This window comes from Ancylothrix sp. D3o, from assembly GCF_025370775.1.
In the GTDB taxonomy this organism is placed as follows: domain Bacteria; phylum Cyanobacteriota; class Cyanobacteriia; order Cyanobacteriales; family Oscillatoriaceae; genus Ancylothrix.
On record NZ_JAMXEX010000005.1, the window covers coordinates 1 to 57671 of the forward strand.

Here is a 57671-nt window from a genome sequence, read left to right on the forward strand (position 1 = left end):
GCCAAGTAGGCGCAGGGGAAAAGCAGCAGGCCAGACCAGCCGATAAATACGAAGCGATCACGCTTTAACCAGTCATCAAGGGCGTCAAAGATGCCTCTTTGGGCTGGGGCGCGTCCGACTGCAATGGTCATTTTGTTCTAAGCCTCTTGTATTAAAACGGCGAGGTTTCTAAGTAAGTTAACATAACTATATAAGAAATTTACCAAAATTCGTACAGCCCTTCTGAAAAAGTTGGGTTATTCCCCTGCAAAATGAATTTCATTGTGTTAACCCCGGCAATAAGATGACTGGACAAACTCTCTCAAAAAATGACCGCATTCTGCGGCAAAACATTGTCGGTTCCCGCCGGCTCAGCAATTATTTCTGGGCGTCTGTCATCTCCTTGGGTGGCACCGGCTTTTTGCTCTCTGGCGTTTCTAGCTATCTGCACAAGAACTTCCTGCCCTTTGCTGACCCCACTCAGCTGATCTTTGTCCCCCAAGGTTTGGTGATGGGACTCTATGGAGTTGCAGCTTTGTTGTTGAGCCTTTATCTCTGGCTGTCCATTATTCTCGATATTGGCGGCGGTTACAACGAATTCAACCAGCAAACCGGCAAAATTAAAATTTTCCGCTGGGGCTTTCCGGGTAAAAACCGCAAGGTTGAAGTTGACTGCTCGACTGATGATGTCCAGTCTGTGCGCGTAGATATCAAAGAAGGCTTAAACCCCCGTCGTGCTCTTTACTTGCGTCTGAAAGGCCGCAGGGATATCCCCTTGACTCGTGTCGGTCAACCGATTAGCTTGTCTGTGTTGGAAACTCAAGGCGCTGAGTTGGCTCGCTTTTTGGGTGTGCCCTTAGAAGGTCTATGATTGTAAGGCCGGCCCCATAAAGGCCGGTCTTTATGGTTTGTATTGAAGACAAATATGAGATTTCAAAGTTTGTTGATTTCTGCTTTTTTGGTGAGTGCGTTGTTGTTGGGTGGGTGTGCGTCTCAGCAAACAGCCACCGAGTCCACAGCAACCGCAACGGAGGCCAAAACTACCCCCTCTGCCCAAACAACAACCCTGGCCGATAATCCCCAGTTTGCCAAGTTACCTCGTTTGGAGGGTAAGGCTACGGTGGTGATGGTGGTGAAGGGCCAACCTATTACGATTGAAGTTGATGGTACTAATGCACCAATCACGGCAGGCAATTTTGTCGATTTGGTGCAGCGTGGTGTTTACAATGGTTTGGTGTTTCACCGTGTGGTCAGAGAACCTCAGCCTTTTGTGGTGCAAGGCGGCGATCCTCAAGGCAAAGATGCCAATGTGCCGCCTGAAAGTTTAGGGACTGGTAGTTTTATTGACCCCGCCACCTCTCGTCCCCGTTTTATTCCTCTCGAAATTAAGCCTCAAGATGGCAAAGACCCCATCTACAGTCAAACCTTAGAGAAGGCTGGCGTGCGTTCTGCACCGGCCCTACGTCACAAACGCGGCGCCGTAGCAATGGCCCGTTCTGCATCGCCCGATTCTGCTTCGGCTCAGTTTTATTTTACTTTGGCCGATCTGCCGTTTTTGGATGGCAGTTATGCCGTTTTTGGCAATGTCACTGAAGGCATGGATGTGGTAGATAAAATTGAACGCGGCGACCGCATTGAGTCTGCGAAAGTCACTAAGGGTGCCGAAAATCTCAAAACCGGCTCGTAGGCTCTGCCCACCATCCCTGAGAAATTTGTAAATTTTTGTAACAACTCCGGCTTTGCAGGGTGAGCACGCCCGCATCACCCCTAGCGGACGCGGCGCTCACACCCCTACGGCCCAGCTTAAACAAAGGTTGAAAGATATGGATGTTGTTGTTACCGGCATAGGATTGATTTCAGCTTTAGGTCAAGACTTGCAATCAAGCTGGAATGCTTTGCTGACAGGAATTCCGGGAATTCATCTATATCAACCTTTTGCGGAATTACCACACCTGCCCCTGGGTTTAATTGAGCAAAGGCCGGTTGATTTATTTGAGTTAATTCAGCAAGTGGTGGCGCAGGCGGTAGCGGATGCCGGTTTGCTTTTACCTCTGTCTAATTGTGGCGTGGTAATTGGTTCGTCTCGTGCTCTTCAAGCAGAATGGGAACGTTTGGCCGGTATCGGGGCCATGCCTCTGTCCGACTCTTTTATTCGCGCCCTCCCTCACACACCGGCCATCTCAGCAGCCCGTCAAATTGGCTCCACCGGCCCGGTTCTAGCCCCAATGGCCGCTTGTGCAACGGGAATTTGGGCCTTGGCGCAGGGGTTTGGCTTAATTCAACGCGGTGAGTGTGAGCAAGTTTTGGCCGGTGCCGTCGAGATGCCGGTCACACCTTTAACGCTGGCGGGGTTTGCCAAAATGGGCGCTTTGGCTGAAACCGGCTGTTATCCCTTTGACCGCCATCGAGAAGGTTTGGTTTTGGGGGAGGCCGGTGTTGTATTTATCTTAGAGTCCCTGACAGCCGCGCGGCGTCGGGGTGCAAAAATTTATGGAAAAATTTTAGGTTTTGGCTTGACAAATGATGCTTTTCATGTAATCTCTCCTGATATGAGTGGCAAGACGGCGGCGGTAGCGGTTAAAAACTCTTTGTATAGAAGTAAGTTGTCTGCTAAGCATATTAATTATATTCATGTTCACGGCACCGGCACAACTTTAAACGATCAATGTGAGGCAAGGTTGATTGAAAAAATATTTCCTTTTGGGGTGCCGGTGAGTTCTACAAAAGGCGCAACTGGTCACACTTTAGGTGCATCAGGGATGTTGGGAGCGGCGTTTTGTTTGATGGCTTTGCAAGAAGGAATTGTACCACCTTGTGCGGGGTTAAAAAATCCAGAATTTGACTTAGATTTTGTTAGAGAGGCACGGAAACTAGCCCTCGAAAATGTGCTTTGTTTCGCGTTTGGTTTTGGCGGTCAAAATGCCGTGATAAGTTTGGGCAAATAATAGCCCAAACCGCAAACTTGCATCCTTTTAAAGCACAGAAAAAGATTCAATAATTTTTGCAGCTTCTTGAGGATCAATTTCATTACGACACTCAGAAACCCGTTGATTTGGACGTTCACCATAGTAAGCTTGACGCGCTAAGGCTGCACCAACAAGCCGGTAAAACGGCCCCGTGCCGGCCCATTCCATATAAAGTAAAGATTGGGGAGACCTTTGACGCATTTCTGGCATTTCGTATTGGCCGTAATAAAGGATTGATTTACCTAAACTGCCGACATTAACTGCTATTTGATTTGTCAAACCGGGCGGGCCACCAACACCGCCGCCGGTGGCTTCAATGGCAAAACAAACATTATTTGAATTGCGGTAAACAATGCCATATTGCGGCCCAAATCTACAAACTCCTTTTGCACTGCGTTGAGAACCACTAGGACAAGGTTTTATGTCTATTTTGGCAACGCGGAAACCGGCAGGAATATAATTCGGAACAAAAACAGTAATTCCCAAAGATTTTAAATCTTGCGTTTGCGTTTTATTTAGCTGCGCTTTTGCTAATAAGTTGGATGGATTTTGAGCCAAAACCGGCCCCATACCTACTGCCAACGCACACAAGATAAAACTCAAGCCAAAACTTGCTGCTTTTTTCATTCTTTTTCTCCTTATTTAACGAGATTTTTTCAGTAAATGCTAATAACAGAACTTACCCAGTAGGACGCGACAAAAGGTTTTTGCGTAGAGATATATCTGACAAACCGGCACCTGATGAGACAATCCTCTTAAAAAGTTTTTTTCCAATAAAATTGAGTTATTCTCGGCCTGTCAAAGGTTGATTATTTGTTAGTTAAAATTGGTTTGTTTGAACCGGCCCGAATGTTCAACAAATAGCATCTATTACCTCAGCCGTCAATAACTTTGTTACAATTTATAACCTCAGCTAAAAAATCCACACCCTTTCGGCTATACAAGATCCATATAGCGACATCAAGCTTTGTAGGTATAGGCTTCGCTCATTCGCCTGATTAGCCGCATTAATAAATCATCCATCGATCATAGCGGCAACCAGCCGTGCGTTCCTTAAAAAAACCTGCCATCTTTATCACATTGCAAAAATTAAGAGAAGATAGATCAGCATCCTCCTCACTCTTTCATCCAGGTATCGGCACATGGATCTCAAAAATCACCCATTTATCACCTACTTTGATACCCTGCAAGCCGAAAAACTGTGTCAGCAAGCAGTCGTAGAAAATTTTTCCAGCGAAACTATAATTTTTGAAGAAGGAGAAATACCCGACTATTTATACCTAGTTTTAGAAGGACAAGTAGAATTTTCAAAACACATGGGAATCGGCAAAAATCAAATTGTCGCCTTCGCAAATATAAACGAATTTTTCGGAGAATTTGGAGTATTAGACGGACAGCCTCGCAGCGCCAAAGCTACCGCCACAGCCGGCACAACTCTCGCCAAAATTCCCTGCGATCAACTGATGGAAATTTTACATCAGACAAACGGCGGAGTCGTCCTGAATATTTTTCGCCATATCATTCAACGACTGCGAGGAACCACAGAACAATTAGTCAGCCAAGTGGTGTACAAAGAAAAAATGGTCTTAATAGGAGAAATGATCAACACCCTCATCCACGATTTCAAAAGTCCCTTTACCAGCATTCAACTCGCTAGCGAAATGCTTAAAGAACAGCATCTCGACGCGGATACACAAGAATGGTGCGAACTCATTCAAGCGCAAATTACCCAAATGTTATCAATGGCCGATGAAGTCCTCGAATTTTCACGCGGAAACTCTACTTTATACAAAACTCCTATCAACGTCATCGACCTTTTAAACCGCTTTCATAGACTAAACCGCAACTATTTTCAACACACAAAAGTTGCTTTTATTTTCGACGCTCCCGATCTGACGCTAAGCATTGACGAAACAAAAATATTGCGGGTTTTACAAAACTTAGTTAGCAACGCCGTCGAAGCATTTAATGACCAAGGGGGAGAAATAGAAATCAAGGTTCGAGCCACCGGCAACCGTGTCCAAATCAAAATTGCCGATAATGGCCCAGGCATTCCCCAAGAAATTCAAAAACGCTTATTTGAGCCCTTTGTTACCTATGGTAAAAGTGGGGGAACCGGCTTAGGAACTGCAATTTCCCAATCAATTATCAACGCACACGGCGGCGAAATTTCCTTTCAATCCAAAGTGGGGGCCGGTACAACTTTCTACATCTATTTACCTCTTTAATTCCAAACACCCGGTTTCTTTAACAAACCGGGTTTTTAGAAACTCTCAAGCCGCCGCAACTTCCTCAGCAACTTGCTGACGAACAGGCACTAAAATCGTAAACTCAGAACCCATCCCCACCTGAGAATTAACCAAAATTTTACCCCCATGCTTCTCAACAATTTGATAACAAATAGAAAGACCTAAACCCGTACCTTTCCCCACCGGCTTCGTCGTAAAAAACGGGTCAAAAATCTTCTCCAAAATTTCCGAAGAAATCCCCGATCCACTATCTTGAATACGAATTAAAACCCAATCCCGATTATCTCGATAAGACTTCTTACCAAAAACACTTAATTGTTGACTATCCCCTCGCAACAACTCAGTGTAAATAGCAATCTTACGCAACCCATGATGGCTTTCCACTGCATCAATAGCATTACTTAAAATATTCATAAAAACCTGATTAAGCTGCGCCGGATAACACTCAACCGTCGGCAACTCCCCAAACTCCTGAAGCACCTCAATAGCCCCACGATTGCCCTTTTCCTTTAAACGGTGCTGTAAAATCATCAGCGTACTTTCAATACCCGAATGAATATTAACCCGCTTCATTTCTGCCTCATCCAACCGCGAAAAATTACGCAAACTAATCACAATATGCCTAATTCGTTCAGCCCCTACCTGCATAGAAGAAAACAACCTCGGTAAATCTTGCATCAAAAAATCCAAATCAATTGTATCAATATAGGCCCGCACCGGCCCCACCGGGTCAGGATAATACTCTTGATAAAGCCGCACCAACTTCTGCAAATCTGCAATATACTCCCCCGCATAAGTGAGATTTCCATAAATAAAATTTACCGGATTATTAATCTCATGGGCCAACCCCGCCACAAGTTGACCAAGAGAAGACATTTTCTCGGTTTGAATTAACTGCCCTTGCGTCTGCTTTAACACCTGCAAAGTTTCTTCTAACTGCCCCGCTTTCTCTCGCAGTAAAGCTTCCGATTTGCGTAAATTTTCCTCGACAATTTTGCGTTCTGTAATATCTAAAATCGTGCCAAATAACTTAACGATTTTTCCTTTTTGATCACAAATCGGCTGTCCTTTTGCAGCCAAATAGCGAATTTCACCATCAGGGCAGATAATTCGCTGATCAAACTCATAAGGTTTGCCCTCATTCACAACCCGCTTTACCGATTTTTTAACATTTTTTAAATCTTCAGGATGAACTTTTTGCAAATATTCAGCAAAAGAAGGCTCAATTTCACCCGGATTTAGCCCCAAAATTCTAAATAACTCATCTGACCAAGTAACCAGGTGAGTTGAAACATCAAATTCCCAACAACCAACATGGGCTACCTTCTGAGCTTCTGCCAATAAAGAAGCCAAAGAGCGAGTTTCTGCTTCACTTTTCCGCAAAGCAATTTCTACCCTTTCTCGATAATTAATTTCCTCCCGCAACTGATTAATCACGAGCCATAATTTGCGGGTGCGTTCTTTAACTTGATCTTCGAGACCATATTTTGCTTTTGCCAGTTCTGCTTCAGCTTTTTTGCGTTTAGAAATATCTTCAACCACAATAATAAAATATTTGGGTTGTTTGCTTTCAAGGCACTCTCTCACCAAAGCAACCGTTAGATTTACCCAAACCACAGAACCGTCTTTACGCCTACAACGTTTTTCAATAGAATAGGTAGAAATTTGGTTTTCTATCAAAAGCTGTCTCTGCTCTAAATCGGCATCTAAATCTTCAGGTAAAATAATATCGGCAAAAGTTAAAAGCTGCACTTCTTCAGCCGAGTAGCCAACAATCTCACAAAAGCGCTTATTAATTCGCAAAAAGCTTCGATCTAACCCGCAATGAGCAATGCCAACCGCTGCTTGTTCAAACGTGGCGCGAAAGCGCTGCTGGCTTTCTTTTAAAGAAGCAATCATTTTGTTTTGTGCCGCTTCCGCTTCCACTCGATGCGTGATATCAATGCCGGTGGCAATTAAATATTTAAGAGAGCCATCTTTATTCAGCAAACCCGTATTTGTCCAAGCTATCCGCCGGCGATTTCCATAACGAGTAATGCAGTCGCTTTCTTGTTCTTTTGGAAAGCCACCATAACTCGGTGAAACTTCTGGATGTTGTCCAAAATTTGGATAAGGAAAATGTAAAGGCCCGTCTATTTTTTCTTCGTGTGCCAAATGCCAACGCTGCAACCAATCTGGCACATCTTCCGGCGCCAAAAAAACTTGCCAGAACATTTCCCCTTCTAATTTTCGCGCTGGGTAGCCGGTCATTGTCAAGCAGGCCCGATTAAATCTCACAATGCGTCCGCAGCGGTCTAGCACAACCACTAACGCCCCCGCCGTGTCCAAAATGGCCGCCAGCAAATCGCGTTCTTCTTTATAACTAGCCTCCGCTTGTTTGCTTTTGCTAATTTCCCAACACAGCCCCGCGCTTACCCGCATTCCGTTTTCATTAGATAAGCAATGTCCGCGACTCGCCAGCCAGCGAACCCTCCCATCAGGTAAACAAACTCGAAATTCAATCTCCCACTGCGCTAAACCGGCCAACATTTGCCGAAAAACAAGCCGATCCTCTGGATGCACAAGTTCCAGCAAACTTTGCGTATTTACCGCAAAACTCCCCTCCGCTATCCCAAACAAAGGTTCTATATTTTCAAACCAAGCGAGTTTTTCCGAACTCACATCCCACTCCCACCAACCCAACTGAGCATTAGCCAACACTGATTTTTGCCGATTATTTAACTGTGCCAGACTTTTCATAAGCGAGGATTTTTAAACGTTAGTGGTTATTTCCTAATTCTTAATTGCCCGTTTGTCAATCACAAAGCTGATATCTTAAATTATAAAGAATCCTTTAAATTGCAAACGGCAATTATTTGGGTAATTCAAACAGCTTTATTTGCGCTGTTTTAAAAAAAGTAAATCTTCCCTGATTTTAAAAAATATTGCAAATTAAATGTTTATGGCTTAACCGCAGACATAACAGCAGGCTGTCGATCAAAGTTAGATTCGTAACATTTTGTTATAATTTACCCCTCCTAAAAATCCTTTTCATAATCGCTTCAGCCTACAGAGAAACCGAAGCTACGGGTTTATGTTTTAAAGGTAGCATAATCGCCAACTCGGCGCCCTCACCCGGCTCAGAATTGAGCCAAATGTGACCGCCATGCTTTTCAATAATTTGATGACAAATAGAAAGCCCCAAACCGGTACCTTTCCCCACAGGCTTCGTTGTAAAAAACGGGTCAAAAATCTTATGTTTCATCGCCGGTGAAATTCCTGGGCCATTATCCGCAATCCGAATCACCGCCCAAGTATGACAAGAACTTAAAGAAGAAAACTCCCCACATTCTGCTGGCAAATTTTCCTTTAATTCCGTACAAATTGTAATCACACCATCTTTATTTTGAGCAACCAAAGCATCAATAGCATTCGTAAGAATATTCAAAAACACTTGATTTAAAGAAGCAGCATTACATTCAATTGTAGGCAACTCGCCATAATTCTTAAACACCGAAATTTTTTCCTGAGTAAGCCGGTTACTCAAAATCAATAAAGTATTATCAATCCCCTCGTGAATATCCACCCATTTAGCCTTAGCTTCATCCAACCTAGAAAAATTCCGCAACGACAACACCATTTGACTTATTCGTTCAGCCCCATTTTTCATAGAAGATAAAATCCTCGGCACATCTTCTGCAATAAAATCCATCTCAATTTCATTCAAATATTCTTCAATTTCTGGGCCTGGTTGCGGACAATGATCCTGATAAAGTTGCACCAACTTTAACAATTCTTCAAAATAAGTTTCCGTGTGGCTAAGATTGCCATAAATAAAATTAACAGGATTATTAATTTCGTGAGCAATACCGGCCACCAATTGCCCCAAAGACGACATTTTTTCACTCTGCACCAAATGCGCTTGAGTGCGTTGCAACTCCGCCAAAGTATGCTCTAACTGCGTTGCTTGTTCTTTTAACTGTTTAGCCGACAAACGTAACGCTTCCTCAGTTTGTTTGCGTTCCGTAATATCCCGCGCCACACAAATTAAACCAATCACCCGTCCGTCAGGATCACGATAAACATCTTTTTTCGTTAAATAAATTCGCGGCGAAGACACATTATCTAAACTTTCATCCCCCCTCACCAAAACCATCTCCTCAACCGTTTGAGTTGCGCCGCGAATCATAATTTTGCGGTCGCTTGTCATAATTAAACGAGCCGTTTCTGGCGAAAGCAATTCTAAATCATCCTTGCCAATAATTTCTTCCCGACTTCTTCCTAAAACCCCAGCCACCGCCGAATTAATTAACACATACCGGCCTTGGGTATTTTTCACATAAATTAAATCCGTCGTTCCCTCAATCACCGCCTGCAAAAGATTATAACTTTGTTGCAAAGCTTCCTCAGTTCGGGCGCGTTCTGTAATCCGTTGCTCTAAATTAAAAACCGTTTGTTGAAGTTGGGAAACCATCCCATTAAACGCCGATTTAAGATTGCCAATTTCGTCATCATAACTTCCCACAATCGGCTGTAAAGATTCAAAATTATGATTTTCCACAACCCCAGTCAAAGACTGCGCTAAATAAGCTAAATCTTGCAAAGGTTTACGGATAAAACGATTAAACAAAAACACCGTCAATAAAACCACACTTCCACTAACCACAAGCGATTGAACACCTGTAAGCATCAAAGACTTGAGCAATCTTTTCTCTGCTGAGACAGTAGAATAACCCAAACGCACCTCTCCCAGAGTCATCCTTTCCCAACGAATAGGAACCCTTATTTCTCGAATTTGGGAATTAGCGCCAACCTTCCCAATAAAAACAACTGCATTATTAGAAAATTGATTTGTCGCCCTCAACTCAGCAATTTTAAAATTTTCGCGGTTCAAAAATTCTGCCAGCGTTTGTCCATCGCCGTTAACAACTTTACTATAAGCAAAATCAGAATCGCCGGCCATTTGCTGCACCAGCGTTTGTAACATCCCTAAATCAGATTTTTTGAGAGCTTCCGTAGACGAACTGCTGAGCAATCTTGCTTGCATCATCGCTTTGCCGTTGAGATCGTCTAACTGTTCGTCAAATTGCCGGTAGCCATTCACCGCACCAAAAATCAATTGAATCACCACTAAAAAACTACCAGCTACCCACAAATAGCTAAAAGCTATACTATTTTTTAATGCACCGGAGTTCTTAAATTTTGGCGTCATTAGAGCTTAACCTGCTTCTGAATTGACACGGGGCGAAAAAGTTCACAAATAAACCTGAAAGTTGACAAATCAACCTTAGCACAGCGATTTCTCGTTGTCTGTTATCTGCATTTAGCCCTAAATTAGTATTCCCCCCCTTGCCCAGTAAAATAACCCTTACTGTGGTATCAAACCTAACTGCAACGGTTTAACCGGCAAAACTATCTCAAACTCTGTACCCACACCAACCTGGGAAAAAACACTAATTTGACCACCATGTTTTTCCACAATTTGGTAACAAATAGAAAGCCCCAAACCCGTCCCACTCCCCACCGGCTTTGTCGTAAAAAACGGATCAAAAATTTTCTCTTTAATTTCCGCAGAAATTCCCACACCCCGATCAGCAATTCGTACCTTTACCACCTCATTTTCAGCCTCTTTCTTTTCTAACTCCGTAGAAATTGTAATAACTTTTTTCGCCACCTGCTCTTCCATAGCATCAATAGCATTAACCAGAATATTCATAAAAACTTGATTTAACAGCGCTGGGTAACACTCAACTAAAGGCAAATCCTGATAAAGCTTTTTCACTTCCACATTCTTAGCCATCAGCCGGTTATTTAAAATAAGCAGCGTACTTTCTATCCCCTCATGCAAATCAACAGCTTTAAAATCCGACTCATCCAGGCGAGAAAAATTTCGCAGCGACAGTATAAGCTGGCGAATACGTTCCGCACCATTTTTCATCGAATAAATAATCTTCGGCAAATCTTCTCGGATAAAATCTAAATCCGTAGCCTCAAGCTCCCCTTCAATTTCTGGCCCTGGTTGTGGATAGTATTTTTGGTAAAGATTCACCAACCGCAGTAAATCTTCCGCATAATTTTCTGCATATTCCAAATTGCCATAAATAAAACTCACCGGATTATTAATTTCATGGGCAAGTCCCGCCACCATTTGACCCAAAGAAGACATTTTCTCAGCCTGAATTAGTTGCGCCTGCGCTTGTTTCAACTCCTGCGTATAAATAGCAACCCACTCAATTAACTGATTCAACGAACTTGCCAACACCCCCACTTCATCATCACTACTCACCGGCACTCGTAACTGAAAATTAGCCTCCTCACTCACCTGTTGAGCAAGTTTTGTCGCCGTTTCTAAAGGACGAGCAATCGCATGACTTGTATAAACCGCCATCAGCGCAGCCGTCGCCGTAGAAGCAAACAAACTACCAATTAAAATCAAAGTTCCCAGCCATTCAGCTTCTCGGTAATCCTGTAATTCTTCTTGTGTTTCCGCCTCAAAAGATTGAACCAAACTAGAAAATTTTTCCGAAACTGCCGTAAACTTTAGCGACTCCTGACTTTTACTAAACTCAATCAAAAACTGCCGCGCCGTTATCAAATCTTCTTTATTCAAACTTTCCGGCTCGGAATCCTTGAACACTTTATAAACTTCTTCTTGGTAATTCGCAACTACATCTTTATAATTCACCAGCAATGCTGTCAGTTCTTTAGCATTTCTTTGATGATGAGAATTATCTAATAAATTATAGTCTTTTTCGCAGAACTTTTGGGTTTTATATAATAAATTTTCCGTCTTTAAATTGGCATCAAAAAAATTAAAATAATAAACTCTCAAATTAGGACTATCCGGCGGCAAAGAAATAATTTTTTGGTGATATGTTTGCGCTTGAATCATCGCCCTTTGCAAATCATTTAAAAGAGCCGTTGCTTCCTGCGATTTACCCAATTGTGTCATCGCCAAATGTTTACTATAGCCTTCCACAAGCCGGCCCGTCAAAGTTCCCAAAACCGCAATACTCAAAGCCAGGGCATAACCATAGCCAATTTTTTCCCGAATACTCAACCGACTCAAAATTGATTTTAGCCAAAACTTAAAGCCCCATTTTTTGGCAGAACTTTCCCCCCTCTTTCCCGCCGACAAAAAAGACAAACTTTTGAAACCAAAAATACGCTCTTGACGCTGCATAATTTTTACTCGTGAAACAACCAAATAAAAACCCATTAACTTATAATATCATTCTGCCCCACAAAGGCATCCTCAAAAATCCTACCCTCCATATTATCTCCCCAAACTGCTCAACCAAACAAAAAACCTCTCATCGTTTCTTCAACTTCAACAAGCGCTTACAACCCCAAAATCAAAACCTTACACCCTAAAAATTAAACTTTAACAAAAACAACACATCCCCGCCAACCCCTTTTTAAAAAAGCTTTTCCCCAAAAATAAAATCAGACACTTAAAAATACAGAATTTACCCCCGCCGCATCAAAAAACCGTAATTGGAAAAATTACCCGGTTTATTGCCTTGCTCCTCAAATAATCATCCCTATCAAAACCAAGCATTGCCTTTAGCCAAAAGACAATTTAAAATCAAAAACCGGCCCCCACTCCCAAAAAAACACCACCCATCATAAGCTGGATCAAACATACCCACCCAACACCCGAATATTATGCTTCCAAGCGCCACCCCAACAACAGAGACACCCCTCCAAACCGACAACTGGCCCAGTTTATTGCAACAAATCCTCAACCGGCAACCCCTCAGCCGAGAGCAAGCCGCACAACTCATGCAAGGCTGGTTAAACCAACAAATACCCGATCCCCTCTCAGGAGCCATACTCGCCGCCCTGCAAGCAAAAGGCATAACAGCCCAAGAACTAGCAGGCATGGCCCAAATCTTACAAGCCCAAACCCATCCCCAAAACATACCTAATTTCAACACCATCATCGACACCTGTGGCACCGGCGGAGACGGCGCATCCACCTTCAACATCTCCACCGCCGTCGCCTTTGTTGCAGCCGCCGCCGGAGTCAGAGTAGCCAAACACGGCAACCGTTCAGCCTCCAGTCGAGTAGGCAGCGCAGACGTCCTCGAAGCCCTCGGCATCCACCTCAACGCCCCCGCCGAAAAAGTAGAAGCCGCCCTATCCCAAGTCGGAGTCACCTTTTTGTTTGCCCCTGGCTGGCATCCCGCCCTCAAAGTAGTTGCCCCCCTGCGTCGCACCCTCGGCATCCGAACCATTTTCAACCTCCTAGGGCCCCTCGTCAACCCCCTGCGGCCCACCGGCCAAGTCATCGGCGTAAGTGATCCCAACCTCGTCCCCACCATCGCCGAAGCCCTCGCCCAACTCGGAACCCAACAAGCCATCGTCGTACACGGACGCGAAAAACTCGACGAAGCCGGTTTAGGAGACATCTCCGACTTAGCCATCTTAAACAGCGGTCAAGTTCACCTCGACACCCTCAACCCCAGCGAATTAAACTTAACCCCCGCCCCCATCAGCACCTTGAGCGGCGGAGATGTCCAAGAAAACGCCAAAATTTTGCAAAACATCCTCCAAGGAAAAGGCACTCAAGCCCAAATGGATGTTGTCGCCCTCAACGCCTCCCTCGCCCTTCAAGTTGCCGGCACCATCCCCCTCAAAAATCACAGTGCCGGCATCACCCTTGCTAAAGACATCCTCCAAAGCGGTGCCGGTTGGTCAAAACTCCAACAACTCGTTCGATTTCTTTCTTAAACAATTCCTAACCTTGAATTAGGAAAAAGGGAAACCAATAAATATCCCCCCTCGTTTGCAGGGGGGTTGCCGCATTTTTTCCCAAATTTTCTAATTCCCTGCTTCCTTATTTCCTAGATCATTGTGAACGCAACTCCACCACATCTTTTTTAATCGTCACATCATAACCCCCAAAAAAATTTTGTCCCAAAAGTGGCACCGAACCAATCGAAACTTGCACATTGCTTGCCACCGCACCACCCACATTTATTTGAGAAACCCGCCCCGTCGGAAACTCCACAAAATCACCGCTTGCCACTTGCGCTCGAATTTTGCCATCCGCCACCACCCCTAAACTGTTTGCCATTGCCTCCGTAATCTTTGTAATCGAAGCGCCGGTATCCAACAACATCTCAAATTTTTGTTTGCCATTAAACGTTACATCAATCACAGGAATTCCCCCATCGCGCCGTTTAATTGGTACTTGAAAAACACCCGTTTTTGTCGAGTTATTTGTTGTCGGAATTGGAGCCGGTGCAGCTTCAGGACAAAGCGACGGTAAACTCACCACTCTGCCATTGCGATCAACAAAAAAACATCCTTGATATTCTTGAGTCATCGCTGCCGGTTGCCATCCCATCACCACCGCAGCCATCATCACAGAAAAACTTATTATTTTTCGCATAAAAATTACCTTTCTTGATAAATATATCCCCCTCCCCCACAACCCTAAATCGGGCGAAATTCCACCACACTTTCTTTTAAAGTCAATTCATACTGACTAAAAAAGTCTTGCCCCAACAAACCTATTTCAAGCTGTGTTGCAATCGCCACCGTTACATTTTGAATACTCGCTCCTCCCACCTCAATACTTCTTACCTTACCGATGGGAAATTGCACAGCTTGATCGCTGGGAGTAGAAGCCACAATTACTCCTTCCGGCACCACATTTAAAGCCGATGCCATTGCTTTAGTAATAACTGTACCACTCGCGCCGGTATCCAAAATCATCTCAAACGTTTGCTGATTATTAAAAGTTACATCAATCACAGCCGTTCCCCCCGCACGCCTTTTAATTGGCACCTGAATTACATCCCCACTACTTCCCCTTACCGGCGATACCCCCGGACTCGCCCCAGACGCATCCGACGCATTAGAATTAGAATTCGCCCCCACCACCGGCCCAGAATTTCCACTCGCCACCCGCACCGACTCCGGTTTTTTTGCCACCCCTGCTTTAATCGCTTGTTGTTTCGCAATCGTGGCATTTCGCTGATATTCTTTGATTTTCCCTTGCCCTGCTTTATATTGACTGCTAGATGCAGGTAAACTTTTTAACAATGCAATCGCTTCGCTCCACCGGCTTTCCACCAATTTCCAATCATCGACAGATGCAGCCGACTGAGAAATAGAAGCCGCACTATACGCTTTATCTAAAGCAAATTGATAAGTTTTTTCCCCAGTTGGATCATTATTGACCAAACTAGCCGGCTGCTGAGGCGTAGGTTTAGGAGCAGTTGGTTTTGCTTGAGCCGGTAACACAGAAGCCGGAGTGCTGGGTGCAGTTGGGGTATTATTACTGCTTGGATTCTCCGCCATCATGCCGGTATTGCAGCCCCCAATTCCCAAAGCCAAACCGGCTCCTAGAAACGTCATTGATGCACCAATTTTAAAAATTTTAAACATGAAAAAAATCGGGCGAGTGTGTGCGAACGCCAATTCAGCGCGAGTTGGGAATTCTCCAGAAAGGCCATCCAAGAACCTCATCGTTAAAGTGAGGCATAAAAAATACGCAACAAATTAAAGGCTTTCCAGGCTTTTTTCACCTTCTCAGGCTTATATTTTTACATATTTTATTTACTTGTGCAGTTATTTTCACAGATATTGAGATTGTATTTTGCCACTGCTTGGAGCTACAGAAGTTTTATCAAATAAATCGCCCTTCCCTCAGACCAGACGCCCAGCCCCCAAAGAGTTTTGCAATTTGGCAGTTGCAATATTTTATAAATTCTTTACATTCCCCTGGAAATTCAAGGAATTTTTAAAGAATTGATAAAGCCAGACAGCAACACCGATCCGCGATGATAGCATAGAAGCGGAAACAAGGCAAAAGCTTGATAAAAACGCTTAATTTACTTCACACCCCCTCAAAAAATTTTTCACGCAACCAAACTGAACTTTAGGCCAGACAGCGCCAAAGAAGGCGTGATCGTAAACAGCCAGTTAAAAAAAGTGAAACCCAGGGGCGAAAGTCATTTAGCGCTCATCGATCAAGAAACCCGAAACCACAGAGTGAGAAATTAGGGTGCAAAAGGCTCCAAATAAAATTTAAAAATTGTCCGCCATCTTTTCACTCTAGCGGGCAAAAAAAATTAAAAAGCATCAGAAACGAAACCTTGTTAGAGCCTCTAAAAATCGGTTTTGTTAGGACAACCAAAAAACCAGCCAAAGTATAAAACTGGTTCAAAATTTCCAAGGAGAAATACTTATGTTTACCCTTCATGGTTATAAAAAATACGCCTCCTGTCTTTCTGGGGGACTGCTGAGTATAAGTTTAATTTTTAGTAGCAGTCAACAAGCAACAGCCGCAACCTTCAGCAAATCTTGGGATGGAGAACAAAACTCCCTCCAAAATTTGTTAAATAACATCACCCTTAGCGGCCCGCAAATCAACACAGAAAAAGCACAGACAAACTATCAAACTTTCACCAACACAGCCAGCGGCATCTCAGCCGGCACATTCATGTTTGAAGTAGCAGGCATGGCAAATTCAAACAAACTTGGAATTTACAACCGAGGAAATCCTAATCAAAGAATACAACTTTTTGACGGAGCAAACAGCCCCGGAGCCGGTACCACAATCACATTTTTAGAAAGCGGAATCAACGTAATCACCCAACAATTTAATCCCACAACCGGCAGACCCCAAAACAGCCCAAGCCCAACAATTAACTATTATGAAGGGCAAAATTGGAACGAATTTGGCTATTATATTCAAACCGGCCAAGGAAACATTTTTTACACCCAAAACAATCTCAACCCTGGTGGAAAACAACAAGCCGTAGTTTATCGAGGAAACAACCAAACCCAACTCCAACTAGCAGGCCGGCAAAAAGGCATATTTACAGACAATGAATACATCATTGCCTTTGAAGACAGACTATTAGGAGACATCGCTGGAGTTAGTAGTGATTGGGACTATAACGATTTAGTAGTAATGGTTGAATCCATAGAACCTACCAGCGTACCCGAACCCGCCAGCTTAGTAGGATTAACAGCCATTGCCGGAATGTTAGGATTAACCGGCCGGCGAATTCAGAACAAATCCTGAATCATCTAAAAACTCGCCAAAAACAAGCTAACAAATAGCCGCCACCGATGACTATTGGTGGCTGCCAAGTTTCCTGACAAAAAAACCGTGCGAGCAAGAGCCGGCAATTCCAACAAAAACGGAATATCACCCCAGATCAACTCATGGGATAATACCTTACGCCAGTGAAACTTAAATATTGACTACTTTATGCCGCACTCTGCTGCTCAACCGGCCCTACTAATCCTCATAGATGGCACCGCATATCACGGATGGTCCTTTGGAGCCACCGGCACCACCGTCGGTGAAGTTGTATTCAACACCGGCATGACCGGCTATCAAGAAGTTTTGACCGATCCCAGCTACTGTGGTCAAATCGTCACCTTCACCTATCCAGAACTCGGAAACACCGGCATCAACCCCGAAGACGAAGAATCAAGCCACCCCCAAGTACGCGGAGCAATTGCCCGCAACATCTGCAAAAGACCTAGCAACTGGCGCAGCACAACCAGCCTACCAGACTACCTCAAAAAAAATAACATCATCGGAATCTATGGCATAGACACCCGCGCCCTCACCCGCAAAATCCGCTCAGTCGGAGCCATGAATGGAGCCATCTCCACCGAAATTTTAGATCCAGCAGAACTACTCAACACAGTTCGGCAAGCCCCCGACATGACGGGCTTAAACCTCGTTCCCCAAGTCTCCACCCCCGAAACCTACGAATGGAATGAACCCACAACCAGCCTGTGGGAATTCAGCGAAAGCGCCCAAGAAAAAAACAGCGAACAATTTACAGTAGTCGCCATCGACTTCGGCATCAAACGCAACATCCTGCGACGACTCGCCAGCTATGGATGCCGGCTGATCGTCGTCCCCGCCAACACCCCGCCCGAAGAAATACTCAAACACAACCCAGACGGAATCTTCCTCTCCAACGGCCCAGGCGACCCGTCAGCCGTTACCGAAGGCATCGCCACCGTCAAAGCCTTACTAGAAAGCAACAAACCCATGTTTGGCATTTGCCTGGGGCATCAAATTCTCGGACTCTCCCTTGGAGCAGACACCTTCAAACTCAAATTCGGGCATCGAGGCTTAAACCAACCAGCCGGCTTGCGGCAACGCATCGAAATCACCAGCCAAAATCACGGCTTCGCCATCAACCCCGACACCCTAGCCCCAGAAGTAGAAATCACCCACCTCAACCTCAACGACCGAACCGTAGCCGGAATGCGCCACCGGGAGCTACCCTTATTTTCCGTACAATACCACCCCGAAGCCAGCCCCGGCCCCCACGATGCCGACTATATTTTCGAGCAATTTGTAGAAGCCATGCGCTCAGCCCGCGCCCAAACCAGCACAACCGTCAACTAGCCCTTCGGGTGGCCCTCTACCCGAAACCGCAGAAAGTGTAGACAAGTACCTGGAAAGCAACTATACTAAAGCCTCGATTTGAGCAAAATGCAGCTAGGAGGGAGCTATTGCTGAGCCACTCACCCTAACGGTTAGCCTCAGAGGCACCCGCGAAGTTAGGGAAAACCTACAGTTATTCCGCCTCACCGGATTACTTGATGCCTTTTCGGAAGCCACCTTTCGCAGAGTCATCGGCAAATGTATTGAAGACGGGCCAAAGCATATCGTTTTGGATCTCTCACAGATAGATTTTGTTGACAGTTCCGGTTTGGGCGCTCTGGTGCAGATCGTCAAAACAGCCCAAACCGAAGGCGGCTCTTTACAAATTGTCACCAATGCCCGTGTCACACAAACGGTTAAGCTTGTTCGTTTAGAGAAATTTCTCTCGTTGCAGCCCTCCGTCGAGGAAGCGCTCAACAACATTCAGCCGTCTAGTTAGCCGACAAAACCACTCGCAAGCTATCCAGTTTTTTTTTGCTGGATAGCTTGTTTCTTGCCAGGGCATCACCCCATCACAACATATAATTAGAAAGACAGAAACAAAAAATTCTTGTCCCAGTGTCAATTGACCATCGTCAATTGTCAATTGTCATTTGTGGCAAACAACCACCGTCAGACTTGACAACGCCCAACGGCAGGCAAACTATATCAACCATTCCCGCCTCCCCACCCCCACCCAATTCCCAGTCGCCCCCCTTAGCCCGGATGATCCTATCTACGCTTGATGAAAACCCCGCCGACGAAAGTGTAGTAACCACAGCGTTGAGTCCGTTGTTTTCGCCTTGTTTATCAGCCTCGCAAATTAAACAACTCTCACCCGCCGCCCTAGCGTATCTCGGTGATGCCGTTTACGAACTGTACATTCGTAGCTTTTATTTGATGCCTCCCAAGCGATTAAATACTTATCACCAAGAAGTCGTCACCCAAGTACGCGCCGAAACCCAAGCTCAACACCTGCGCTTGCTCGAACCCCACCTCACCCAGGCGGAATTAGAGATCCTCAAACGCGGACGCAACGCTACTAAAACCGGCCCGAAACGTCTTCCACCGGCCATTTACCAGCAAGCTACCAGTTTAGAAACCTTAGTTGGATATCTCTATCTCAGCGATCCCAAACGCTTAACTGAATTATTTGGTTATTTGCAACTCGCTTTCAACCCCAACTCATAAGTCTTTCTGCTTCAAGCCGCTTGGAATTCTTGCCAGAAGATCATAAAAAACTGCCGGTCTGCCTAAACAAAAACAGCGGCAAAAGTCAATAATAACTGACAAAACTTGATAATTCAGGAAATCATCACAATGACCGAGAAACCACAAAAGAAATCTTTTCGGGGTAAACCCAGTTCTGGTAAACCGTCTGGCCTGAAATTTAAACGCAGTAGCGCACCCAAAAAAGATAGCTTCTCCAAACCAGACAAAAGCTTCTCCAAAGATGGCCCCCGCAAAGTAGAGCGAGAAAAAAGTTACTCAAAAGAGCGCCCACCCCAACGGGAAAACAGTTACTCCCAAGATCGCCCACCCCAACGGGAAAAAAGTTACTCAAAAGATCGCCCACCCCAACGGGAAAACAGTTACTCAAAAGATCGCCCACCCCAACGGGAAAACAGTTACTCAAAAGATCGCTCACCCCAGCGGGAAAACAGTTACTCCCAAGATCGCCCACCTCAACGGGAAAAAACGTTCTCACCCAAATACTCAAGCCGTCCCGAAGTAGAAATCAGCCCCTCCGATGAAGAAACCGATCTGATCTACGGGCGTCATTCAGTCCAAGCAGCCCTCAACAGCAACCGAGACCTGCACCGCATCTGGATCACATCTCAACTGCGTCACGATCCCCGCTTTTATACCGCCATTGTAGAAGCAAAACAAAACGGCACCGTCGTCGATGAAGTAGATTTTCGCCGCCTTGACCAAATTACAGGCCGAGCAAACCATCAAGGCGTAGCTGCTCAAACAGCACCCTATAAGTATTGCGAACTATCCGAAATGCTCCAAGTTGCTAAGGCAGCCGGTGATCAAGCCGTAATTATAGTCGCCGATAGCATTACAGATCCCCACAACCTGGGTGCCATTATTCGCACCGCCGAGGCAATGGGTGTACAAGGTTTGGTGATCCCCCAACGTCGCGCCGTTGGCATTACCTCAACTGTAATGAAAGTCGCCGCCGGCGCTTTAGAAAAATTTCCAGTCGCAAGGGTTGTCAATTTGGCCAGAGCCTTGGAAGAATTGAAAGCAGCAGGCTTTTGGGTCTACGGCACAGCCTCCAACGCCAGCCAACCACTGCACACTCTCAAAGTCCATAACCCCACTGTCTTAGTTGTGGGTTCCGAGGGCGAGGGTTTGAGCCTTTTGATACAGCGCCTCTGTGACGAATTAGTTTCAATTCCTTTACAGGGCGATACTCCCAGTCTTAACGTCTCTGTCGCAACCGGCATGGCTCTTTATGAAATTTACCGCCACCGCTGGGCCCAGACGCGATATGTAGATGTCAAACAATCAAACAATTGAAAAAAGAAAAACAACCGAGTATAACGAAATGTAAATTACGCGAACATTTGCGTATCACCCCACCAACCAGTCGCCACAAGCGACCCTACGCGAACGGTAAACAGGCAAATGACAATGAAAGAATTCTTGACTAGCTTGCTCTCCTTTTTCGGATTGGCTTTTTGGGTGGAAATAAGCACCGAAAGCCCCCGCTGCACCTACTACTTTGGCCCCTTTATTACCGCCAAAGAAGCAAATGCCGAAGCAGCCGGCTATGTTGAAGACCTGCAACAAGAATCCGCTCAAGGCATCCAAGTCAGTATTAAGCGCTGCAAACCTACCACCCTCACCGTCTATGAAGACTTGGGGGAGATTCGTGAGGCTCGCCGCGTGCCGGTTTTTAGCGGTCAGCCTTGAGCGAAAGTATGATGCCAGCCGCTGCTCAAAAAAACAGCCGCCCTTGTACTAGGAAGGCGAGTTTTTTTGTCAGCAACCAGCCAAATGCTTAAGCTGTTTTCATTCTCCATTTCCGCCAGCGCCTAGACAATTGGGCCGGCCTACTACTTGTGGGTGCGATTCTATCCATCGGTCAATATCTGCTAATACCTGGTCGGGTATTTCCCAAGGAAACAGATGCGCCGTGTTGGGATAGCAAAGATATTCGCAATCTCGCAGATTTTGGGCCGTCTCTAAACTAGATTCGGCGGTGATGTGCCGGTCGGAATCTCCTGCTAGTACCAAGCACGGACATTCAATCAAAGCCAGCGCTTCGTTACGGTTATAGCCTTGCCTTAAGGCTTTATTGAGCGCTCTTGTCGCCGGTTTGGAGGTTTGCAGGTAAGCTGTCATGCCATTATCCGCTAAGTATTTATAGGCGCTGGGCGTGTGTTGAGCCACCAAATAACGGTAAAGGGATCGCTTGGCAAAGTTGTCTATATTCCATTGCCAGCTAGGAATCGCTCGGTTGATGAGCGAAGCAATAGCGGTGTAGGCCAAGTCTTGCCAGCTTACCGGCGGATGGCTGTTTCTGGGCTTGGCCGCTGAAGCTACTAAAATTAAGCCACTGACTAATTCTGGTCGCTTGAGTGCTAATTCTAAGCCGATGATTCCTCCTAACGACCATCCCAGCACCAAGCACTGCTTTATTTTTAGCTTTTCCAGCAGTGCTTCTAAATCTAAAAGATGATCAGTCATATCAAAATCATTTTGGGTAAGACTTTTACCATACCCCCGCAAATCTGGTGCTAAAGTTTGGAAGCGCTCGGATAAATGGTCTGTAAACACAGACATACTCTCACCACAACCCGGATGGCCGTGTAAGCAAAGAATGGGAAATCCTTTTGAGCGCACAATCACATTTAACGAACAGATACCTCGGTCGTTGGAATTGGGCGCTAATCCTGAGCCGATTTTTTTCATTGTCTTTGTCTTTTTGTGTCAATTCCAATTCAGCGATTTAAAATATTTCGACCTAAAAGGTATAGTAGAAGTGGCTAACACCTTGATTTAATCATAATTCTATCAATGGGTCGATGATTCCACCGGCTATCCCTCCTGGGCGAAAAAGACCACGAGGCCGGTCACTAAAAGCCAAATTTGTGATAAATTTGCATGAGTTAAGCTAGATGAATTCTCCTCCTTTGAAATGCTCAAATGGCGAATCATATTAAATTAGACATCCAAGAAACTGCCGAAGAGTTGAGAAATCTCCTCAAAAAAGAAACCAATACCCAAAAAAAAGAAAGACTCCACGCCCTGTACTTACTGAAGTCAGGCCAAGTTACTACCTTGGAAGCTCTTTCTAAATTACTGGTGAGAGATACTTCAACAATATACCGATGGTTTCAAAAGTATAAAACAGAAGGATTAACCGGCTTTCTCAAGTTATACATCCCCGCCGGTAGACCGTTAACCATTCCCCCAGAAGCCTTAGAACAGCTTAAGCAAAAAGTCCAAGAACCCGAAGCCTTTAAAACCTATGGAGAAATTCAATTATGGTTAAAAGCTAATTGTGGGGTAGATGTTGATTACTATGTAGTTTATCGAACCGTCCGCTATCAGCTAAAAGCTAAAATGAAAGCGCCTCGAAATTCTAAAAAAAATTCCCTTCGTGAAACCTCCCGCGATAGCGACATGGCGCTTCCTTCTGCCAACACAAAACCCTCAAAGAGCGTCAACAACACTTATAACGCCTCCGGCGAACCATCCATGCGTTTCGTGCCGGCTTCTCCCTCTGGTCAAGGGTTTCTGTGATAATCTTACTGTGCCTAAATAAATCGCGTCAAAACAGCCCTCTGACTGTTCTCGAAATCAAAACGAGCCAATGCGGGTAGAAATTTTTAATGAGTGGAGCAGGAAAACCGGCCTGGACGTTAAAGCAACCCACAGAAAAGTCGGTGAACCTCCCCCAACTCATCCAACCAACCATGACAAAAAATGCCACACTCAAAGTACAACGATCCAATAGCAACACTTTGAGCAAAAACCACAGGTTTTAAGCAGCGGATCTTCCACACAACTACGCCGTTAGACTTGAGGGACAAACAATGAAACTAGCCACAACAATAGAAGACATTTTTACCGCTCACTTAGAAAAATTTGAGTTAGCTTGGTGGGTAGAAATTATCACCACAGAACCCGCCTGTACCTACTATTTTGGCCCCTTTATCAGCGCCAAAGAAGCCCTTTTATCCAAAGACGGATACATCGAAGACCTTGAACAAGAAGAAGCCCAAGGAATCACCGTTCAAATTAAACAATGCCACCCCCAAGAATTAACTCTTTTTGAAGACTAAAAACCTCAAAAAATATCTTTTTACCCTGGGGTTTATTCTCAACAAAACCCTAACCGAGGTTAGGCATTTTATCTTTTAAAAGCCGAATATTGCCTTCAACTTTACCCAAAGAGCAAAGCCAACAATTAAAAGAAAATACCAGTCTGCTCACAATATCCAGCCACCAAAGAAAAACAGACAGTTTTCGCCAAATTCGTATTCCTGATACCGCTTCGCTTAACGTTTTTTTTGCGCCTAATTTTTGGTCAGCCACCATTTTAACAGCCCCAAAACAAGCTATACTCAAAAACGTCAAGTTATTGCCTCACCTTGCGATGGTGGTGGCCAAAAAATGCTCGCCGAAAAAACCATTAATCCCCTTGACCAACAAAGGCTCATTCCCCAATCAGTTTACGCTAAAAAATTGCGTCCCCTTTTGCCAGACGATGCCTTTGCTCCCAACTCCAACAAATTACTTATCCTATTAATAAATATCGGGATTTTATTGCTGGGATGGGGAATTGCTGCTCATTTAGATCAGTGGCCCATCTATCTTTTATGGCTCTATTTACCTCTGGCCTTAATTATGGGCAATAGCGTCATCGTTTTGTTGTTTAGTTCCCACGATCTCATGCACGGAAGTGTCATTAAAAAATCATGGTTTAGCTATTGCATTAGCTTCCTGGGACTAACGATGTTATGGATGCCTCCGACTCAGTGGAAATATGTCCACAACCTCGTCCATCATAACCACACAAATTCCCTCAAAGATCCAGATCGCAATTACCTTTATGAGCAGCCTCATACCTGGGGAAAATGGATTCAAAATCTCTTTGTTCCCTCGGTAGAAGTTAATTTTCTGTGGTTGATCTTGGGAATGACAGCATCTTGGGGAGTGCATAATTTACGCAATGTCTCTTCTGTGCTGTTTTTTAATAATGAGTCCGTTGATTATGTGCCGGCAGCCTTTAAAGTCAGTCAAAAAGATCGGTTAACCATCGCTTTTGAATGTCTGGGAATTTTTGCGCTTCATTTGAGCATTCTCTTCTATCTAGGCTTTCATCCTCTAAAACTTGCCCTTGGCTACTTTTTGCCCATAGCAATTGGTCATGCCGGCGCAATGTTTTACATCTATACCAATCACATGACTTGTCGGATGACAAGTATTAATGACCCCCTCATTAATAGTGTTTCTCTGCGGGTTCCAAAAATCTTTGACTTGCTGCATTTACATTTTTCTTACCACACAGAGCATCATATTTTCCCCAGCATAAACTCTGATTATTATCCCCTGGTTCAAGAATTGTTAGAAATTCACTATCCCAACCGGATGAACTTAGTTGATGCCGGTGAAGCTTGGCGGTTGCTGATGCAAACACCTCGACATTATAAAGATGAAGTTACCTTGACAGATTCGTCTGGTAAATTATCGGTAACTTGTCCGCTTAATAATGGTTAAAAAAAAAAGCCGCAGTTTTAAAGCTGGGGCTTTTTTTTATTCAAAAATCACGAATCAGCGAGAAACTCGACGACTTAAATGCTTTTTCAAAGACTGTAACCGCTGGGAAAGAGAAGGAATATTAGCCACAACACCGCCATAACGCCAGCGTACATAAGCATCTGTAATGTCATTAACAATTTCCCGCCAAGACTGATAAGAAATTTGAGAATCCCGCGCAAATTCTAAAGGAGTTTGAGCAGGATGTTTGCGGAACCCTCGCTCAGCCAAAGCCGCCAACATTTGCTGATAAATACTTTCCACCGGCGCTAACTTAGCCAACCATCGACGGTAACGCCAAGCTCGCCAACCTTTCCAACTCAACCAACCGGCAAAACCTAAACCTATCGCCATCAAAATCAGGGCAAACAAACCCAACCAACCCTGGGAAAATAAATTCCATAACCAGGCAAACAAAAGCAGAAAATTGGTAAAAATTGCCCCAAACACCCGATTTAAAAAACCGGTAACAGGAGATGGTAACCAACCGGCAACCCAACTCCAAAACTGTTGTAAAACCCCAAAAGTTTGATTTTCTTCAATTGAACTAGGGATCACATCATGCCCCGGAATGGGATCAAAAGCAAACCAACCATACTTAGGGAAATAAACCTCAGTCATCGCATAAGCATCGGTATTGCGGACAATATAAAACCCTGTAAACGGATTAAATTCTCCAGAGGCATAACCCACCACCAAGCGAGCCGGTATGCCAATCGAGCGCAACATCACCGCTAACACTGTTGAAAAATGATCGGGATAACCGCCTTGATACTTAAAAAGAAAAGCCTCAGCCAAATCTTCATTTTTTTCTAAAAACGGCATCCCAGGCTTTAATTGATAGCGCTGTTTTAAAGCTTGCGCCAAATACAAAGCCTTTTCATAGGAAGAAGTAATGGGAGTCGGTGATGTAGCTAACAAATCTTCAGTCAGATTTTTAACCTTACCCGCAATCTTTGGAGGAACCTGCAAGTAAAGTTTTTGAAAGATTTTGTAACCGTTGGTATTTTTTGCAGAAATAGGCGGTGCATTTCGTAGTGCCGAACGATTGCGATAAGGAACATCAGAAATGACAGTATAGGTAATTCCTTCTGCTAAGGGCACCGGCGAACGTAAACCCCCCTCAGTATCAAACGCCACCTCTGGAGTTGGGAAAAAAAGCTGTTTTGGTTCTGCCAACGCCGGAATCAAATTCGGCATATCCGAAATAGCCGTATAAGTTTGAATTACCTCTTTTGTCCGGTTTGCAGTTATCGGCGAAGGCACATAAAATTGATAAGACCAAGGCGGACGAGTGAGTTTTTTCGCCTGTTCATTGCGCGAAATTTTCCAGCCTTGGCCGGTGTAGCGATCAAACGCCAAAACCCGCCAAAAACCAGGAGACTGAGAACGAACCCGCATTACTTCCTTGGGTTTCATTACACCCCGCAGGTTCATATTCATTTGGCTATTAAAGCCATAATAAAAAGTATCATCAAGCTGACCCGGCCCTTCTTCTTGTTGAGTTCCAGCACCGGCCCCACCAGAACCCTCACCACCACCACGACCCAAACGCGGGTTAAAAATCCGGCTACTATCAAATTGTCCTTGAAATTCAATCGGAGCGCTAACAGGAAAAGACCGTAATTGATACCCAGGAAAGCGAGGAAGAACCGCAAAAACCGCTAGACCTAAACCGAGAATAAAGCTAAAAAGTAACAAGTAAAACTTGAAAATTTGGCGATTTTCTTGGGCGCTTTTTTTGATTTTTTGTTGTTGAGGTTTAGAGACAGAAAGACCCAAACGTGAGCGGTAATCTAAAACTAAAGCTGGTAAAGCAATTGCCAAAAACAACAATAAAACCGGCCCAAAGGCTAAGGTTTGAGATAAGGTGCCGGCCACCCCAATTAAAATTAGTCCGATCACCATTGAATAGCCCAAATCTTTACGGCGGGGCAAATCAAAACTGTGAAGGACTTGCACTTGAATTAACAACCCAGCCAGCACAGAGCGTGTATCATTAGTTGCATCAACAACCGACGCAAACAATCCCTGAAAGAAAAATCCTAAAGCCAGCAGCATTCCAATGGCCAGTAAAAATTTAACCGGCACATTAGCGCGGCGACGCTGACGATAACTCCAAAAAGCTCCGACAATACTCAAAGGCACGGCCCAAAAGCTAATTTGAGTTTCCGCCGCAATATCAGTAGCAATAATTCCCACAATCACAAGTGCCTGTACCAACACCCGCAGCCAGATAGACTCTTCTGGCACTGGCGGGGGTACCGATTCAAGCCGCCGCCACAAATCCCCAATCAGGGGAAGCGAAAGCAGCCGGCGACTTCCAAAGGAATTTGACATGGTAGATGTTTGGTGCGTTGATTTTAGAAATTAGAGCATGAATTTTGAAGCAGCGGCACGAAGACCGGCTTTCAAAATTACCTTGCCATCTTTAATCTAAAATCCGCTTAAAAGTTGTGCCACCCATCACCAGACAAATCAGACTGACAAGATATTAAAAGTAGCCATACTGTCAATATCATCTGTATTGATCTGGAGTTTTTTAAATTCCACCCGTAGAGCAAGCACCTAAGTTGAGGACACCGGACAAACTGCCAGCGATAGCGGTTGAGCCTCAAGCATATCTAAACAAACTTCTAAAGCATAGGTTGTGTCGGGTTGAGGATCAAAAATCTCCACAGAGAGACAACCAGCATCAGGCCGGTGAGTTTGAGCAGAGACTTTTCCGCAACACATTTGCAACGAACCACCGGCAGGAAGCTGACACTGCACCCGCAGTTTAGGAAACTGAAGCGCCGGTTCATAAAAAGCTTGCACCAGAACAATGCCAACCGCAGTTTCCCATGTGCGCTGTACAACTGATTGAGCCGGTGAAACCACCAGCGTCAAATGGCCCATAATTTCCCGCGCCGCCAATAAAGAAAGCTGCATCTGTTGGCTTGCAGTAGCTTGTTCATAAGTTGAGGGTAAATTTGATCCCCCGCGAGCAGCCCCCAGCAACACCAAAGAAGCGACCTCATTAAGGGCTCCCGATTGACCCGGAAACACAGTCTCAACAGCGCGAATTAACCTAACTCCTTCTCGCACCGACGAGTTAACCAAATTCAAACAGCGCTCAAAAATTTGTAATAAAACGGTTTCAGGAACCGCCGGCAGATTGAGAGTACCGAGTTGATTTGCCCAAAAAGAGCAATCAGGAACAATTGTCTCAAATCCACCATCTGGATATTCAACAACCTCGCTTTCCCAAGGAAAAAGCGGCGGTTTTAATTGGATTTCAGCTTCCATGCGGCGCTTTAGTAACGCCTTAAAACGGTCTTGCACGACAGGTATTTCTCCCAGACTAAAAGGTTTGTCCTCCTGTGAGGCAGGAGGGGCTACCGTTGGTGAAGCCTCTGCAAAGTCGCAAGCCGAATCATTAGAAACAGAAAAACTTATTTCTTCCGAATCTAACGGGTCGATCTCAGCGTCGAGAAAATCGTCCTCCGCTTCAGCCTCAATAGCCATTTGGGCCCCAGCCGATAGATTAGACTGGGATGAGGCATCGGTAGCTTTTTCGTGTAAAAGCCGAGCGAATAGACTTTGTAGCGCTTCTGAGTCACTATTCATCAGTAGATGTACCCTCTCCGGACACTAAACGATTGCGAAGTTCCCAAGCTTGCTCAAGTAGTTTAAACCACCTTTTTTGTACCCAGTTGACTGTACAGCCTAACTTTTGGGCGATGGCTGCATCTGCTAGTCCCTGTTGTTTTAACTTTAACAATTCTTTATTTTCTGGCCCCATTTTAGCAAGCCATTCTTGCCACTGTTGGGGCAATAAACCAAGATTTTTTTCTAAGTCAGCTTCTAACCACTGGTGAACAAGTTCCCAACGGTGACGCAGGGCAAATCGAATTAAATGATATTTGAAGCGCTGTTGTAAATAATCTCTCTGGCGGGGGGTTAATCCTAAAATTGATTCAATTTCGCCGGTGGTTAAATCTTTCAAGCGCAAGGCAAAGTAATCGGCACAATCAGTTTGTTTGTTTTCTTCGAGATAAACCATCAATTCGGTGATCACTTCACATCGCAGGTCTTCTACCATTGGTTCGGGTTCGCTGGAAACCATTTGAGAGCGTACCTGCTGAACAGAAGTATCATTCCAAGTTTGATCAGACTCGACACCGGCCCCTTCAGCGGCCTGTTCCATATCTACGGAAGTTTCAGGCGGTTGCTGTTGAGAAAATGATTGCGCTCTGAGGATAATCAATTGTTGCGACCGGCCCCCCCGCAAGGGAATCCGCCGTTTGCCATAGCGTTCAGCAAAAGCCATATACTCAGCTAACTCAAGCAGGCTTTGCGGTCTATATTTTAAACTCAGGTGCGCTTCTCTGCGAAATGCTTTTAAAGCTTCTTCATAAAAGCCTTGCAAAAAGTCTTCTATCAAACTCAGTCGTGCTTGATAACTCGATCCGGCGATCAAGGGGGTGATATAACGGTAAACAATGGCGCTGAGGGTGCTGTGCAGTTCGACCCGTCCTTGCCGTGACCCCAGGCTGTAGTAATTAAGACATTGTTGAAGCCGATGTCTGGCGAGGGCGATTGCCCACGATTCTACCTCGCCGGATGCTTGAATACGCTGGCTTTGCTGGCAAATGCGCGTCACTTCTTCGGCAATGCGACCGGCAACTTCTCGGCAATTGCTGTCAGAGGCGCGAGTCGCCTGCTTGAGTTCTGTGTATAGTAGCTCAAATATTGCTTCCACGCTCTCTTGTAGGTCTCCCCTTGTATGGTTTTTTGCTGTGCAAAATCCTACTACGCACCAAAAAAAAGGCCGTCTTGTCGGATTTTGAGGCTGATGTCGGCCCTCGCAGCGGTTGATAGATGACCGGCAACAGTTTGTGAGTTCTGAATTTTGAAACCCATAGGTTCCAAATTCTGTTTATTGTTGCTGGCATTGGGTTGGCTGCGGCTGGTTTGCGGTCAGGGTGCGAGTTTTCACCTAAACTTCTCTTTTCACTCTTGCCACCCAAAAAACAGCAATAAATTTACTCTTGAGGGGTAAATTTTTCTTTTCTGTGCCCTGAATAAATATTTTTGTTTAGTAACTGTCAATGCACTCTGATTGCTTTTGCCTTTGCATCGGCCCCGTCTGACTCGATTAAATGCCTTTTTGCTCTGGTCAAAAAATCCTGCTTTTCTTATGCTAAGGTTATAGCCTCGCTTCAAAAGCGTTCGACGTAGCTCACGCTAAATGCTGATGAATTTAGATAAACAAATTCAAGTCCTGATTGATAATGCGCCCCAAGATGGCACCACTCCTCAGATCGTGGCGACGATTGCACCGGCTCTCAAAATTCTGGCCGGTCAGCTACGCCACGCCCAATATTATATCGTGCAATCTCTTCAAGGTGAGTGGGTGCTGACGACTTTAAGCAACCGCGCCTTTCCAGATCGTGAAAAGCAGGTGATTTATGCTTTTCCTAGCAGTCAAGATGCTTTGTCTGGGGAGTTTGCGGCCAAAAATCCGCAGTTAATGGCATCGGCGGTGCCGGTGGTTCACATTTTATTTCAAATGCTTACTCTTGAGCCTGTCGAGAGTATTCTTTTTTTTGAAATTCCGGGCAATAAGTCAACGGGGACGGAGGTTTTGCGTTCTCAAGTTCAATATTTAATTCAGGGAGAGTTGCAAAAATTAAAGTCAAAATCTGCGGGCAATATTAACATCCCCCCTGATATTGCTTGAGTTTTTGCAATTTGTTAAAAACCCGGTTTCGTGAAGGAGACCGGGTTTTTGTCTATGGGTGTTTATTGCTGTTTGTTTTGTTAATAAAGCCGGCTTACTACATACTCGGCTAAATCAATCAACGCTTGCCGGCATTCCGAAGCTGGTAACTTCAATAAATGCTGTACGGCTTGTTGGGCGTGGTGGGTGGCTAATTCACGGGAACGATCAATGCCTTTACTTTCTGATATAAAAGCTAGGGCTTGTTCGATGTCTCCGTCTTGGGAAAATTCCCTGTCAATTAGCACTTCTAAATAGGGTTTTTCTTCTAAAGCATATAGCACCGGCGCTGTCAAATTGCCGCTTTTGAGATCCGAGCAGGCCGGTTTGCCTAATCCTTCTGTGGAGGCGGTAAAATCCAAGATATCATCGACGATTTGGAAGGCTAGGCCAATATGACGTCCATATTGATAAAGGTCTTCTGTCAAATCATCGGCTACTTCGCTGAGAATCGCTGCGGCTTTTGAGCTATTGGCGATTAATGATGCTGTTTTGTAATAGCTTTTTTCTAGGTAGGCTTCAATGGTTAGGCTGGTGTCAAATCGATTGAGTCCTTGTTGAATTTCTCCTTCGGCAAAGTCTTTGATAACTTCTGAAAGTAGTTTGACGACTTGCAGGTTATCCAGGTTGGCCAAATACCACGAAGATTGGGCGAAGAGGAAATCTCCGGCTAAAACGGCGATACGGTTTCCGAAACTGCTGTGTACGGTGGGAATGCCTCGCCTGAGTTCTGATTCGTCTACCACGTCGTCATGCACTAAGCTGGCAGTGTGGATCATTTCCGTAATTTCTGCAAGTCGCCGGTGTCGTGGGGTAATCTCTTCTGGTAGCATGGTTGCTCTGGAGATTAATAAGACGATTGCCGGCCTCACTCGTTTTCCCACAGCGCCAAACAGATGTTCCGCCGCAGCAAACAAAATGGGGTGACGGGCGCTTACGAGTGTTTTGAGGTTGTCTGTCAACACCCGCAGGTCTGCTTCAACCGGGGAAAAAAGAGATGTGGTTGAGGTCATGGATTGGCTGACTCAGGCGTTATTTACGAAATTTTACATATCTTATCATCTTTTTAAGATATGTTTCCTCTGTCCTGAAAGTTTTGTTGGTGTAAATGCCGGCTCTTACTCTGGCGGTTTCAATTTTTGCTCTTTAGGGTTTTGGCGGCAACCTGTTTGCTCGCTGAAAGTTGGTGATTTGTAATCTGTAGCACAGATTTTCTCCAAAGTGTCTGAAATGGCGGGCTGGGCTTTTTTGGTTTTCTTTTTTGATTTGTGCGATTTTATCCTTTAAGTTCTTTGCCTTCAAATGGTTTTTTCTGACGAAAAGCTGCATTAAATTAGTGAAATTTAAAATACGATTGTTTTGGGTTGATTGCCCTGCGCCTGAGCAATCTTGGGGTGGGCCGGATGCCGGTTTAGCCGATGGGGAAGCTCTTTGAGCCGGATCTCTATAATTATGTAGATTTGTAAATGATTTGCTCAGAAAGGCTGTAAAAACTACCGCTCTGTGTTATCCTACAAGTAAGAATTTCAACAATTCCATATATTTCCGGTAAAACAGTTACAGATACTACAGATATTTGAAAGCTGCGAGCCGGTAAAATCTGCTCCACGTTCGCCCCTACACTGGCGGTAAAATTGTGGGCCTGCCTGTTCTTAACGCCGAGCCGAAGAAAAACTGCTGCTATCTAAAGCAACGGTTTTTAGTTGGGTAGGAAAGTTAATAAAGGTGGGCCGCTGCTTCAAGACAAGCCAGCCGGTTCTGAAAACGAGCAACGAGAGTGTTTCTAAAAGCAGACGGCTTTGCGATGGTGCAGTCGTTGTAAGTCAATGGCTGTTTAATCGTTAGGGTTCGGTTTGCCTCGCGTACCGGACTTGAGCGGGTTAGCTGGCAGAAAAACTCAGGGTTGTGGGACTGGCTGCGTCGGGGTGAGGGCGAGCGGGTGTTGTGAGCGAGTGGAATACCGCCCAAAAATATAGATTTGCTGGGGATAATAATTCCCACTAATTTGCTTTGTGAAAAAAGCTTTTCTGCGTGTGTATGTGGAAATGCTGATGCTTTTGCATGAACTGAATTTTTTAAGTTAACGTCTCGCTCACACTAAGAATGGCCGTCCTATGACTTACCACGATATTCCTTTGATTATTCCTTTTCTGGCAACGGGTTATCTGCTAACGATTTATGTGTTATTGGGATTTGCCCAGAAAAACACGACCAGAGTAAAAAGTTAATAAGTGTTTTGAGAGTTAAATTTTTATGGGAGAGGGGAGAGGGGAGAATAGTATCAAGATTGGTTAAAGAGTGAAGAGGAAAGTTTTTAGTAAGGCTTTAAGGGCTTACTAGGAATAGTTGAATTTAAGCTAAGCTTACCGACTTGATAGAGCACTTGTTTTCAGCAGGGTAAAGGAACATAAAAATTTTTTAGGGGCCGGTCTTCCCTTATTTTTCTGAGCTTGGTGGCAAGGAGAGAGATTTGGGAGGCTGGGCTTTTTAATGCAATTTATCATAAATAATATTGTATTTTTTGGGGTATTTAAAGATTAAAAGTTTAATGAGGAAAAGTAGGTAAAAAAGCCACCAGCAGGGGAGCCGGTGGCGAAGAAACCAAGAGCAACTGGTGGTGATTAGCTCTATTAAAGAGCAAGTTAATTATTCCGCAGAAGCATTGCGAACCGGCTCATAAACCAAGGTAGGTAAAGTGATTTTTTCTACAGAAGGAGTGTAGCCTAACCAGGGTCGGGAAAGTTGAGCGAACTGTTGCGGACAACCGCTGACGCCGAAGCGAGTGGGCAGAGGTTGGCGGGTTTCCCGTAGGCCCAAAAGTTCCAATTCACGGGAAGCAGCAGCGACAACATGGACTGCTGGATCGATCAAGCGCACAGAACTGGGGAGAATTTGGCGCAACACCGGCTCTAAATGAGGATAGTGGGTACAGCCATAAACGAGGGTATCAATTTGCTGCTGGATGAGCGGTGCAAGATATTCCCGCGCTACTTCATAAGTATAGGAGTCATTAATTCTGCCTTGTTCGATGAGTGGCACAAATTCGGGACAGCCGACTTGCCAGACGCGGGTATCGGGGTCTATTTCCATAATGGCCCGCCGGTAGGCATTAGAAGCGGCGGTGGCGGGGGTAGAAATGACGCCGATGCGTCGTCCTTGCTGGACTGCGGCGCGGGCACCGGGGAGAATGACACCCAAGATAGGGACGTCAAATTCTGAGCGGACGGTTTCTAGGGCGAGGGCCGAACTGGTATTGCAGGCCATGATCACCATTTTGACGCCAGATTCGGTCATCCAGGTGAGAATTTCACGGACGAACTGCAAGATTTCTGCGCTTTGACGAGTGCCGTAAGGCAGCCTTGCCGTGTCTCCAAAATAAAGAATGGATTCTGTTGGCAATTGCCGGTAAAGCTCTCTCAAAACAGTTAAGCCACCCACACCACTATCAAAAATACCAATTCGTTTTTCTTTTGTCATTTGTTTTGCAATCAGCGTCCGATTGTTTATCCTTTGTCTCTGTCGTTTGTCTGCTTGTGTTTTAGCAGCGTGGTTCGACTTTTGACAAATGAGGCGGAGTTGGGCTGGGTTCAGGAAGATCGATTTCGACGATATTCAATTTTAGGGAACCAGCCCTTAATAACGATTTTGTTGGATGTATTGGAGGATACCGCGAGTAATGCCTTCTGCTAGCAGTCGGCGGTAGGCTGGGTCGGCCATGCGTGCGGCATCTTGGGCACCCGTTACAAAACCAACTTCTACTAAAACTGCTGGCATTGTCGTCTTGCGTAAGACATAAAAGTTCGCTTGCTTGACTCCTCGGTTGTTGGCGCCGGTGGCGGCGAGGAGGTTGCTTTGAATGCTGCGAGCTAGACCAATGCCACTAGAGTAATAGAACGTCTCTATGCCGTTGACATCAGGACGACTCATGCTGATGGCGTTGGCGTGGATGCTGACAAATAGGGTGGCGTTGATCCGCTCGGCAAGCTGGACGCGGGGTTGGAGTTCGATTTCTCGGTCGTCGGTGCGGGTGAGGATGGCTTGGATGCCGTTTTGTTCGAGCATTTGGGCCACTTGGTAGGAGATGTCTAGTACGATGTCTGTTTCTCGAATTCCGCCAATGCCGACGGCACCGGGATCGCCGCCGCCGTGTCCTGGGTCTACTACTACGCTCAGGCGTCCGCTGGGGATGCGGGGGATGTTGGCTTCGGGTGTGTTGTTGGGGGGTGGGGTTTGGGCTGCTTGCAGTTGCAAGGCCAGCATTTGGTTGCTGGGTTGGTTAAGCTCGCTGAGTTGGACTCCGGCTGCCGGTTGTACCCAAATAACTACGGTGTTGGGGTCGGCTTGTTGGAGGGCGACTCGCAGGGCGTTGGTTTGGGGTGATCTGACTCCGGCACCGATGCGGGCGGCGGGGATGGTGATTTGGAAGTAGCCGGAGGCTCTGTCCCATCCACTTGTGTAGGTGAAGGGGCCGTCTGTACGGATGACCATTTGGCTGCCGGTCATTTCTACGGATTGGATGGTGGTGAGTTGGCCGCCGGTGGAAATGTCGGAAATTTGGGGTTGTCTGGCTGTTGTGGTGGTGGTGTCTTCGGGGAGGATGATGATTTTGCCGTTGTTGTTTGCGGTGGCTCTCCAGTCTTTGTTGGGGTCGGTGACGTTGAGGGTGATGCGGGCCACCGGCGGGCTGGTTTGGATCTGACCTATCTGGATGCTCCCGATGTTGTTTCGGTTGACGATTTGCTGATAGCCTTGCAGTCGGGGTGTGAGGGTTGTGTTTTGCAGGTCGATGTTGACGGTTGAGCGGTCGCTACTTTGCTGGACGTTGACTTCTGGGGTCGTTCCTCTGGTGTCCAGAAATAGTCCGTCACCTGTGACTCTGACGTTGTTTAGTGTGGTTTGGAGGCCGGCGGCGGTGGTTTGTGGGGGTTGGGGGGCGGTGGCGGCTATTGGTTGGGCTTCGGGGATTTGAACTGTCCATTCGGAAGCTGTTTGACCTCTAACTATGACTTGTTGGGGGTCGATGGTGTAGCCGCTGTTGAGTTCGATTACTAGGCGGGTGGTGTTTCCGTCAAATTGGCCGGCTCTGACGGCTCGGATGGCTCCGCCGACGGGTTGGGTCATTTGCGGCTTTCCATAGGTTGTGCCGGGGAGGTCGATTACGAGGCGGGTTGGGTTGAATAGCAGTTGCGCTTTAGGTTGTACGCCGTCGTCGGTGGTTATATAAAGTCGGTTTTCGGTGCTGTCAAATCGCCATGATTGTAATCGAGCCGCTTGTGCGCTCGTTGATACTAAAAATACGGAAATTATGCTGGGTAGTAGCCAGTGGAATCTCATGCGGCGCTTCTCCTTGTTTGCGTTGCTGCGTGCTGTATGCCCCCCCGATGGGTGCTTGAGATGTACCATTACACCCCCCCCTGCGTGATCTTTGCGGCTCCTCGCTATTTAAGACGCTCGTTGAAAAATAGCATGAGTTGGGGCCGATGTGTTGGATAAGCCTGCTTTTTTTCGCGGCTTGCTTGTGCGCTTGGCTGTCATGTGTGTTTATTTTTTTCTGCCGGCGGGACTGGATCGTATCCCCCCGGATGCAGGGGATGACACCGGCATATTCTGGCTACTGCCATTCTGCTACCACGCCAAGGGCCAAATCTGTCGATGGCTTGGAGGGCATATTGAGAACAGGTTGGCTCAAACCGGCACACCGGCGGAAATAATGGGGAGATAAATAATCTATATCCTTGAATTATTCCGAGTAATATTACTTTCATTTGTTAATGGTCATTTGTGATCGAGTATTACCTATTACTGGTTGTCCAATCAGCAATTATCAATCATCGATTTATTTCAAATTGGTTGCATCCTTGGGGTTTTTCATGGTTGATAGTCACTTCGGTTACTTCGGCTGCTGGTGGCCCTTGGTGACACCAGTTTATCATGTCGGTAATGGCTTGTTTATTTCCTTCAAAAATTGCTTCGACTCGACCATCTGGGAGGTTTTTTACCCAGCCGGTGATTCCTAGCTGTTTGGCTTGTTGTGCTGTGTAATAACGATAGCCGACTCCTTGAACTTTGCCAGATATAATTAGATGAGTTCTGATTTTTTCATTGCTCATGGTTTTTTGTTATTTAGAGAAAGTACGAAAAGAGCAATTGCGGACGCTGAACTGAAGGACAAGAGGATTATACAATGATGTTGGGGTATTTTGTCAAAGTGATTTTTTCTCGTTTGACTGGGGCTTTTTATACTGTTCCCCGGATGGATGATTGGCTGGTTTGTGCTGCTATTTTAGGGGTTTATACGTTGATTGCTGTGCCGGTGGGTTGGCGCTGGGGTTTTTTAAATTTTAAGGTAGAAAAATCGCTGATTGTGGTGTTGGGGGTGATTTTGGGTTCTTTGCTGCAACCGGCTTTTTCTGAGGAATTGTTTTTTCGGGTTTTGTTTTTACCGCATAAAACTGAAAATTTTTCTGGGGTGAGTTTATGGGGGTGGATGGTGTTGGGTTTAATTTGTTTTATTGTCTATCATCCTTTGAATGCGATTAGTTTTTTTCCGATGGGAAAAGAGGTTTTTTTTGAGCCGGTATTTTTGTTTTTGGCGGCGGTTTTGGGGGTGGGGTGTACGGTGGTTTACTGGTGTAGTGGTTCGGTGTGGCCGGCGGTTGTTTTACATTGGGTGGTTGTGGTGGTGTGGTTGTTGTTGTTTGGGGGGTATGAAAGGTTGTATGCTGGAAGAAGTGAGGGATGCGATCAAAAAAGTCCCTCAAAATGATTTTTTGCCAAAATTAAGTAGATGCAGTTATGTCTGATTTACCGGCTTTGAATTTTGATACAATTTGGGCGATTCTCAAGGAAGAATTGGATGATGCGACGGTTAACCGGCTGGTGTGGCATTATTTGGGTTATCGTTATGATCAGGCTTGTCTTAAGTGGGATAATTCGGGTGTTTCTGAGGAGTGGCGTTCCGAGTATCCCGAACCACCAGATTTTATTGAAAATCGGCCTCCTACTGTTAAGTTAACGCGCTCTATTCCGCCGGAAAATAAGCAGCTTTTGAAGGAAAAGTTAGGATTTAAGGGATATAAAGTTGGTGAGTTTGGGCCGCGACAAACGCGCCGCGCAACGATGGCGAATTGGTTGTTAAGTTATATGGCTGGTTTGTAGTGGGGGCTGCGCCCACCGGCTTTTTAATGGTGGGCTATGCCCACTCTACAAAGTATGTTTGAATTAGGTTTTATTTTAGGAAATCGCTATCAGCTTAAGGAGTGTTTTTCTCAAAATTCTGGCCGCGAGACTTGGCTGGCTGAGGATTTGAAATTGAGTGAGAAAGTTGTGGTGAAGTTGTTGTTTTTTGGGGCGGGGATGTTCTGGGATGATTTAAAGTTGTTTGAGCGAGAAGCTGAGGTTTTGCAACAGTTAAGTCATCCGCTGATTCCTAAATATCGAGATTATTTTTCGGTGGATGAACCGGCGGTGTGTTTTGCTTTGGTTCAAGATTATATTCCGGGGGTTTCTCTGAAAAAATTGCTGGAAGAAAAAAGGAGTTTTTCTGAGGAGGAGGTGCGGAATATTGCGGGGGATGTTTTGGATGTTTTAATTTATTTACATGGGTTGACTCCTGCGGTTTTGCATCGGGATATTAAGCCGAGTAATTTGATTTTAGGGGAGGATGGGAAGGTTTTTTTGGTGGATTTTGGGGCGGTGCAAAATCAAATGCGGGTTTCTGGTTCTACGTTTACGGTGGTGGGGACTTATGGCTATGCGCCGGTGGAGCAGTATGGCGGACAGGCGGCTACGGCTTCTGATTTATATGCTTTGGGGGCGACCATTATACATTTAATAACAGGGATTGCGCCGGCAGATTTGCCTTTGCGGGAATTACGGATTCAGTTTGAGGAGCGGGTAGGCAGGGATGTGAGTTTATATTTCGTGCGGTGGTTGGAACGCATGACGGAACCGACTCTGGAACGGCGTTTTAAGTCGGCGGTGCAGGCGCGGGATGCAATTGCGGGCCGGTTAAGTATAGGGGGGCAAAGTGAGAGATATGAAGGGTTGCCGGTGGGGACGCGGGTTGTTTTAAATGTGGCGGAGGGGAAGTTGGAAATTTCGATTCCGGCGCGGGTGGAGGTGGAGGTTTTTGAGCCGGTGAAGTTAATTTTAACTCGCGGTTGGGATAGGTTTAAAAGGGGCTTGAAGTTGTTAGTAGATAATCTAAAAAATTCGTCTCTTTTTGCAAGATCACCGGGGTTGGTGCGGGTTGGTTTTGTGGGTGGGGGTTTGGTGTTGGTTGGTATAGGTTTTCCGGCTATTTTTTCGCTGATTCCATTTTTGGGGGGTCTGCTTTTTTTTGGGGTTTGTTTTGCTGCGGGGAATTGGTTGGGGCGTTCTCGAAGTTATTTTGAGCGGACTTATGTTTGTTTTGATTCGGAAAAATTTGTGATAGAGTTTCAGGAGGTTTGGGCTTGGAGTTATCGGCGGTTTGGTGGGGAGACGAGGGAAATTTTGGGGGTGTCTGTTGGGCCTTTTTCTGAGGGAAATGGGCCGGCTTTGTTGGCGGTGATTTTACGGGTGGGGATGTTTTCGGGGAGGCTGGAAAATTTGGCTTTTGGGCAAGAGTTGAGTGAGGCTGAGTTGAATGAGTTGGTGCGGGTGATTGGGGATTGGTTGGGCTTAGCTGCCGGTTAAGCAGTGTCTACATGAATAAAATTCGGTGATGGGGGTTAGGGTGATAGGGGGTTTTGGGGGGATAGGATTTTGTTTTTGGAGGAGCCGGTTTTAGCCGATGGCGTTGCTTAGTGAGGGGTTAATTAACTTTAGCTTGTTAATTAATAATTAATAAAATTTATGGTTTGGATTGCGGCTAAGGTCAGATGCTAAAAATTATAAGCGTCCCTAGATATTTTCAGTGATTTTCATTTCTGCTTTTAGAAATTGATGGGGAGGGAGGTTGAGAAACTGTGCAGAAAGGGTAGTTTTTTTAGAAAAAAAAGCTAGAAATATTTGCTGGTGAGGGTTTGAGGGATGCCGGTGGATAGAGTTTCCGCACCGGCCACAAACGCTCACACACTTAAATTGCAATCAAACTGAAGCGTAAAAGACGCTAAACTCGGCTGAGAGGTAAACGCACTTTATGTTTTCTCAAAATGCGAGTTACTTGTGTAGCGCTGATTTCGATAGATGTTTCTTTAGCTAAATGAGCCGCTAACCGCTGACTCGTCCAAACATCAAAATCATAGCTTAGCTTTTTTGGTTCTTTTTTCACGACATCAAGTAAAATTTGGATGTAGTCTTCATTGGCTTTGCGGTAGTTTCCTTGTTCCCGCTTGTCTCTTAGACTGTCGAGATCGTCAGGATCGCCATGCACGCACCAATAAGCAACCGTGCGGTAAGAACACCCAATGAAGTCAGCGATCTCTTCATAGGTTTTACCATCATTTTGCAATAACAAAATCAAAGCGTGCTCTCGCAATCGGGGACAGTCGCTCTTTCTGACCGCTTTTTGCAATTGCTTTCTCTGCTCCTCTGTTAAGAAATTTTTTATCGGCATAACCCTTTTTCTTGAAAATTCTTCTTTATATATTTTATGATATTTAGGTGTTTTTTGGGGGAGGGTGACTGGTAATGGCCGATCTGTAATGGGGGAATCGTCCTCACCTGGCCTCAATTACAATTGACCTGTGCTGTTATTTTTCTTGATTCAGCAGTCACCAATCACCAATGACCAGTGACAATATAAAAACGGTCAAAAATCCTCAACACGGATAGCCGAAACAAAATCTCTCGTTTAAAAGTAGAAAATGCTATGTCAATGGTAAAATTACCCGGCCTCAAAACAATCATTGAAAGTTTGAGCCGCGAACGAAGTCTACCTGAGTCGGCAGTGCAAAACGCCCTAAAAGAAGCGCTCAAGAGCGGTTATGAACGTTATCGCCGCACACAAGTCACAGAAAACCCAAACTTCACAGAGGATTACTTCGACAATTTTAACGTGCAGCTTGACCTCGTAGGGGAAGGCTACCGCATCCTGGCAACTAAAACTGTTGTCGAAGAGGTTGTGGAACCAGATAAAGAAGTTGCGTTAAAAACTTTATCAAAAATTGCCATCAGAGCAAAGATAGGTGACACGATTATGGTTGATGTTACCCCGTTGCAAGGAGACTTTGGCCGGTTGGCAGCATTGCAAACTAAACAAGTTTTGACGCAAAAACTTCAAGAACAACAGTTAAAAATTGTTCAAGAACTTTTTCAACCTTTACGCGGTACAGTTCTGGATGGGAAAGTGCATCGAATCGACCGCAAAGCGGCAATTTTTGCGTTGAATGCTGGGGTAGGAAATCCAGAAGTGTATGCCGAACTTCCCAACTATGAAAAACTGCATCAAGATAATTATGTTATGGGTGCAACGATGAAAGTTTATCTTAAAAAAGTGTACGATACTCCGCGCCAAGGGCCGCCTCTTCGGGTTTCTCGCGCTACCACCGGCCTCGTCTCTGGAATGTTAACGAGTTTAGTTCCAGAAATTCAACAACAAATCATCGAAATTACTAACATTGTCCGCGACTCTACTCCCGCCAAGCCAGAAATACCTTCTCGTACCAAAATAGCGGTCAATACTCAACAAGATGATATCGATCCGGTTAGCATTTGTGAGGGGGAAAACTCTGGCAATATTGCTGTAATTTCTAAAGAATTAGGCGGCGAAAAAATAGAAATTTTGCTGTGGTCTGAAGATCCTTGTGTTTATATCAAAAATGCTTTGATGCCGGCTACTGTGCAAGAAGTTATCATTCTTGATGCCGAAAAACAACAGGCACAAGTTACCCTTACTCCCGATCAATTGCCTTTGGCACTTGGGCTTGATGAACAAAATGTCAAACTTGCTTCTCGTTTAACCGGCTGGAGAATTGATTTGATTACGGGAGAATAAATTTAATTTTTTCCTCCTCACTCCTAACCTCCTATACCATTAGGGGGAGACGTGGGAAAAAAAGCCGGCTTTTTCTCACCCAAAAGATACTCCTAGCGACAGTAGCCGGCCTCTGGTGTCTATGGCAAAAATTTACATAGTTACTCGCAATTAAATTAGACAGATATCGCTAGGAGCAATCTTTCATGGAACCAAAATCTACCGTTCAAACAAAAATCGTATCTTTAACCGAAGCAGAAGGTATTATCGATGCCGGTACTGCTGAACAAATTAACCTCGCGCAACAAGATGAAAACCCTTATGAATTTCTTTACACGCGATCTATAGAATTTCGTCAAGAAACAATTTATTTTATTGTTGTTGACCGCTTCAATGATGGCGACCCTGATAATGATGAAGGCCCAAACCCTGAACTTTACGACCCGAATAGCCAAGATTGGGGCAAATATTGGGGGGGAGATTTACAAGGAATTATTGATAAATTAGATTACCTCAAAGGTATGGGAGTTACTGCGGTTTGGCTGACTCCTTTGTTTGAACAAGTCGAAGCTTTGTTTGTGGAACAAGCCGCAATTCACGGCTACTGGATTAAAGATTTTAAACGCATTAATCCCCGTTTTATTGGCAAGAATGAAGACCCCTCTCTCAACAAAACTCAAGAGGCGAAAAATACAACTTTTGACCGCTTAATTGAGGAGTTGCACAAGCGAGATATGAAGTTTATTCTCGATATTGTGTGTAACCACAGTAACCCGGATTTCAGCGGTAAAAAAGGCGAGTTATACGATGATGGGGTGAAAATTGCTGATTTTAATAATGATGAAAAAAACTGGTATCACCACTATGGGGAGGTGACAAATTGGGAGGATGAATGGCAAGTTTTAAACTGTGAATTATCCGGGTTGGCTACGTTTAATGAAAATAATGTCGAGTACCGCGATTATATCAAATCTGCGATTAAGCAATGGATTGACCGGGGTGTAGATGCTTTGCGGGTGGATACGGTTAAGCATATGCCAATTTGGTTTTGGCAAGAATTTACTGCCGATATCCAAACTTATAAACCTGATATTTTTGTGTTTGGAGAATGGATTTGCAGCCATCCTCAAAATGCTCGCTCGGTTGACTATGCAAACCGTTCGGGAATGACTATTTTAGATTTTGGTTTGTGTATGGCAATTCGTCAAGCTTTGGCGGCGGGAGATCCGGCGGGTTTCCAGCTAATCCAAGATATTTTTGACATGGATCATTTGTATGAAAGTGCAACGGAGTTGATTACGTTTATCGATAATCACGATATGCACCGCTTCCAATCGCTTAATGCTGATCCTGATATTTTGCGGATGGCGATTATTTTGGTGATGACAAGTCGGGGGATTCCTTGTGTCTATTATGGCACGGAACAATATTTGCACGATGATACTAATTGTGATGGCAATATTTACGGTAATAATGACCCGTATAACCGGCCTATGATGGATAAATGGGATACGGATAGTCAAATTTATCGGGATATGCGTTTACTTTCTGGTTTACGCCGTTTAAATCCTGCGGTTTGTTTGGGTAGTCAATGGCAAAAATACATCACTCCAGATGTTTATTGTTATGTGCGCCGCTATCGGGATTCGCGCTGTTTTGTGGCGATGAATCGTTCTTTTGAGCCGGTGAAAATTGAGCAGGTGTTAACAGATTTACCTGATGGTGAGCATACTTGTGTTGTTTCACGGCGTAAATTTGAGGTGACGGATGGCTGTTTGCATAATTTGGAATTAGAACCAAAAGATGTAGTAGTAATTAGTCATGTTGGCGAACGCATAAAAGGGAAAGTGATTGCGCGGGTACAGGTAAATGGCATTAATACAAATCCGGGTGAAACTGTGGTGATTATTGGCGATTGTCCGGAGTTAGGAAATTGGGATCTTGCTAAGGCTTACCCGATGGAATATGTTAATGCAAATACTTGGTTTGCGGAAATTCCTTTTGATGAAACTGCGGGTAAACCTATTGCTTATAAGTATGCAATGTGGCGAGACGGAGGTTCGCCGGCGCGTGAAAATATTGTCTGTCGCCGGTGGCTTTTGGCTGATGAGGGAATTGTGAAATGGCGTGATTCTTGGGCTCATTAAAGTGATTGTATGTAGTTAAGCTTACATACCCAGAGATTTTTAATTTAATTTAAGCCTCCTAATTAATTGGGAGGTTTTTTGCTGGGTAATGGAAATTATGACAGAAATTGATGAGATAATTACGGTGTGGCCGGTGGAATAACAAACCGTTTGCTGGTAGTTCCGGCGGAACGTCTGTACGGGGAGGTGGGAAGATTCAAAACTGTGAAAAATTGTTAGAGTGAAAAAATGATAATTAATATTGCTACCGGCAAGTGAGGTTTCATTTATGGTGATTAGCAGTCAATCGGATCTGCCAGCACTTCCGCCAACGGATCTTTGGAGTGAAGAGTTACCCTTTGAACTTCCGCCGGAGTCATCACTTCCGCCAACGGATCTTTGGAGTGAGGAGCCACCATTGGAAAGTTATCGTCATCTCAAACAACTGCTTTTATTCTTAAGTTGCTTAGAGCGTTTATGGCAAGATCGCAATGATTTTTTTGCGGCTGCGAACATGAGCGTTTATTACAGTTTAAAGCAGTTAAAATCACGCGATTTTCGCGGGCCAGATTTTTTTGTAGTGTTAGGAACAGAACGCCGCGAACGCAAAAGCTGGACGGTGTGGGAGGAAGATGGAAAATACCCGGATTTTATAGTCGAGATTTTATCAGAATCAACGGCTGCAAATGACCGGGGAATCAAGAAACAAATTTATCAAGATATTTGGCATACTTCCGAATATTTTTTCTTTGAGCCTTACAAGTTGCAATTTGAAGGCTATAAACTCCTTAATGGAAAATATGAAGAAATAGTGCCAAATGAGCGCGGCTGGCGTTGGAGTGAACAGTTGCAATTATTTCTAGGTGTTTTTGAGGAAAAATTGCGCTTTTTTACTCCTGATGGTGTGTTAGTTCCCACACCAGAGGAAGCCGAAGTGCAAGAACGCCGGCGAGCAGAACAAGCAGAAATGCGAACAGAACAAGCAGAAGCACAAGCCGCAAAACTGTTAAGAAAGTTGCAAGAATTGGGGGTGAATGTAGAAGAATTGTAATAAAATAAGCGATGCTCTTGGGGTTTAACTTTCTCTCAAAACCCCCCGCTAATCAAATGCCAAAAGATCCCTATTCTTGGATAGAAAACTCGCTGCAAACCATCCACAAAGCCGGCTGGTATCGTTCTGTACAAACCATAAATAAACTCCCCGGCTCCACCGTTGAAATAGACGGCAAAACGCTTATCAATTTTGCCGGCAATGATTATCTCGGACTAGCAGGACATCCGCGTTTAATTGAAGCAGCAATAAACGCCACCAAAGAATACGGCACCGGCACAACAGGCTCACGTTTAATAACCGGCCACCGCGACATCCACCGGCAACTAGAACTAGCCATCGCTTCCCTCAAAAAAACCCAAGATGCCATCGTTTTCAGTTCCGGTTATCTTGCCAATATTGGCACCATTTCCGCCTTAGTTGGCAAGCGAGATTTAATACTATCTGATGGCTACAATCATTCTAGCTTAAAGGCCGGTGCAACACTCAGCCAAGCCACAGTTTTTGAGTACCGGCATAACGACATTCAACACCTAGAAATCCTCCTCAACCAACACCGCGAAAATTACCGCAAATGCCTGATAATTACTGATACTGTTTTTAGCATGGATGGTGATATTTGTCAACTGCCGAACCTATTAAATTTAGCCGAAAAATATAGCAGTATGCTGCTAGTAGATGAAGCACACGGCACCGGCATATTTGGAGAAAAAGGAAGCGGAGTAGTAGAGCATTTTGGATACACCGGCCACCCTTTAATTCAAATGGGAACCTTAAGCAAAGCATTAGGCAGTTTAGGGGGATATGTGGCCGGTTCTAGTAGCTTAATAGATTATCTCAGAAATCGCGCTCCCAGTTGGATATATACCACCGGCTTATCCCCAGCAGATACAGCAGCAGCATTAGAAGCCATTCATCTGATTAAAGAAGAACCCCAGCGGCGAAAAAAGCTATGGGAAAATGTGGAATTTTTGAAATATTTGTTAGCAGAATATCAGATTAAAACTCTATTTCAAGAATCGCCTATTTTTTCTGTGCCGGTCAAAGATGCGGAAACAGTTTTTGAGTTAGGAAAGCATTTAAAAGAAGCGGGGATATTAACCGGCATAATTCGACCTCCGACAGTCCCCACAAGCCGAATACGCATTACTTTAATAGCCCCGCATTCATCTGAACACTTAACAGAACTAGGGCGAGTTTTGGAGAGCGTGTTAAACCTAGATAAAACCTGATCAACCTGCCTGTTACTTGAGCAAAAAACTTGTAGTTTTCAGGTTGGCTTTTATGTCTTTAATTGGGAAACTTTAGCCATGAAAGTTTTTTTTCAAACCAACTAAAAACCGACCTTTTAATTAACTCAAAGCCACCTGCTTTAAAACCATCACCGGCCCGCTATTTTTCAGTCTATCCAACTGCCCCTCATTCCGCACAAAAAACGTCCCAACAAACCCCAAACCATTCACAGAAATACCCTCAAAATCCTCACAAGAACGCCGCACAACAAACATCCAATCCCGCGTCGCAAACAAATTATAAGCCCCCGTAGCATCCCCCACAAAATCGCCCTCAAAACCCACCGCCCTCAACAAACAATGATAAACCTCCAACAAACTCTTAGCCCCCTTCTCCAAACGAGAAAAAGCATGAACAAAATCAAAACCAGGTACCCTTCCCACCCCATTATCATCAAAACAAACCCCCTCCAAAACAGGCTTAATTGGAATCTCCATCATCGGCACAACCTGTAAATGCTTATGCCGTTGCGAAGCCCCCGCCAGCCTTCCAGAATTATAAAAAACCAACCCATCAAACTCATTTAAAACCAACTCCATCGCCTCAAAATCTGCTAAATTTAACCATGTTTCCTGCTCCTCAAAAACCCGCGTCACAATCAACAAATGATAATCCACCACATTAAACTTATTCAACAAACATAAATGAGTTTCTGACAAATCCGCAACAAACAAATCCTCCTCATAAGGCAAAAACGGATTAAAATCCTTTGGTTTACTTACCTTTTTTTTAAACTCATCCTTGCGAACCAAATTCGACGCCACCCGCACCACAAAACGAATCCCCACCTCCTCAATAAACTCACACTCTGTAACAATAGAATGCAGCGCCCCACATTCAATAGCTTTCTTTGTGCATTCCTTCACCTTTTGCCAAAGAGAGCCGGTTTCCAGCTTCCGCATTTCCTGCGAAGGAGATTTGTCTTCACACATAATTTAACAACCGCAACTTAATTTTACATTTCGTTTTGATTGTACAAAACTTCTGCTATCAAAATTCATTTAAAATAAATCTAACGAGCCGGCTTTTCCCAGCCTTGCTTGTGTAGCCACCCTTTTTAGCCGGTGGATGCGAACCAACCCCAACCCCCTAAAACCATGCCAGATCAAACCATCATCGAAAAAATCAAAAAACTCCTAGCCCTCACCACCTCATCCAACGAAAACGAATCGACAATCGCCGCCGAAAAAGCCTCATTATTACTCGCCCAACATAACCTCAGTTTAGCCGATCTAGGCAACACTCAAGATACAGAAATAACTGAAACAGTCATCGACAAAACCACCCGCTTCGTCACCTGGAAAATGATCTTACTTTCCGGCATCGCCGATGCCAACTTTTGCCAAGCACTCAGAAGCAACTACAACGGCAACGTATATCTCCTTGGTAGCGCCACCAACTTAATAGTATGCCAGCATCTTTATAACTACCTATCCAAAGCAATAGAACGCCGCGCTAAATATCGAAAAGGCAGCGGACGCGCTTATTTAAACGCCTTTCGAGTCGGCTGTGCAACCCGTCTTAGCGAAAGATTACTCGCCCAAAAACACGAACTCGAAACATCAGGAATAGCCGGCACCAGCGACACCCCAGCCACCCCCGCCATCGTCGTCCGTTCGATGTTTGAAAAAAACAAACTCTCCATCGACGACTACCTAGAAAATCGCGGCGTTACTGTTAGATCCCGATCCAACTCTCAAATCAGCAGCGAAAAAGGATATCATGCCGGTATCAAAGTAGGCGATCAAATCAGCCTCAACAAACCAATGCCGGCAGGCCAAAATATCAAACGCCTCCAACCCAAGGAGGACGAACTCGAATTTTAATGCCTATGTTTTTACTTTATTCTCACAGAATGAAAAGTTATTTGTGTGCATTAAAACCTTAAATTTTAACCGCAGATAAACGCAGATGGACGCAGATAGGTTATCTGTGTGTATCTGCGTTTATCCGCGTCTATCTGCGGTTAAACAAAACTCGCCTAAGACTAAAGTTTAGGAGTCTTTAACTTACTCTTTTCTCGCGCCACAATCGGACTTTCTGCGGTCTTATCTGGGTAGTCACTCCACTGCTTCACTTCACCCTCAGCACCCATCGCAGAAGTTACCTCATGTGAGCGTATTTGACTTAATTGCTCAGTCACTTTCACAGCTTCTTCCTGTGTCCGTTTCGTGCCTTCCACCGGCTGATCTAACAAACCATTTGTTTCCACAACTTTCTCTTGGGGATTCTCAACATATACCCAATTTTCGCCGGGTTCCCACGAACCTTGACCCTCATTCCAAGGCCCGCGAATATTCCCCCCATCTGACATATTAAAATACAAATGAGTGTAACGCGGATCGCCTTGCAAAACACCAGGCGGGAAATTCGGCTCAATCGTTTCTAACGCCGCCGCAAACATCTTATAGTGTGCAATTTCCCGCGTCATCAAAAACCCAAGCGATTCCTTAACGTAAGGATCATCCGTAAACTGAATCAGATTTTCGTAAGTAATTTTAGCCCGCGATTCCGCCGCCAAATCTGAACGTAAATCAACCGTCAAATCGCCATTTGCATTGATATAAGCACCCGTCCAAGGCACACCCTGGCTATCCGTCAGCATCGGCCCACCACTAGATTGCAAATAGAAATGTGGGTTAACCAAAGCTTCCTGAATAAATTTGTCTTTGTTTTTATTGCCAGAAAACAAACCAAAAGCACTACTATCAGCAGCATCCTTCAGTTCGCCATTAATCCCCTCCAGCAACATCGTAATCATTGCACCCACTATTTCCAAGTGAGCCAATTCTTCCGTAGCGATATCCATCAGCATATCGTACTTATCCGGGTAAGTCTTGCGGAATCCAAAGGCTTGAATAAAATACTGAATTGCCGCTTTTAATTCCCCATTACCGCCGCCAAATTGTTCGAGCAGCAAACGGGCAAAACGCGGATCTGGAGCAGAAACTCGCGCATTAAATTGTAGTTCTTTGACGTGATGAAACATCTTATTTCTATCTCCAAAAGTGGCTGAGATTGTTTTTTACTATCCTGTCTTTAATTAAACTAACGAATCGAAATCGCTACTAACTTCTACCAAAGGGATGAGTTAGAGGTGAGATTGTATTTGCAAATTTGTCTTAAAAAATTTTTTATCAACAAGCAAACTCTTGTTTTGTTGCTAACCAAAATATTTCAAAAGGTAGATGAAAATGAATCGTTGGGATTGAGCGCTCAATTATCAAAAAATTTTTAACTTTTCACTTATCTACTCTCAAATTTTTTTCCATACCAAATAAACTACTCCTCTGCCATGAACACACAACTAAACTTTTTAAATTTATTAGGTTAATTTATACTTATTTTATGCAAAGTATTTGTATAGTGAGATGGGCATCAACAAGCCTTTTAGCCTTATCCGTATAAACCCTTAGCTCAGCTTGCACGTTAGCAATAATGATTATCATTCTTACTTTTTAACTCAGTATTTCCCGTCCAGGCCATTTTTTTTTCTTTACAAAAAAAACATAAATTTTCGTTAAAGCCAGACGATCAAAGTAATAAAACTGGCCAATTCCAACTCAAAAGCCTTGATTTAGCGTGAAAAAAGCAGCTTTATCTTCATAAAGGATTGTTACAAAAGCGACAATTATAAAGTTTCTGTATAAAGACGTAGAAGTTATTGACACCGGCCCTAGCAATAGGGGTAGTATAGCGGTGTCAGTGTTTCAGCAGGAACATTGAACAAGAAAAAGGAGTCGGGCATTTCCCTTTGATTAGTTTCAAAAAATCCCCCTCCGCTTTAATTCTTCTACAAAGAGTTTTCCAAACTCCTTGGTTTAGCAAATCCATTGCCAAACCATATAATCCCTTGCGTTAAAAACAACTTAAGACGAGGAATAAATGACAGACTCTACTACTTTTGGGCTTAATGAATTTACAGGCGGCAATACATATACCCAAATCACCCTGGAAGATATCGTAACTGGGGGAGTCAAAGTCACTGTTAACGTTCTTCCCGATCCCGTTACCGGCAACATAGGCGATTTAAATGGAGTCTTTTTTCATGTAAAAGATGAAAGCCTAATTTCTACCTTAAATATCAGCGGCGGCGATGTCACCGGTACCGCTTTTGGGCCGGCAAATAGTGTTAGCAAAATCGATTTACCTAAAGGAGGCGGAACAATCGCCATCGATCCGCAATCCTTTGATGCCGGTGTGGCGATTGGAACCTCCGGCATTGGCAAAGATGACATTCGTTCCACCAGCTTTACAATTTCCAGCCGCAGCAAAGAATTAACCCTCGCAGACTTCATCAACGCCAACACCGGCGGCTCAGATTTTGGTGTTCGTTTAACCAGCGTTGGCACCGAAGGAGGAAAGCGCGAAGATAGCAGCAAACTCTCAGGAGAAGTAACTCAAAGCTTCACAGCCAACCCCCAAATAAACATCGACAAAGTAACAGGAAACGGCACAACAAAAGGCGACGGATTAACAATTTTAGAAGGTGAAAACGTCACCTGGACCTACACCGTAACCAACACCGGCAACGTCGAACTATCAAACATCAGCCTCAACGACGATCAAATCGGCGCTATCAGCAACCTAGTCAGCGGCGACACCGATAAGGACAACAAACTAGACACCAACGAAACCTGGGTTTATAACGCCACCGGCACCGCCACAGAAGGCGACTACAGCAACATCGGTCTCGTCAGCGGTTCCTACAATGGCACCACAGTAACAGACAGCGATCCAAGCTCATATTTTGGCGCCAACCCAGAAATTAATATTGATAAAGTAACCGTCTATAAAGATATTGAAGGCGACGGATTAAACATCAAATCAGGCGAAGCAATTGACTGGAAATATACCGTCACCAACACCGGCAACGTGGGACTATCTAACGTCAGCGTTAGCGATGATAAAGTGGGTTCCATCAGCACCTTTGTCGGGGGAGACACAGACGGCGACAGCATCTTAGACACCACCGAAACCTGGGTTTATAAAGCATCCGGCACCGCCACCGTAGGCGACTACAAGAACACCGGCACCGTCAGCGGTTCAGTCACAGACGACTTAGGAAATACCAAAACGGTTACTGATAGCGATGACAGTTCCTACTTTGGCGAAAACCCCGCAATTAACATCGACAAAGTAACCGTCTACAAAGGCGAAGAAGGAGACGGATTAAACATCAAATCAGGCGAAGACATTAGCTGGAAATATACCGTCACCAACACCGGCAACGTCGGCTTATCTAACGTCAGCGTCACCGATGATAAAGAGGGCGCGATCACCAACTTTGTCGAGGGAGACGCAGACGGCGACAAAATCTTAGACACCAACGAAACCTGGGTTTATACAGCAGCCGGTACCGCCGCAAAAGACGACTACAGCAACACCGGCACCGTCAAAGGTTCAACCACCGATAGTGCAGGAAATACCCAAACCGTTACCGATAGCGATGACAGTTCCTACTTTGGCGAAAACCCCGCAATCAACATCAACAAAGTAACCGTTTACAAAGGCCAAGAAAAAGACGGACTAGCAGTCTTAAAGGGCGATACAATTGACTGGAAATATACCGTCACCAACACCGGCAACGTCGGACTATCTAACGTCAGCGTCACCGATGATAAAGAGGGCGCTATCACCAACTTTGTCGGCGGAGACACAGACAACGACAAAATCTTAGACACCACCGAAACCTGGGTTTATACAGCCACCGGCAAAGCCATCAGCGGCCCCTACAGCAACACCGGCACCGTCACCGGTTCCAATAACGGCACCACAGTCACCGATACGGACGACAGTTCCTATACAGGATGTGCAGGTGTAAGAACTCCTGGCTACTGGTGTGCAAATCGTGAAATCTGGAACGGCGATGCAAGCGATGATTACAACGTAACACGCAAACCCAACGCCCCCACCGGCGATATCCTTTTACAACCCTACACCAACTCAGCCCAACCAGGAAAAGTCCTTGATCCCGTCGATCCCGTCACAGGCCAATATAGTGTCGGCCTCTTGATCGGAGACCTCAACAAAGATGGAGTCACCAATAACGGAGAACGAACTATATTTTACAACCTTGACGAAGCGGAAAAAACGATGAGTCGGGCACAGTCACAACTAGCTGCACAACTAGCAGGAAAACCAACTATAATCGACACTCGTTACTACGTTGCCAGCAACCTCACCGCTGCTTGGCTGAACTACCTCTCAGGAAATCCCGTCGATGCACAAAGCATCAACAATGGTGTCCAGTGGTTGCAACTCCTCACCCCCGATGAAAACAATGATGGTAAAGGAGATGGCTATACCGCAGGAGATGGTTACTTATGGTTGATGGGAGATAGGGAGTTAAATCGATTAAGCCCTCCCGTTTCAGAGACACATAGTGCCTGGACTACTGGTATTACAAATCCCCTCGTTCCTTCTGGTGAGTCTATTGCTGCTACCCTACAGGATTACAACACAACAGGTGGCGGAATTTCTGTATGTGCCCCTGTGTAAGCTTTAATTAACCTGTGATTTAAAAAACCTGCTGGCAGAGACGTCAGCAGGTTTTTTTGATGATTGTTGCCACCGATTTAAGATTGCCGAATTCCTTTGAGAAATTCTGTTGTCCCCTCAAGTCTGGATGGTATCAATAGACAACGGACAAATAAGTCAATATCTAAATCTGGCAAAAATCCACTCCCAGAAACTTTCTCATAAATGTCTTCCCGCAGGCGGTAAATAGAAAGCTGGTTATCTTCCCAAAACCAAACCTCTTGAATCTTAAAACGCTTATATTTTTCCAGCTTTTCAACCTCGCCACTCGTAATTACAACTTCTATAGCCAGGTCTGGATGTTCTTTTTTACCTCCAATATAATAAGAATCATCCGGCTCAAAAGATGAGCCTCTTTCTTTTGATCGGCGAGTAGCGCTACCTACCGGAATATACTCTATCTGTTTCTCAAAAAAATAAAGTTGTAGGTAAAAGCAAATAATCGTTTTAATCAATTCATGTTGTTCGCCAAGAGTCATAAATTCCACACACCCATCCAAATAAGTAATCCGTAAACCGGGCTCATTTTTCATTAAAGCTTCTATCGCCTCAAACTCCTCCCACGAGTGATAGCCAGGCAGAACGAATCTTTGTTCTTTTTGAGGGATTATTTTTTCAATAATTTGGGCAGTCATAATTTTATCTAAATTTTCTTTAGGAGCATCACTAGAGATTAGTAGAATAGCCACCGGCACAAAAACCGGTGGACTATAAACCTACTATTTTAATGCACTAACTCAATGGCACGTTTCGTCAACGCCTCAGCCGTCAAACCATTAAACGCCATCAACTCACCCGCGCTTGCAGTAGTTTCGCCGCGTTTCCAGGCAAAAGTATCGCGCTTGGCATTACTGCGTAACATCAGAGGTTCCAGCATACCGGCAGCACCTCCCGTGACACCAATCAAGGCATCACCGCCAAACAAACGCTCAAAACCCGCATCATCCAAAAATCCGCCATCAGCTTCCGAACAAGTATCCCACGCCACATCACTAGAACGATATAACCGGCGCGGATTCACCACCGAAACAATGCGCGCACCAATACCCTCGGTTTCCAAAAACGCCGCCGCTTCAAAAACCGGCATCAAAGTCATATCCCCAATCACCGCAAAAACCACCGTTTTATCGCCTGGAATTTCATGGATTGTCACCGCACCATCCTGCAACGCTAAACGGCTTTGCTCAAAGGTTGTCCGAATTGGCAAAGGCGATTTAGAAGCCGTAATCACAATGCCTTTATTCTTAGTTGAAAGCGCCCATTCATAGCAAGTCTGAATACTATTTGCATCCGTTGGAAACAGCGGAAAAACATTACCATTCCGCATCATTGCTGCAAAATATGCCTCAACTTCAGGACGTTGGTGAGTCCAGCCATTTCGCCCTTGTTCCAAAGCACCGGCAGTAAACAAAGTAACTGCTGAAGGTGTGCAGCGGCGTAACTCAGCCATCGCCTGCGTCACAGTTTGCCAAATTGGTAAACCATTAATTGCAAAAGACTCATAAGAACACCACAAACTCCGCGCGCCAAACAGCGATAAACCCACCGCCAAACCGGCACAAGCATCTTCACTTAAAGGCTCATAAACTTGTCCATTTGGTGTTTGATTATAAAGCTCATCAGATGTGGGGTGAATAATCTTCAAGCCGACATTAATATTACCAATGGCAGATGCTTCATTTCCATCCGCATTTGTCACCAAAAAATTGCGGTCACTTTGCCCAACTTTCACAACTAAATTACCCATAGCTGTTGTTGCAACTTTGGCGTCGCCACCAACGGCATACTCTTGCAAAGGTAACTCACCAATCTCTGCTAAAGGCAATTCAAACTCGGTAACAACGGTTTTGGCTGCCGGCCCGCCTCCAGCCCGCTCACAGTTTGTCCGCACCAACTCCCACCCCTGACGGGAAAGAGCGCGATTCTTCAATGCTTCTATAATGTGAGGTGCATCTAGGGTGTCTTTCGGGTACAAGTTGTGAGATTTTGCGCCCTTGGCGTGAACACCGGCCCCTTTCAATTGCTTAATAATAAATGCGGTCAATTTGCCGCCTAGAGCCGATTTCGCCGCCTTATCTACACCCAGCAAAACAGCTTTCATAAATGCTAGGCGCTGTTTCATTGAGAACACAGTGCTATCTACATAATCACCACTTTGATTTGTATCATCAAATTCTTTGGCATCGACTAGCACAACTTCGGCAAAACCGTTGCCTTTCCAATAGGCGATCATCTCTTCACTGGTTTTTGTGGAAACCATGCTGTGATGCTCTTGGGAGTAGCCATTCCAGACTAAAACCGGCAAGAAATTTGTAGCGGTGGGATAGGCTGTGTTAAAGTGTGCCATGCTGCTCATCGGGTAAGGTTCACCCATACCGCCATCACCCATTGTGAAGGGGAAAAGCTTATCGCGGTGAAGCAAAGCACCGGCGAGGGCGAAATGTTGGCCTTGACCAAGGGGGCCGGCGGGGCCAAGAATCCCCGGAATATAACCGGATAAGTGACCGAGCAAGCCGTGCTTTTCGCGGAAACGGTCGCGCAGTTGTTGCACGGTAGAAATACCCATGTCTTCTAAAGACCGGTCGAGGAACATGGCGCTATAAAAACCGGGGGCGTGGTGTCCGACTTCGGTAATAATATTTTTGTAGCCCAACATCACTAAAGCCGCATAAGCTTCGGCTTGGCTGGCAAAACCGCCTGGGTGTCCTGAAGCTTTGGAGCCGGTGACTTGCAGGGTGAGGTAGCGCAAAGCGTCTGCGTATAACAATGTTTGGAAGACTGCGGAGGTGTCGGTGGGATCAGAGATCGCGTTTTGACCTTCGGAAATAACCGGTGTTTGGCCGTGTGTATCGAAACCGGGCCAGTTTTCGCCGTAGTATTGGATGCCGTCACAAAAGTTTGAGGCCGTTGAGGTGGGGGGTTGAATCGTTGAGGTCATGCGGATGTCTGTTGTGTTTTCTGAGTTTTAATGATTTTACAACTTTGGTGTTGCGAAAGTTCATCGCTTTTGAGTTATAAATCAGAGAGGAGGTAAATTTTGCCCAAAAGCTCAGACATCTAACAGATAATCAGGCTCTTTTGTTTAATAGAGTTGGATCAGAGATCAGGTTTCTATTTTGTAGAGATTATCTCTTGGTAGAAAATATGTGTGCTTGGGATTAAAGAAAGATAAATTTGCCCAAATCTCACTTATTTTGTGGCGTAGTTTACTTGCACCGGCCTGCTGAATCCATCACAATAAAACCATAGAAACAAATCTTAAGGTTTCTCTCATATTTATTTTTACCATTAATGAACGGCTTATCTTCTCGGAATGGACAGCTATTTAAATCTCCTGCTCTTGCTTCTTTCTCCAACGCACTGACGCGCTTTCTTAACCGCTTACAGCCTTCCCCAGAAAGCATTGTGATGATTCTGGCGGTTTTGATTGGGGGTAGCACTGGGATGGGGGTGGTGACGTTTCATTTTCTTATCCATCTGATCCACAGTCTGACTTTAGGGGATTTGATGGGGCTGATTGGTGGGTGGGGGGCTTGGACGCTGGCTTGTGTGCCGGCGCTTGGGGGGGCGATTATTGGTTTAATGCGTTTGCTTTCGCCGGATTTTGGCCCTGGGATTTCTTCGATGATTGCGGCGGTGCAAAAAGAGGGGTTGCCGGTGGCGCCGGTTTTAAAGCCGGTGACGAAAATGGTGGCGGCGTCGGTGTCTTTGGGTACGGGGGCTTCCTTGGGCCCAGAGGGGCCGTCTGCTGAGATTGGGGCTAATTTTGGGATGTTGGTGGGGCAGGTTTTGCAGGTTTCGCAGGAACGGCAGCGCTTGCTTTTGGGGGCCGGTGCGGCGGCGGGTATTGCGGCGGGTTTTAATGCGCCTATTGCCGGAGTTTTTTTTGCGATTGAGTTGGTGTTGGGGACGAGTTTTGCGACTTCTGCGGTGAGTGTGGTGCTGCTGGCGGCGGTGGTTGCGGCGCTTATTGCTCAGATTGGGATAGGGGCAAAACCGGCTTTTATGTTGCCTGCTTATGTGGTGCGTTCTCCGTTTGAATTGCCTTTGTATGTGGGGTTGGGGTTGCTGGCAAGTTTGGTGTCGATTGCTTATACGGCGGCGATTAAGCAGGCTCAAAAGTTTTTTGCGGGGGAGATAAGGGGTTTTCGCTGGTTGAGTAAGGTTCCCCGCTGGGTGCATCCGGCTATAGGGGGGGTTTGTGTGGGGGTGGTGGCGTTGAGGTGGCCGCAAATTATGGGGATTGGCTATGAGACGATTGAGGCGATGCTGCAAGATGTGGAGTTTTCGTTGCAGTTGTTGCTGAGTTTGCTTGTGGTTAAGTTGGTGATGACGGCGATTAGTTTGGGTAGTGGTTTGGTGGGGGGGACTTTTGCGCCGTCGATGTATTTGGGGGCGTCGTTGGGTTCGGCTTATGCAAAAATTCTGGCTTTGGCTATACCGAGTATAGCCAAGTATATGGCGGGGCCACCGGCCTATGCAATGGTGGGGATGGCGGCGGTGTTGGCTGGTTCTGTGCGGGCTCCTTTGACGTCGATTATTTTGATGTTTGAGTTAACTCGTGATTATCGGATTGTTTTGCCTTTGATGGCGGCGGTAGGGTTGAGTGTTTGGTTGGTGGATGTTT

At 45.2% G+C, this 57671-nt stretch carries 45 protein-coding genes and 1 pseudogene (1 of these 46 running past the window's edge); 25 read left to right on the top strand and 21 right to left on the bottom strand.

All coding sequences use genetic code 11. The features are described from left to right. A pseudogene (locus tag NG798_RS11260) lies at window positions 1–131 on the bottom strand (photosystem II D2 protein (photosystem q(a) protein)); the annotation flags it as partial. Between the two features lie 152 nt (window positions 132–283). On the opposite strand from NG798_RS11260, the gene NG798_RS11265 reads away from it, so the two are divergent. The 3 genes from NG798_RS11265 (at window position 284) to NG798_RS11275 (ending at window position 2924) form a co-directional block, all read left to right on the top strand. Next, complete coding sequence (locus NG798_RS11265; RefSeq protein ID WP_261222638.1) at window positions 284–850, top strand: photosystem I assembly protein Ycf4; 567 nt, start codon at window positions 284–286, stop codon at window positions 848–850. Between the two features lie 54 nt (window positions 851–904). After that, on the top strand, window positions 905–1666 hold the full coding sequence (locus NG798_RS11270) for a peptidylprolyl isomerase (protein WP_261222639.1): 762 nt from the start codon (window positions 905–907) through the stop codon (window positions 1664–1666). A 136-nt stretch (window positions 1667–1802) separates the two neighbouring features. Continuing rightward, window positions 1803–2924: a beta-ketoacyl-ACP synthase gene (locus NG798_RS11275; protein WP_261223221.1), complete on the top strand. Its 1122-nt coding sequence runs from the start codon at window positions 1803–1805 to the stop codon at window positions 2922–2924. A gap of 27 nt (window positions 2925–2951) precedes the next feature. Here NG798_RS11275 and NG798_RS11280 read toward each other — a convergent pair whose 3' ends face one another. Then, a complete protein-coding gene (locus tag NG798_RS11280) occupies window positions 2952–3572 on the bottom strand; it encodes a hypothetical protein (RefSeq protein WP_261222640.1) in 621 nt (206 codons plus the stop codon). 515 nt (window positions 3573–4087) lie between these two features. Here NG798_RS11280 and NG798_RS11285 point away from each other — a divergent pair. Continuing rightward, window positions 4088–5173 (top strand): ATP-binding protein, encoded by a 1086-nt coding sequence (locus tag NG798_RS11285; RefSeq protein WP_261222641.1) that lies wholly within the window; start codon window positions 4088–4090, stop codon window positions 5171–5173. A gap of 45 nt (window positions 5174–5218) precedes the next feature. On the opposite strand, the gene NG798_RS11290 is transcribed toward NG798_RS11285, so the two are convergent. The 3 genes from NG798_RS11290 to NG798_RS11300 all read right to left on the bottom strand — a co-directional run bounded on the left by NG798_RS11290 (window position 5219) and on the right by NG798_RS11300 (window position 12356). Continuing rightward, window positions 5219–7933, bottom strand: a complete 2715-nt coding sequence (locus NG798_RS11290) for a PAS domain S-box protein (RefSeq protein WP_261222642.1) — start codon at window positions 7931–7933, stop codon at window positions 5219–5221. Between the two features lie 307 nt (window positions 7934–8240). Further along, a complete protein-coding gene (locus NG798_RS11295; RefSeq protein WP_261222643.1) occupies window positions 8241–10385 on the bottom strand; it encodes an ATP-binding protein in 2145 nt (714 codons plus the stop codon). A gap of 156 nt (window positions 10386–10541) precedes the next feature. Beyond that, a complete protein-coding gene (locus NG798_RS11300) occupies window positions 10542–12356 on the bottom strand; it encodes a HAMP domain-containing histidine kinase (protein ID WP_261222644.1) in 1815 nt (604 codons plus the stop codon). Between the two features lie 485 nt (window positions 12357–12841). On the opposite strand from NG798_RS11300, the gene trpD reads away from it, so the two are divergent. Next, the gene (gene trpD, locus NG798_RS11305) at window positions 12842–13909 is read left to right on the top strand and encodes an anthranilate phosphoribosyltransferase (RefSeq protein WP_261222645.1); all 1068 of its coding nucleotides are present in this window, start codon (window positions 12842–12844) and stop codon (window positions 13907–13909) included. 118 nt (window positions 13910–14027) lie between these two features. On the opposite strand, the gene NG798_RS11310 is transcribed toward trpD, so the two are convergent. Both NG798_RS11310 and NG798_RS11315 read right to left on the bottom strand, forming a co-directional pair. Beyond that, the gene (locus NG798_RS11310; protein WP_261222647.1) at window positions 14028–14573 is read right to left on the bottom strand and encodes a TIGR02281 family clan AA aspartic protease; all 546 of its coding nucleotides are present in this window, start codon (window positions 14571–14573) and stop codon (window positions 14028–14030) included. 44 nt (window positions 14574–14617) lie between these two features. Beyond that, window positions 14618–15574 carry a TIGR02281 family clan AA aspartic protease gene (locus NG798_RS11315; RefSeq protein WP_261222648.1) on the bottom strand — a complete coding sequence of 319 codons (957 nt, stop codon included), beginning with the start codon at window positions 15572–15574 and terminating at the stop codon, window positions 14618–14620. 802 nt (window positions 15575–16376) lie between these two features. On the opposite strand from NG798_RS11315, the gene NG798_RS11320 reads away from it, so the two are divergent. From NG798_RS11320 to NG798_RS11345, 6 genes are all read left to right on the top strand, one after another. Beyond that, complete coding sequence (locus tag NG798_RS11320) at window positions 16377–17219, top strand: DUF4114 domain-containing protein (protein ID WP_261222649.1); 843 nt, start codon at window positions 16377–16379, stop codon at window positions 17217–17219. Window positions 17220–17408: 189 nt separating this feature from the next. Further along, window positions 17409–18572: a glutamine-hydrolyzing carbamoyl-phosphate synthase small subunit gene (gene carA / locus NG798_RS11325; protein WP_261222650.1), complete on the top strand. Its 1164-nt coding sequence runs from the start codon at window positions 17409–17411 to the stop codon at window positions 18570–18572. 106 nt (window positions 18573–18678) lie between these two features. Next, window positions 18679–19050, top strand: a complete 372-nt coding sequence (locus NG798_RS11330; protein WP_261223223.1) for an STAS domain-containing protein — start codon at window positions 18679–18681, stop codon at window positions 19048–19050. Window positions 19051–19169: 119 nt separating this feature from the next. Next, on the top strand, window positions 19170–19781 hold the full coding sequence (locus tag NG798_RS11335; RefSeq protein WP_375338957.1) for a Mini-ribonuclease 3: 612 nt from the start codon (window positions 19170–19172) through the stop codon (window positions 19779–19781). A 129-nt stretch (window positions 19782–19910) separates the two neighbouring features. Continuing rightward, entirely contained in the window at window positions 19911–21119 is a 1209-nt protein-coding gene (rlmB, locus tag NG798_RS11340; RefSeq protein ID WP_261222651.1) for a 23S rRNA (guanosine(2251)-2'-O)-methyltransferase RlmB, read from the top strand. Between the two features lie 108 nt (window positions 21120–21227). Continuing rightward, a complete protein-coding gene (locus tag NG798_RS11345; RefSeq protein WP_375338958.1) occupies window positions 21228–21515 on the top strand; it encodes a DUF1816 domain-containing protein in 288 nt (95 codons plus the stop codon). Window positions 21516–21614: 99 nt separating this feature from the next. Here NG798_RS11345 and NG798_RS11350 read toward each other — a convergent pair whose 3' ends face one another. Beyond that, window positions 21615–22517, bottom strand: coding sequence for an alpha/beta fold hydrolase (locus NG798_RS11350; RefSeq protein ID WP_261222652.1), 903 nt, complete (start codon window positions 22515–22517; stop codon window positions 21615–21617). Between the two features lie 234 nt (window positions 22518–22751). Between NG798_RS11350 and NG798_RS11355 the strand changes: the two genes are divergently transcribed. The 3 genes from NG798_RS11355 (at window position 22752) to NG798_RS11365 (ending at window position 25331) form a co-directional block, all read left to right on the top strand. Further along, complete coding sequence (locus NG798_RS11355) at window positions 22752–23351, top strand: helix-turn-helix domain-containing protein (RefSeq protein ID WP_261222653.1); 600 nt, start codon at window positions 22752–22754, stop codon at window positions 23349–23351. Between the two features lie 293 nt (window positions 23352–23644). After that, window positions 23645–23893, top strand: a complete 249-nt coding sequence (locus NG798_RS11360; protein ID WP_261222654.1) for a DUF1816 domain-containing protein — start codon at window positions 23645–23647, stop codon at window positions 23891–23893. A gap of 241 nt (window positions 23894–24134) precedes the next feature. Further along, on the top strand, window positions 24135–25331 hold the full coding sequence (locus NG798_RS11365; RefSeq protein ID WP_317619586.1) for a fatty acid desaturase: 1197 nt from the start codon (window positions 24135–24137) through the stop codon (window positions 25329–25331). Between the two features lie 54 nt (window positions 25332–25385). Here the strand turns inward: NG798_RS11365 and NG798_RS11370 are convergent, their stop codons facing one another. The 3 genes from NG798_RS11370 to hetZ form a co-directional block, all read right to left on the bottom strand. Continuing rightward, window positions 25386–27710 (bottom strand): DUF3488 and DUF4129 domain-containing transglutaminase family protein, encoded by a 2325-nt coding sequence (locus tag NG798_RS11370; RefSeq protein WP_261222655.1) that lies wholly within the window; start codon window positions 27708–27710, stop codon window positions 25386–25388. 228 nt (window positions 27711–27938) lie between these two features. Next, the gene (locus NG798_RS11375) at window positions 27939–28979 is read right to left on the bottom strand and encodes a hypothetical protein (RefSeq protein WP_261222656.1); all 1041 of its coding nucleotides are present in this window, start codon (window positions 28977–28979) and stop codon (window positions 27939–27941) included. Then, window positions 28972–30114 carry a heterocyst differentiation protein HetZ gene (hetZ, locus tag NG798_RS11380; protein WP_261222657.1) on the bottom strand — a complete coding sequence of 381 codons (1143 nt, stop codon included), beginning with the start codon at window positions 30112–30114 and terminating at the stop codon, window positions 28972–28974. Before hetZ ends, NG798_RS11375 begins: the two co-directional genes overlap by 8 nt. A 495-nt stretch (window positions 30115–30609) precedes the next feature. On the opposite strand from hetZ, the gene NG798_RS11385 reads away from it, so the two are divergent. Next, a complete protein-coding gene (locus NG798_RS11385; protein WP_261222658.1) occupies window positions 30610–31095 on the top strand; it encodes a hypothetical protein in 486 nt (161 codons plus the stop codon). A gap of 80 nt (window positions 31096–31175) precedes the next feature. Here the strand turns inward: NG798_RS11385 and sds are convergent, their stop codons facing one another. The 5 genes from sds to NG798_RS11410 all read right to left on the bottom strand — a co-directional run bounded on the left by sds (window position 31176) and on the right by NG798_RS11410 (window position 37244). Beyond that, the gene (sds, locus tag NG798_RS11390) at window positions 31176–32147 is read right to left on the bottom strand and encodes a solanesyl diphosphate synthase (protein ID WP_261222659.1); all 972 of its coding nucleotides are present in this window, start codon (window positions 32145–32147) and stop codon (window positions 31176–31178) included. Between the two features lie 1633 nt (window positions 32148–33780). Beyond that, window positions 33781–34611, bottom strand: coding sequence for a glutamate racemase (murI, locus tag NG798_RS11395; protein WP_261222660.1), 831 nt, complete (start codon window positions 34609–34611; stop codon window positions 33781–33783). Between the two features lie 156 nt (window positions 34612–34767). Further along, window positions 34768–36537: an N-acetylmuramoyl-L-alanine amidase gene (locus NG798_RS11400; RefSeq protein WP_317619587.1), complete on the bottom strand. Its 1770-nt coding sequence runs from the start codon at window positions 36535–36537 to the stop codon at window positions 34768–34770. Between the two features lie 128 nt (window positions 36538–36665). Further along, entirely contained in the window at window positions 36666–36899 is a 234-nt protein-coding gene (yidD, locus tag NG798_RS11405) for a membrane protein insertion efficiency factor YidD (RefSeq protein ID WP_261222661.1), read from the bottom strand. Window positions 36900–36962: 63 nt separating this feature from the next. Beyond that, entirely contained in the window at window positions 36963–37244 is a 282-nt protein-coding gene (locus NG798_RS11410; protein ID WP_261222662.1) for an acylphosphatase, read from the bottom strand. Window positions 37245–37318: 74 nt separating this feature from the next. Here NG798_RS11410 and NG798_RS11415 point away from each other — a divergent pair, with 74 nt between their 5' ends. Genes NG798_RS11415 through NG798_RS11425 form a run of 3 tightly spaced genes read left to right on the top strand, consistent with a single transcriptional unit; the run spans window position 37319 to window position 39813 of the window. Next, window positions 37319–37900, top strand: coding sequence for a type II CAAX prenyl endopeptidase Rce1 family protein (locus NG798_RS11415; RefSeq protein ID WP_261222663.1), 582 nt, complete (start codon window positions 37319–37321; stop codon window positions 37898–37900). Between the two features lie 29 nt (window positions 37901–37929). Then, the gene (locus NG798_RS11420) at window positions 37930–38292 is read left to right on the top strand and encodes a DUF1823 family protein (protein WP_261222664.1); all 363 of its coding nucleotides are present in this window, start codon (window positions 37930–37932) and stop codon (window positions 38290–38292) included. 36 nt (window positions 38293–38328) lie between these two features. Continuing rightward, entirely contained in the window at window positions 38329–39813 is a 1485-nt protein-coding gene (locus tag NG798_RS11425; protein ID WP_261222665.1) for a serine/threonine-protein kinase, read from the top strand. Window positions 39814–40228: 415 nt separating this feature from the next. Here NG798_RS11425 and NG798_RS11430 read toward each other — a convergent pair whose 3' ends face one another. After that, window positions 40229–40675 (bottom strand): helix-turn-helix domain-containing protein, encoded by a 447-nt coding sequence (locus NG798_RS11430; RefSeq protein WP_261222666.1) that lies wholly within the window; start codon window positions 40673–40675, stop codon window positions 40229–40231. 255 nt (window positions 40676–40930) lie between these two features. Here NG798_RS11430 and NG798_RS11435 point away from each other — a divergent pair, with 255 nt between their 5' ends. The 4 genes from NG798_RS11435 to bioF all read left to right on the top strand — a co-directional run bounded on the left by NG798_RS11435 (window position 40931) and on the right by bioF (window position 46443). Next, a complete protein-coding gene (locus NG798_RS11435) occupies window positions 40931–42055 on the top strand; it encodes a transcription termination/antitermination protein NusA (protein WP_261222667.1) in 1125 nt (374 codons plus the stop codon). Window positions 42056–42240: 185 nt separating this feature from the next. After that, the gene (locus NG798_RS11440) at window positions 42241–44181 is read left to right on the top strand and encodes an alpha-amylase family glycosyl hydrolase (protein ID WP_261222668.1); all 1941 of its coding nucleotides are present in this window, start codon (window positions 42241–42243) and stop codon (window positions 44179–44181) included. 268 nt (window positions 44182–44449) lie between these two features. Further along, the gene (locus NG798_RS11445; protein ID WP_261222669.1) at window positions 44450–45211 is read left to right on the top strand and encodes a Uma2 family endonuclease; all 762 of its coding nucleotides are present in this window, start codon (window positions 44450–44452) and stop codon (window positions 45209–45211) included. A 56-nt stretch (window positions 45212–45267) separates the two neighbouring features. Beyond that, window positions 45268–46443, top strand: coding sequence for an 8-amino-7-oxononanoate synthase (bioF, locus tag NG798_RS11450; RefSeq protein WP_261222671.1), 1176 nt, complete (start codon window positions 45268–45270; stop codon window positions 46441–46443). Between the two features lie 120 nt (window positions 46444–46563). On the opposite strand, the gene NG798_RS11455 is transcribed toward bioF, so the two are convergent. Further along, complete coding sequence (locus NG798_RS11455; RefSeq protein WP_261222673.1) at window positions 46564–47436, bottom strand: phosphorylase; 873 nt, start codon at window positions 47434–47436, stop codon at window positions 46564–46566. 165 nt (window positions 47437–47601) lie between these two features. Here NG798_RS11455 and NG798_RS11460 point away from each other — a divergent pair, with 165 nt between their 5' ends. Then, window positions 47602–48330, top strand: coding sequence for a DUF2786 domain-containing protein (locus NG798_RS11460; protein ID WP_261222675.1), 729 nt, complete (start codon window positions 47602–47604; stop codon window positions 48328–48330). Window positions 48331–48491: 161 nt separating this feature from the next. Here the strand turns inward: NG798_RS11460 and NG798_RS11465 are convergent, their stop codons facing one another. Then, window positions 48492–49493: a manganese catalase family protein gene (locus tag NG798_RS11465; RefSeq protein WP_261222676.1), complete on the bottom strand. Its 1002-nt coding sequence runs from the start codon at window positions 49491–49493 to the stop codon at window positions 48492–48494. An 896-nt stretch (window positions 49494–50389) separates the two neighbouring features. On the opposite strand from NG798_RS11465, the gene NG798_RS11470 reads away from it, so the two are divergent. Beyond that, window positions 50390–53005 carry a hypothetical protein gene (locus tag NG798_RS11470; protein ID WP_261222677.1) on the top strand — a complete coding sequence of 872 codons (2616 nt, stop codon included), beginning with the start codon at window positions 50390–50392 and terminating at the stop codon, window positions 53003–53005. 77 nt (window positions 53006–53082) lie between these two features. On the opposite strand, the gene NG798_RS11475 is transcribed toward NG798_RS11470, so the two are convergent. Beyond that, window positions 53083–53679: a Uma2 family endonuclease gene (locus tag NG798_RS11475; RefSeq protein WP_261222679.1), complete on the bottom strand. Its 597-nt coding sequence runs from the start codon at window positions 53677–53679 to the stop codon at window positions 53083–53085. Between the two features lie 89 nt (window positions 53680–53768). Next, on the bottom strand, window positions 53769–55982 hold the full coding sequence (locus NG798_RS11480; RefSeq protein WP_261222681.1) for a phosphoketolase: 2214 nt from the start codon (window positions 55980–55982) through the stop codon (window positions 53769–53771). A gap of 353 nt (window positions 55983–56335) precedes the next feature. Between NG798_RS11480 and NG798_RS11485 the strand changes: the two genes are divergently transcribed. Then, window positions 56336–57671, top strand: partial view of a chloride channel protein gene (locus tag NG798_RS11485; protein WP_261222682.1) — the 5' portion only. 575 nt of this gene lie beyond the right edge of the window; 1336 of the gene's 1911 nt are visible here — the first part of the coding sequence; it begins with the start codon at window positions 56336–56338; the stop codon falls past the right edge of the window.

What these genes read in the sequence shown, in the direction of transcription:
- NG798_RS11265 (WP_261222638.1), top strand. Translation starts at nt 284, where the DNA reads ATGACTGGACAAACTCTCTCAAAAAATGACCGCATTCTGCGGCAAAAC.
- NG798_RS11270 (WP_261222639.1), top strand. Translation starts at nt 905, where the DNA reads ATGAGATTTCAAAGTTTGTTGATTTCTGCTTTTTTGGTGAGTGCGTTG.
- NG798_RS11275 (WP_261223221.1), top strand. Translation starts at nt 1,803, where the DNA reads ATGGATGTTGTTGTTACCGGCATAGGATTGATTTCAGCTTTAGGTCAA.
- NG798_RS11280 (WP_261222640.1), bottom strand. Translation starts at nt 3,572, where the DNA reads ATGAAAAAAGCAGCAAGTTTTGGCTTGAGTTTTATCTTGTGTGCGTTG.
- NG798_RS11285 (WP_261222641.1), top strand. Translation starts at nt 4,088, where the DNA reads ATGGATCTCAAAAATCACCCATTTATCACCTACTTTGATACCCTGCAA.
- NG798_RS11290 (WP_261222642.1), bottom strand. Translation starts at nt 7,933, where the DNA reads ATGAAAAGTCTGGCACAGTTAAATAATCGGCAAAAATCAGTGTTGGCT.
- NG798_RS11295 (WP_261222643.1), bottom strand. Translation starts at nt 10,385, where the DNA reads ATGACGCCAAAATTTAAGAACTCCGGTGCATTAAAAAATAGTATAGCT.
- NG798_RS11300 (WP_261222644.1), bottom strand. Translation starts at nt 12,356, where the DNA reads ATGCAGCGTCAAGAGCGTATTTTTGGTTTCAAAAGTTTGTCTTTTTTG.
- trpD (WP_261222645.1), top strand. Translation starts at nt 12,842, where the DNA reads ATGCTTCCAAGCGCCACCCCAACAACAGAGACACCCCTCCAAACCGAC.
- NG798_RS11310 (WP_261222647.1), bottom strand. Translation starts at nt 14,573, where the DNA reads ATGCGAAAAATAATAAGTTTTTCTGTGATGATGGCTGCGGTGGTGATG.
- NG798_RS11315 (WP_261222648.1), bottom strand. Translation starts at nt 15,574, where the DNA reads ATGTTTAAAATTTTTAAAATTGGTGCATCAATGACGTTTCTAGGAGCC.
- NG798_RS11320 (WP_261222649.1), top strand. Translation starts at nt 16,377, where the DNA reads ATGTTTACCCTTCATGGTTATAAAAAATACGCCTCCTGTCTTTCTGGG.
- carA (WP_261222650.1), top strand. Translation starts at nt 17,409, where the DNA reads ATGCCGCACTCTGCTGCTCAACCGGCCCTACTAATCCTCATAGATGGC.
- rlmB (WP_261222651.1), top strand. Translation starts at nt 19,911, where the DNA reads ATGACCGAGAAACCACAAAAGAAATCTTTTCGGGGTAAACCCAGTTCT.
- NG798_RS11345 (WP_375338958.1), top strand. Translation starts at nt 21,228, where the DNA reads ATGACAATGAAAGAATTCTTGACTAGCTTGCTCTCCTTTTTCGGATTG.
- NG798_RS11350 (WP_261222652.1), bottom strand. Translation starts at nt 22,517, where the DNA reads ATGAAAAAAATCGGCTCAGGATTAGCGCCCAATTCCAACGACCGAGGT.
- NG798_RS11355 (WP_261222653.1), top strand. Translation starts at nt 22,752, where the DNA reads ATGGCGAATCATATTAAATTAGACATCCAAGAAACTGCCGAAGAGTTG.
- NG798_RS11360 (WP_261222654.1), top strand. Translation starts at nt 23,645, where the DNA reads ATGAAACTAGCCACAACAATAGAAGACATTTTTACCGCTCACTTAGAA.
- NG798_RS11370 (WP_261222655.1), bottom strand. Translation starts at nt 27,710, where the DNA reads ATGTCAAATTCCTTTGGAAGTCGCCGGCTGCTTTCGCTTCCCCTGATT.
- NG798_RS11375 (WP_261222656.1), bottom strand. Translation starts at nt 28,979, where the DNA reads ATGAATAGTGACTCAGAAGCGCTACAAAGTCTATTCGCTCGGCTTTTA.
- NG798_RS11385 (WP_261222658.1), top strand. Translation starts at nt 30,610, where the DNA reads ATGAATTTAGATAAACAAATTCAAGTCCTGATTGATAATGCGCCCCAA.
- sds (WP_261222659.1), bottom strand. Translation starts at nt 32,147, where the DNA reads ATGACCTCAACCACATCTCTTTTTTCCCCGGTTGAAGCAGACCTGCGG.
- murI (WP_261222660.1), bottom strand. Translation starts at nt 34,611, where the DNA reads ATGACAAAAGAAAAACGAATTGGTATTTTTGATAGTGGTGTGGGTGGC.
- NG798_RS11400 (WP_317619587.1), bottom strand. Translation starts at nt 36,537, where the DNA reads ATGGTACATCTCAAGCACCCATCGGGGGGGCATACAGCACGCAGCAAC.
- yidD (WP_261222661.1), bottom strand. Translation starts at nt 36,899, where the DNA reads ATGAAAGTAATATTACTCGGAATAATTCAAGGATATAGATTATTTATC.
- NG798_RS11410 (WP_261222662.1), bottom strand. Translation starts at nt 37,244, where the DNA reads ATGAGCAATGAAAAAATCAGAACTCATCTAATTATATCTGGCAAAGTT.
- NG798_RS11415 (WP_261222663.1), top strand. Translation starts at nt 37,319, where the DNA reads ATGATGTTGGGGTATTTTGTCAAAGTGATTTTTTCTCGTTTGACTGGG.
- NG798_RS11420 (WP_261222664.1), top strand. Translation starts at nt 37,930, where the DNA reads ATGTCTGATTTACCGGCTTTGAATTTTGATACAATTTGGGCGATTCTC.
- NG798_RS11425 (WP_261222665.1), top strand. Translation starts at nt 38,329, where the DNA reads ATGCCCACTCTACAAAGTATGTTTGAATTAGGTTTTATTTTAGGAAAT.
- NG798_RS11430 (WP_261222666.1), bottom strand. Translation starts at nt 40,675, where the DNA reads ATGCCGATAAAAAATTTCTTAACAGAGGAGCAGAGAAAGCAATTGCAA.
- NG798_RS11435 (WP_261222667.1), top strand. Translation starts at nt 40,931, where the DNA reads ATGTCAATGGTAAAATTACCCGGCCTCAAAACAATCATTGAAAGTTTG.
- NG798_RS11440 (WP_261222668.1), top strand. Translation starts at nt 42,241, where the DNA reads ATGGAACCAAAATCTACCGTTCAAACAAAAATCGTATCTTTAACCGAA.
- NG798_RS11445 (WP_261222669.1), top strand. Translation starts at nt 44,450, where the DNA reads ATGGTGATTAGCAGTCAATCGGATCTGCCAGCACTTCCGCCAACGGAT.
- bioF (WP_261222671.1), top strand. Translation starts at nt 45,268, where the DNA reads ATGCCAAAAGATCCCTATTCTTGGATAGAAAACTCGCTGCAAACCATC.
- NG798_RS11455 (WP_261222673.1), bottom strand. Translation starts at nt 47,436, where the DNA reads ATGTGTGAAGACAAATCTCCTTCGCAGGAAATGCGGAAGCTGGAAACC.
- NG798_RS11460 (WP_261222675.1), top strand. Translation starts at nt 47,602, where the DNA reads ATGCCAGATCAAACCATCATCGAAAAAATCAAAAAACTCCTAGCCCTC.
- NG798_RS11465 (WP_261222676.1), bottom strand. Translation starts at nt 49,493, where the DNA reads ATGTTTCATCACGTCAAAGAACTACAATTTAATGCGCGAGTTTCTGCT.
- NG798_RS11470 (WP_261222677.1), top strand. Translation starts at nt 50,390, where the DNA reads ATGACAGACTCTACTACTTTTGGGCTTAATGAATTTACAGGCGGCAAT.
- NG798_RS11475 (WP_261222679.1), bottom strand. Translation starts at nt 53,679, where the DNA reads ATGACTGCCCAAATTATTGAAAAAATAATCCCTCAAAAAGAACAAAGA.
- NG798_RS11480 (WP_261222681.1), bottom strand. Translation starts at nt 55,982, where the DNA reads ATGACCTCAACGATTCAACCCCCCACCTCAACGGCCTCAAACTTTTGT.